This is a genomic window from Erwinia sp. (assembly GCF_049696395.1).
Lineage (GTDB): Bacteria > Pseudomonadota > Gammaproteobacteria > Enterobacterales > Enterobacteriaceae > Erwinia.
In genome coordinates, this window is the sequence record NZ_JBAVTT010000151.1 from 1 (window position 1) to 40,982 (window position 40,982).

The following is a 40,982-nucleotide window of genomic DNA, read 5'->3' on the forward strand; positions in this document are numbered from 1 at the left end:
TCATTAAACCAGTGGCCAACGGCTTCATGTCCCATCGACATGCGCACTTTCACCCCGCCGGTGAGGTCACGTAAAAATTCGTATTCCATGCTGCTGTCCTCTTACTGCCTGTTATGCACTGATAACGTGCATTTTCCGCGCATTGTGCGCTTTTAATGGGGGATAGCCCGCATTATCGCAGTCTGGCCGCAAAACAGCGATTTCAAAACGGCGTTTGGCGATAAAAAAAGGGAAGCCAGATGGCCTCCCTTTTTATTCATGGCGGAACAGTTGTTACACGGCTGTCTGGAAAATCACGCCGTCAGCTTTGTCCGTATACTGGGACAGCTTGTCGAAGTTCAGATAACGGTAGGTATCTACCGCCGTCTTATCGACCTGCAACATGAACTGCTGATATTCGTCTGGCGTAGGCAGTTTGCCTAACAGTGACGCTATCGCAGCCAGTTCGGCTGAAGCCAGGTAAACGTTGGCACCCGTACCAAGACGGTTCGGGAAGTTACGGGTTGAGGTGGAAACCACCGTCGCGCCGTCTGCCACACGCGCCTGGTTACCCATGCACAGTGAACAGCCCGGGATTTCGATACGCGCACCGCTCTTACCGAAGACGCTGTAATAGCCCTCTTCAGTCAGCTGTGCGGCATCCATCTTGGTTGGCGGAGCCACCCACAAACGGGTCGGCAGCTGGCCTTTATGGCTGTCCAGCAGCTTACCAGCAGCACGGAAGTGACCGATGTTCGTCATGCAAGAACCGATGAACACTTCATCAATTTTCTCACCCTGAACATCAGACAGCAGGCGGGCATCGTCCGGATCGTTTGGTGCACACAGGATGGGCTCCTTAATGTCCGCCAGATCGATCTCGATCACTGCCGCGTATTCTGCATCCGCATCGCCTTCCAGCAGATTCGGTTCAGCCAGCCATTTTTCCATGCCCTGAATACGGCGCTCGAGGGTACGACGATCGCCGTAACCTTCAGAGATCATCCACTTCAGCAGCACGATGTTGGAGTTCAGGTACTCGATGATCGGGGCCTGGCCCAGCTTGATGGTACAACCGGCAGCAGAGCGCTCGGCTGAGGCATCAGAGAGCTCAAACGCCTGCTCCACTTTCAGCTCAGGCAGACCTTCGATTTCCAGGATGCGACCAGAGAAGATGTTTTTCTTGCCCTTCTTCTCAACGGTCAGCAAGCCCTGCTTGATAGCGTACAGCGGGATGGCGTGAACCAGGTCGCGCAGGGTGATCCCCGGCTCCATTTTCCCTTTGAAACGCACCAGCACCGACTCTGGCATATCCAGCGGCATCACGCCGGTCGCAGCAGCAAACGCCACCAGACCAGATCCTGCCGGGAAGGAGATCCCGATTGGGAAACGCGTATGCGAGTCACCGCCTGTCCCTACGGTATCCGGCAGCAGCATGCGGTTCAGCCAGCTGTGGATAATACCGTCACCAGGACGCAGTGAGACGCCACCACGGTTCATGATGAAGTCTGGCAGCGTGTGGTGGGTAGAGACGTCAACCGGCTTAGGATAGGCTGCGGTGTGGCAGAAGGACTGCATCACCAAATCCGCAGAGAAGCCCAGGCAGGCCAGGTCTTTCAGTTCATCACGGGTCATTGGACCGGTGGTGTCCTGAGAACCCACAGAAGTCATTTTTGGTTCGCAGTAAGCGCCGGGACGAACGCCTTCGGTGCCACAAGCACGGCCAACCATTTTCTGCGCCAGCGAGTAGCCACGGGTGCTTTCTGCAACGTCTTTAGCCAGACGGAACACATCGCTTAGCGGCAGGCCCAGAGATTCACGGGCTTTAGTCGTCAGGCCACGACCGATGATCAGAGGAATACGGCCACCGGCACGAACTTCATCCAACAGCACTTCGGTCTTCAGCGAGAAGGTCGCCAGCACTTCACCGGTTTCGTGGTTCTTCACTTCGCCTTTGTACGGGTAGATGTCGATAACATCGCCCATGTTCAGGTTAGCCACATCCACTTCGATCGGCAGTGCGCCAGCATCTTCCATGGTGTTGAAGAAGATCGGGGCAATGTTGCTGCCCAGCACCACGCCGCCGCCTTTCTTGTTCGGCACAAACGGCAGGTCATCACCCATGAACCACAGCACCGAGTTGGTGGCGGATTTACGGGAAGAACCGGTTCCTACAACGTCGCCCACGTAGGCAAGAGGGAAACCTTTTGCCTGCAGCGCTTCAATCTGCTTGATTGGGCCAACATTGCCTGCGTCGTCTGGCTCAATGCCTTCACGGGCATTTTTGAGCATCGCCAGCGCGTGCAGAGGGATATCAGGGCGTGACCAGGCATCCGGCGCCGGAGACAGGTCATCGGTATTGGTTTCGCCAGTGACTTTGAAGACGGTAACGGTGAGTTTTTCTGCCAGCTCGGGACGTGACAGATACCACTCAGCATCAGCCCAGGACTTCAGGATCTTCTGCGCGTGTGGGTTACCCGCTTTTGCTTTCTCTTCCACATCGTAGAAGCTGTCAAACATCAGCAAAGTATGGGAAAGGGCTTTCGCTGCGATCGGGGCCAGCTTCTCGTTGTCGAGCGCATCGATCAGCGGATGAATGTTGTAACCGCCCTGCATGGTGCCCAGCAGTTCAACAGCTTTTTCAGGTGTAATCAGAGGAGAGGTCGCTTCGCCTGCGGCGACAGCAGCCAGGAAGCCAGCTTTTACGTAAGCCGCTTCGTCCACGCCTGGTGGAACTCGATTGATTAACAGATCAGACAGGAATTCTTCTTCACCCGCTGGCGGGTTTTTCAGCAGTTCAACCAGCGCGGCCATTTGGGAAGCATCAATTGGTTTTGGAACGATCCCTTCGGCAGCACGCTCGGCAACGTGCTTACGGTATTCTTCTAGCACGACGTTCTCCTCGCTCACATTGTTATGGCATACCGGGCGGTTAACCGCGAAGTGAGGTGCGTATCCTGTAGGGTAAAGCGCCCGGTTACGCGAGGGGCAGCATAGCAGGATTTCGTTAGCATGTTAATCTGTTTACAAAAAAGCAACATAAATCCCGCCTGGCAGCGGATTCCGTAGGCAAGAAAAGCGTATTCATAACCAGACGTTTTCACCTGGCGAAAAAAAACGGCCCCCAGTTGGGAGCCGTTTCTCAAACCGCTAAGCGACTTATTTCTTCTTCGCTTTCGGGTTCGGCAGGTCAGTGATGCTACCTTCAAACATCTCGGCCGCCAGACCTACTGATTCATGCAGCGTCGGGTGAGCATGGATGGTCAGCGCCAGATCTTCCGCATCACAACCCATCTCGATAGCCAGACCGATTTCACCCAGCAGCTCGCCGCCGTTGGTGCCGACAATAGCACCACCGATTACGCGGTGAGTTTCTTTGTCGAAGATCAGTTTGGTCATACCGTCTGCACAATCAGAAGCGATTGCACGACCAGAGGCCGCCCATGGGAAGGTGGCAGTTTCGTAACTGATACCCTTCTCTTTCGCTTCTTTCTCGGTAAGACCTACCCAGGCAACTTCTGGCTCAGTGTACGCAATCGATGGGATCACTTTCGGATCGAAGTAATGCTTCTTACCGGAGATCACTTCTGCGGCCACGTGGCCTTCATGCACGCCTTTGTGCGCCAGCATCGGCTGACCGACGATGTCGCCGATAGCGTAGATGTGTGGCACGTTGGTACGCATCTGCTTGTCGACACGGATAAAGCCACGGTCGTCCACTTCTACGCCAGCCTGACCAGCATCCAGACCTTTACCGTTAGGGACGCGGCCAATCGCTACCAGAACCGCGTCGTAACGCTGAGGTTCTGCTGGCGCTTTTTTGCCTTCCATCGTCACGTAAATACCATCGTCTTTCGCTTCAACAGCGGTGACTTTGGTTTCCAGCATCAGATTGAACTGCTTGCTGATACGCTTGGTGAACACTTTCACCACGTCTTTATCGGCAGCAGGGATCACCTGGTCAAACATCTCTACCACGTCAATCTGTGAACCCAGCGCATGGTAAACGGTCGCCATTTCCAGACCGATGATACCGCCACCCATAACCAGCAGACGCTCAGGAACTTCTTTCAGTTCCAGCGCATCTGTGGAGTCCCAGACACGAGGATCTTCATGCGGGATGAATGGCAGCTGAATCGGACGGGAGCCCGCAGCAATGATTGCGTTGTCGAAAGTGATGGTGGTAGGACCGTTCTCACCTTCCACTACCAGCGTGTTAGCGCCAGTAAATTTACCCAGACCAGTGACCACTTTGACTTTGCGGCCTTTCGCCATACCAGCCAGACCACCGGTCAGCTGATTGATGACTTTTTCTTTCCAGGTACGAATTTTGGTGATGTCGGTTTGTGGCTTACCAAACACGATACCATGCTCTTCCAGCGCTTTAGCTTCTTCAATCACTTTCGCGACGTGCAGCAACGCTTTGGAAGGGATACAACCCACGTTCAGACAAACCCCACCCAGGGTGCTGAAACGCTCAACGATGACGGTCTCCAGACCTAAATCGGCTGCGCGGAAGGCTGCAGAGTAGCCCGCAGGACCTGCCCCAAGTACCACGACCTGAGTTTTAATTTCTGTACTCATCATGACCTCTTAGTTAACCGCTGGGATATTCATTCATCCACCGGTACGTTTACCCCGCAAGAGTTTACAGAATTGTTAACAGACTGCAAACCGCTTGATACGAAACGTTTTCAACTACCTTGTCGACTTAGCACATCGAAAGTCGGCTATGAGAAGGCCGGCAAAAGCCGGCCTTGGAACTTCTTACATCACCAGACGGCGGATATCCGCCATGATGGTAGCGATGTAGGCGGCGAAGCGCGCACCGGCTGCACCGTCGATCACGCGGTGATCGAAGGAGAGCGACAGTGGCAGCATCAGGCGAGGAACGAACTCTTTCCCGTTCCAGACCGGCTCCATCGACGATTTAGACACGCCGAGGATCGCCACTTCCGGCGCATTGACGATAGGGGTGAACGAGGTGCCACCAATGCCGCCAAGGCTGGAAATAGTGAAGCAACCGCCCTGCATATCGCTGGCCGTCAGCTTACCGTCACGCGCTTTCTTCGAAATCACCGACAGTTCGTTAGACAGCTCAACAATGCCTTTCTTGTTGACGTCTTTGAACACGGGAACCACCAGACCGTTTGGCGTATCAACCGCCACACCGATGTTGATGTATTTCTTCAGCGTCAGCTTCTGGCCATCTTCAGACAGGGAGCTGTTGAAACGTGGGAACTCTTCCAGCGCTTTGGCTGCCGCTTTCATGATGAACACCAGTGGGGTGATCTTCAAATCCAGTTTCTTCTTCGCGGCTTCGTCGTTCTGCTGCTTACGGAAGTTTTCCACTTCGGTGATGTCGGCTTTGTCGTGCTGGGTAACGTGAGGGATCACGATCCAGTTACGGCTCAGGTTAGCACCAGAGATTTTCTGGATGCGGCCCAGCTCGACTTCTTCAATCTCACCGAACTTGCTGAAGTCCACTTTCGGCCAAGGCAGCATGCCCGGGATACCGCCACCGGCGGCTGCCGCTGGTGCAGACTCGGCACGTTTAACCGCATCTTTGACGTAAGACTGCACGTCTTCTTTCAAAATGCGGCCTTTACGGCCGGTGCCTTTGACTTTCGACAGGTTCACACCGAACTCACGAGCCAGACGACGGATAACCGGCGTGGCGTGAACGTAAGCGTCGTTCTCTGCGAACTCACCTTTAGCTTCCGCTTTCGCTGGAGCTGGTGCGGCTTTCGCTTCCTGCTTAGCCGGTGCAGCGTCTTCTTTTTTCGCTGCAGGAGCGGCGGCTGGCGCTGCGCCTTCCACTTCGAAGACCATGATCATCGACCCGGTTTTCACTTTATCGCCGGTGTTGATGTTGATCTCTTTCACGGTGCCCGCAAACGGAGCCGGAACTTCCATTGAAGCTTTGTCGCCTTCAACGGTGATCAGCGACTGCTCTGCAGCCACTTTATCGCCCACTTTAACCATGATTTCGGTGACTTCTACTTCGTCATCGCCGATATCCGGCACGGCGACTTCTTTCGCGCCGCTGGCCGCTGCTGGTGCTGCTGCCGCTTCTTCTTTCACTTCTGGCTTCGCTTCAGCCGGAGCTGAACCGGAACCGGCCGTTTCAAAGACCATGATCAGGGAACCGGTGCTGATTTTGTCGCCGGTGCTGATTTTGATCTCTTTCACCACACCCGCGAAAGGTGCTGGTACTTCCATTGAGGCTTTGTCGCCTTCAACGGTGATCAGCGACTGCTCGGCTTCTACCGTGTCACCCACTTTGACCATGATTTCGGTCACTTCAACTTCGTCAGAACCGATGTCCGGAACAGCCACTTCTTTGCTTTCTGCCTGAGCAGGAGCAGCAGCGGCAGCCGGTTTCGCTTCTTCTTTTTTCTCTTCGGCTTTGGCCGGTGCCGCAGCACCTTCCGCGTCTTCGAAGATCATGATCAGCTTGCCGGTTTCAATTTTGTCACCGGTAGCCACTTTGATCTCTTTCACAACGCCAGCCTGAGGGGAAGGGACTTCCATAGAGGCTTTATCGCCCTCTACGGTGATCAGCGACTGCTCAACTTCAACCTTGTCGCCCACCTTGACCATAATCTCGGTGACTTCCACTTCGTCTGCACCGATATCCGGTACGGTAATTTCGATAGCCATTAATCTTTACCTCTTATGCCAGACGCGGGTTGACTTTATCGGCATCGATATTGAATTTGATGATCGCTTCCGCCACCACTTTCTTCTCGATTTCGCCGCGTTTAGCCAGTTCACCCAGAGCCGCAACCACTACGTAAGACGCATCCACTTCGAAGTGGTGACGCAGGTTTTCACGGCTGTCAGAACGTCCGAAACCGTCGGTGCCCAGTACGCGGTAATCGCTGGCTGGCATGAAGGTACGGATCTGTTCGGCGAACAGTTTCATGTAGTCGGTTGACGCTACAGCTGGTGCATCGTGCATGATCTGCGCAACGTATGGCACACGCGGTTCTTCTGTTGGGTGCAGCATGTTCCAGCGCTCACAATCCTGACCATCACGGGCCAGTTCGGTGAACGAGGTCACGCTGTAGACATCAGAGCCCACGCCGTAGTCTTTCGCCAGGATCTGAGCCGCTTCACGCACGTGACGCAGGATAGAGCCTGAACCCAGCAGCTGAACTTTACCTTTGTTGCCTTCTACCGTTTCCAGCTTGTAGATACCCTTACGGATACCCTCTTCCGCACCCTGCGGCATCGCAGGCATGTGGTAGTTTTCGTTCAGCGTGGTGATGTAGTAGTAGACGTTCTCTTGCGCTTCGCCGTACATACGCACCAGACCGTCATGCATGATGACTGCCACTTCATAAGCGTAAGAAGGATCGTAAGAGATACAGTTAGGAATAGTCAGAGACTGAATATGGCTGTGGCCATCTTCGTGCTGCAGACCTTCGCCGTTCAGCGTGGTACGGCCGGAGGTGCCGCCAACCAGGAAGCCACGAGCCTGCTGATCGCCTGCTGCCCAGCACAGGTCACCGATACGCTGGAAACCGAACATGGAGTAGTAGATATAGAACGGGATCATTGGCAGGTTGTTGGTGCTGTAAGACGTTGCCGCCGCCAGCCATGAAGCGCCTGCACCCAGTTCGTTAATCCCTTCCTGCAGGATTTGGCCTTTCTCGTCTTCTTTGTAGTAGGCAACCTGCTCGCGGTCCTGCGGGGTGTACTGCTGACCGTTCGGGCTGTAAATACCGATCTGACGGAACAGACCTTCCATACCGAAGGTACGTGCTTCGTCTGCCAGAATTGGAACCAGGCGATCTTTGATCGACTTGTTCTTCAGCATCACGTTCAGGGCACGCACAAAGGCGATGGTGGTCGAAATTTCTTTGTTCTGCTCTTCCAGCAGCGCAGAGAACTCTTCCAGCGCAGGCATTTCCAGCTTCTCGCTGAAGTTTGGCTGGCGGGTTGGCAGGTAGCCACCCAGTTTCTCACGCTGACCGTGCAGGTATTTGTATTCTTCAGACTCTTTGTCGAAGGTCACATACGGCAGTTTTTCGATGTTGCTGTCGTCAACCGGCACGTTGAAACGATCACGGATATAGCGCACGCCATCCATGTTCATTTTCTTCACCTGGTGGGCGATGTTTTTGCCTTCAGCGGATTCACCCATACCATAACCTTTGATGGTATGTGCCAGAATGACCACAGGTTTCCCTTTGGTATCCTGCGCTTTTTTCAGTGCAGCAAAGACTTTCTTCGGATCGTGACCGCCACGGTTCAGTGACCAGATCTCGTCGTCAGACAGGTCTTTAACCAGCGCTGCGGTCTCCGGATAACGACCGAAGAAGTGCTCACGCACGTACGCGCCATCGCGAGATTTGAAGGTCTGGTAATCGCCATCAACGGTCTCGTTCATCAGCTGAACCAGTTTACCGGTGGTGTCTTTACGCAGCAGTTCATCCCAACGTCCGCCCCAGATCACTTTGATCACTTCCCAACCGGCGCCAGCAAAGATGCCGTCCAGTTCGTTGATGATTTTGCCGTTACCGGTGACCGGGCCATCAAGGCGTTGCAGGTTACAGTTGATGATGAAGACCAGGTTGTCCAGCTTCTCACGGGTGGCGATAGTGATCGCGCCCTTGGATTCTGGCTCATCCATTTCGCCGTCGCCCAGGAAGGCATAAACGGTCTGCGCCGAGGTGTCTTTCAGACCACGGTGCTCAAGGTACTTCAGGAATTTCGCCTGGTAGATCGCGCCAATAGGACCTAAGCCCATAGAAACGGTCGGGAACTGCCAGAAATCAGGCATCAGTTTAGGGTGCGGGTAAGAGGACAAGCCTTTCCCGTCAACTTCCTGGCGGAAGTTGTTCATCTGCTCTTCGGTCAGACGGCCTTCAAGGAAGGCACGAGCGTAGACGCCCGGAGAGATGTGGCCCTGGAAGTACACCAGATCGCCGCCGTCTTTTTCACTACGCGCACGGAAGAAGTGGTTAAAGCACACTTCATAAATGGTCGCAGAAGACTGGAAGGAGGACATGTGACCGCCAAGGTCCAGATCTTTCTTCGATGCACGCAGAACGGTCATGATGGCGTTCCAGCGAATTGCGGAACGGATACGACGTTCGAGAGAAGTATTGCCCGGATAGTCCGGCTCGTCTTCAACAGCAATAGAGTTGACGTAGTTGCGGGCATTAACACCTGCCGCGATTTTAACGCCACCTTTACGTGCTTCGCTCATTACCTGGTCGATCAGGAACTGTGCGCGCTCAACACCTTCTTCACGGATGACCGATTCGATCGCCTGTAGCCAGTCGCGAGTTTCGATCGGATCCACGTCATTGTGTAAACGTTCTGACATGGGGGTATTCCTTATCTGTGTCTAATACGTTGAATTGTCTGGAGCCTGTCCCGCTGTGTCCGAAAACCCAGGCACAGGGAGACAGGCTCGTCGTGTATACCTTGCCAGTGGCAGGGCATAGTTCCGCGTTATGTTTACGCGTTAGTCCTTACGTTGCTGTAATCGTCGTAAGGAGCGCTCTCTGCGACTCTGCTCCCGACTTCTGTCCAGCAATATTTCCTCGATAAACGCCAGGTGACGGTGTGAGGCTTCGCGCGCCTGTTCGGGTTCGCGTGCCACAATCGCCTCAAAAATACTGGCGCGGTGACCGCCTACTTTTGCCAGCATTTCCCGGCGCGAGTAGAGCAATTCGAAGTTCTGTCTGACGTTCTGTTCCAGCATCGGCCCCATGCTGCGGAGCAAATGCAGCAGCACCACATTGTGGGCTGCTTCTGTTACAGCGATCTGATACTGCATAACCGCATCCGCTTCTGCGTCCAGATCGCCGCTGTCTTGTGCGGTCTGTATCTGGACATGACAATGACGAATACGTTCAAAATCATCGTCCGTGCCCCTCAGTGCGGCGTAGTAAGCCGCTATTCCTTCAAGGGCATGGCGCGTTTCCAGCAGGTCGAACTGGGATTCGGGGTGGCCGGCCAGCAGTTCAACGAGCGGGTCGCTCAGGCTTTGCCATAAGGTAGTTTGCACGAAGGTGCCACCGCCCTGACGACGCAGCAGTAAACCTTTAGCTTCCAGACGCTGGATAGCTTCACGCAGAGAAGGACGGGAGACATCGAACTGTTTAGCGAGCTCACGTTCCGGGAGCAGCTTTTCACCCGGACGCAGGGTCCCTTCCATAATCAGGGACTCGAGCTGTTGCTCGATAGCATCGGATAGCTTTGGTTGGCGAATTTTGCTGTAGGCCATCATCCCTTCTTCTGCCATTTACCGGAGTAAATTGGTAATACCAATTGCAAAAACGTGACCGTAAACTAACAAAGTATTCACCTGATGTCCATATGGCAACCTGCCGAAATCGGACTCATGTCTCGTTTACCCGTCTGGGATTAGCTCTAGAAAGAGCGACAAAAAAGGGCGGTTTTTAAATGTTAAATTTTTTAACTTTTATGAAACATGGCAAGCGTTTAGTGGGTAAAAATGCGCCGGTCATAAGGCAACGTTATTCGTCTTTCCGCCGCGATTGTGACAGAAACATGAATTGTGATTAAGCGATGATTATTTAGGCATTCTCCCGCACAAAAAGCGAAAGCGAGTGCAATGGCCACCGCTTATCACTATTCTTGTCGCGAAGGTAGCATGAGCCTCTTTTTAGTGTCTCTGGCACTGTAAATTTTTCAATACGTTACCTGTGACAACTGACTAACAAAGACCCGTCTTTTGTTGAAAATAATAACGACATCATGAGGTTTATATGGAACAAACACAGGGCGAAACGCTGAAGCGCGGGTTGAAAAACCGTCATATTCAGCTGATCGCGTTGGGCGGTGCCGTCGGTACTGGCCTGTTTCTCGGCATCGCCGATACCATCCGCATGGCAGGCCCTTCAGTACTGCTGGGCTACGCAATTGGCGGCTTTATTGCCTTCCTGATTATGCGCCAGTTGGGTGAGATGGTGGTGGAAGAGCCGGTTGCCGGTTCCTTCAGCCACTTTGCCTACAAATACTGGGGCAATTTTGCCGGTTTCGCCTCTGGCTGGAACTATTGGATCCTCTATGTACTGGTAGCGATGGCAGAACTGACCGCCGTAGGCAAATACATCCAGTACTGGTATCCGGATATTCCTACCTGGGTTTCCGCCGCCGTGTTCTTCGTGGTGATCAATGCCATCAACCTGACGAATGTAAAAGTTTACGGTGAGATGGAGTTCTGGTTCTCGATCATTAAAGTGGCTGCGGTCGTGGCGATGATCGTGTTCGGTTGCTGGTTACTGTTCGGCGGCCATGCCGGTCCAGATGCCCGCGTCTCAAACCTGTGGGATCGTGGTGGCTTCTTCCCGAACGGCATCTCTGGCCTGGTGATGGCCATGGCGGTGATCATGTTCTCCTTCGGTGGCCTTGAGCTGGTCGGCATCACCGCAGCAGAAGCGGATAACCCGGAGCAAAGCATTCCTAAAGCGACCAACCAGGTGCTTTACCGCATCCTGATCTTCTATATTGGCTCGCTGACCGTGCTGCTGTCGCTGTATCCGTGGACTAAAGTGATTGGCGGTGCCAGCCCGTTCGTGATGATTTTCCACGAACTGGGTGACAGCCTGGTGGCGAATGCCCTGAACGTGGTGATCCTGACGGCGGCGCTGTCTGTGTATAACAGCTGCGTTTACTGCAACAGCCGCATGCTGTTCGGCCTGGCGCAACAGGGCAATGGCCCAAAAGCGCTGCTAAAAGTAGATGCTCGTGGTGTGCCGGTTATTGCTATCGCGGTCTCTGCAGCGGCAACGGCACTTTGCGTATTGATCAACTATCTGATGCCAGGTGAGGCCTTTGGTCTGCTGATGGCGCTGGTCGTTTCGGCGCTGGTGATTAACTGGGCGATGATTAGCCTGGCTCACCTGAAGTTCCGCCGTAAGAAAGATCAGCAGGGCGTACAGACCCGCTTTAAAGCGCTGCTTTACCCGGTTGGCAACTACATCTGCCTGCTGTTCCTGGCCGGTATTCTGGTGATCATGGCGATGACGCCGGGTATGGCCATCTCCGTCTGGTTAATCCCGGTATGGATTGCCATTCTGGGCGTGGGATACATGGTGAAGTCTCGTACTCAGAAAGCCTGACGTTAAGAGGGCACGCCAGTGCCCTCTTCTCCTTACCCCACGATCCCTACAGTTCTGATTAACGTTCACCCCCGGTCATTGCTGCGCCATCCATAAATGTTATCCATCTCACATTTTCTCGCCAACAGGGATTTTGTCCATCTCTGCGACGCATTCCACCAGCGCAAATCAAGCCTAAGCCATTAATACTGCACTTCATGATTCCAGTGAGGGAAAAATCCATGAAGGGCACAGCACTTACAATTAAAGAGAAGATTGGTTACGGCATGGGCGATGCGGGCTGCAATATGATCGGTGGCGCCATCATGCTGTTCCTTAATTATTTCTACACAGATGTGTTTGGCCTGGCGCCAGCGTTGGTAGGGGTACTGCTGCTGTCGGTCCGCGTTATTGATGCGGTAACTGACCCTATTATGGGTGCGATTGCCGACAGAACGCAGAGCAAATATGGCCGATTTCGTCCATGGCTACTGTGGATTTCCCTGCCTTATGTGCTGTTCAGCGTGTTGATGTTTACCACGCCAGAATGGACTTATAACAGCAAGGTTATCTATGCCTTTGTGACCTACTTCCTGATGTCATTGACCTATACGGCGATCAATATTCCTTACTGCTCGCTGGGCGGTGTCATCACCAATGACCCAGGCGAGCGCGTCTCCTGTCAGTCTTACCGCTTTGTGATGGTCGGGATTGCGACCTTGATCCTCTCCCTTACCCTGCTGCCGATGGCGGAGTGGTTTGGCGGTGAGGACAAAGCCCGGGGTTATCAGATGGCGATGAGCGTGCTGGCGCTGATTGGCCTGTGCATGTTCCTGTTCTGCTTCGCGACTGTGCGCGAGCGCATCCGCCCTGCGGTGCCTACTAATGACGATCTTAAGTCTGACCTGAAGGACGTGTGGAAAAACGATCAGTGGGTACGCATCCTGCTGCTGACCTTCTGCAACGTCTGCCCCGGCTTTATCCGCATGGCAGCAACCATGTACTACGTGACCTGGGTTATGGGCCAGTCAACGCACTTCGCCACGCTGTTTATCAGCCTGGGAGTGATCGGTATGATGATTGGCAGCACATTGGCGAAAGTCATGACTGACCGCTGGTGCAAACTGAAGGTATTTTTCTGGACCAATATCGTGCTGGCTATTTTCTCCACCGGCTTCTACTTCCTCGATCCTCATGCCACGGTACTGGTGGTGGTGATGTACTTTGTGTTGAATATCCTGCACCAGATCCCTTCACCTCTGCACTGGTCGCTGATGGCCGATGTGGATGACTACGGCGAATGGAAAACCGGTAAGCGTATCACCGGCATCAGCTTCTCCGGCAACTTGTTCTTCCTTAAAGTGGGTCTGGCTGTAGCTGGTGCAATGGTGGGCTTCCTGCTCTCTTATTATGGCTACGACGCTGGCGCAAAAGTACAGGCACCAGACGCCGTCAACGGCATTGTCCTGCTGTTTACCGTGATCCCTGGCGTAGGCTACCTGATTACCGCTGGTGTAGTCCGGTTGCTGAAAGTGGATCGCCCGATGATGGTGAAAATCCAGCATGACCTGGAGAAGCGTCGGCAGAATTTCCAGGAACTGAACGACTATCACGACAGTAAATCCCCTATCAAACCGGTGAATACATGATGACTTCCTCACTCTGGCAAAATCCGTTAATCGAACAGCGAGCCGATCCGTTCATCCTTTTAGATCGCGGTAGCTACTACTTTATTGCCTCAGTCCCGCAGTATGACCGCCTGGAAATTCGCCAGGCAAAAACCCTGGCCGGGCTGGCTGAAGCTACGCCTGTCGTGGTGTGGGAGAAACCCAACAGCGGAGAGATGAGCGAGCTGATCTGGGCACCAGAACTGCACAAAATCGACGGAATTTGGGTGATCTACTTCGCGGCAGCCCCTACGCAGGAGATCAAAGACGGCCTGTTCCAGCACCGGATGTTTGCTCTGGCCTGTACTGACGACAACCCGCTGACCGGCAAGTGGCGTGAATGCGGGCAGATTGTGACGCCAATCGACAGTTTTGCGCTGGATGCTACCCACTTCGTTCATCAGGGTAAGAACTGGTATTTGTGGGCGCAGAAAGACCCGGCCATCGCCGGAAATTCCAACCTCTATCTGGCGGAGCTTGCCACCCCCTGGGCGATCAAAGGCGAACCGGTGATGATCAGCAGGCCGGAATTCGACTGGGAGTGCAGAGGATTTAGCGTCAATGAAGGACCAGCCGTTATCCGGCATGGCAACCGGCTATTTGTCAGCTATTCCGCCAGCGCAACGGATGAAAATTACTGCATGGGCTTATTGTGGATTGAGCTGGATGCCGACCCTACTCTGGCAGCCAACTGGCATAAAGCGCCTGAACCGGTTTTCACTACCAGCTATGAACACCGTCAGTTTGGCCCCGGCCATAACAGCTTTACGGTCTCAGAAAAGGGCGAGGATGTGCTGGTTTATCACGCGAGGAATTACACGGAGATTGAGGGCGATCCGCTGTATGACCCGAACCGTCATACCCGAATCAAAACCTTTGGCTGGAATGCGGAAGGAATGCCAGAGTTTGGCACGCCTCCCGCCGATACCTTGTCAGACCAGCGTGCCGTAAATAGTTAACAGCGCGACCACTACTACCATCACCAGCGAGACCTTTTTCGCCAGCGCTACGGCTACGCGAGGGGTTTCGACTTTATCGGTGTGCGGATCACGCGCCAGAGAAAACTGGGCCAGGCGAGTCAGCACCTGATACTGCGAGGTGTGGCGGTCGCCAAGCGAAGCAAACCAGGCGGGCAGCGCTCGCTCGCCATGGCCCAGCAGCGCATAGGCCACACCAACCAACCTGACAGGCAACCAGTCAACAATATGCAGGATCGCATCCACGCCGGATTGAGAACGTTCGAGCGGCGAATGATGTCGGGCCAGCCAGGACTGCCATGCACGCAGGAAAGCATATCCCACCAGCAGCACCGGCCCCCAGGGACCGCCAACAACAAACCAGAACAGCGGAGCCAGATAGTAGCGGAAGTTAATCCACATCAGGGCGTTTTGCAGCTCGCACAGGTATTCACGTTCGTCGCAATCTACCGGAATACCGTGGATTAACGTCAGCTCTTCGGCCATCGCATTATGGGCATCCGTGTCGTTGTGGCTGGCGGCTTTCAGATAAGCATGATAATGCAGGCGCACAGACCCGGCACCGATACACAGCAACCCAACGGCAATCCAGAACAGCAGCTGCAGCACGCCAAAAAACAGCCCTTTCAACGCGACTAAACAGGCGGCCATGATCGCCATCGTCACCAGCATCATAAACAGCGTGCGCACCAGCGAAAATTTATGCGTCTTGCTAAACAGCGGCGCCAGATGATGATCCAGCTGCCAGTGCTCACCCATTTTGAACAGGCGTTCCCAGCCAAGAACCAATAACAAACTAAAAAGCGTCATGCCTGTTACTCCTGTACTGGGACGTCCGGGCCTTTGCCCAGCGCGTCCCGATATCTTGTCCAGTCAAAAGCCGGACCCGGATCGGTCTTTCTTACCGGGGCAATATCGCTGTGCCCGGTGATGTGCCCGGCTAGTCCGGGATAGGTAGCGATAAGCAGCGCCGTAACGTCTTCCAGCGCCTGATACTGCGCATCGGTGTAGGGCAGAGTATCCGTGCCTTCAAGCTCAATCCCAATAGAAAAATCGTTGCAGGCTTCGCGGCCCTGATAAGTCGACACGCCAGCGTGCCATGCGCGAAGATGGAAGGGAACGTATTGCACAATTTCACCGTCACGGCGGATCAGACAATGTGCAGAAACTCGCAGCTGGGCGATGTCCGCAAAATAGGGGTGGGCTTGTGGATCTAAATTACCGGTGAACAATGCATCAATCCACGGACCACCAAACTCGCCAGGCGGCAGGCTGATATTGTGGATCACCAGCAGCGACGGCGTTTCATTGTCCGGACGCTCATTGAAATGCGGCGAGTGAACCCGCTTCACTCCGTGGATCCAGCCCTCGTGCAACTGCATGCCCTGCTCTCCTTTTATAACGATTTCATCAGAGTAGCATGAATCATTTTGGGAAAACTAAACTTCTGATGACCGCCATTTAGGGCATCAGAAAATTATTTTCTTTTTTCTGCATCCAGTTCGCTTCCCCAGCCGTAGATAGCTTTGTAAGGCAAATGTGCCTTCTCTGACCCTCAAGGAACACATCATGAAAACTTTCGTTCGCACGGCTCTTTGCGCCTCATTACTTTTCAGCGGTGTAGCCATGGCAGACTCGATGAGCAACAACGTAATGGTCGGCGGCTCTGCGATGTTCCCGTCAAAAAATATCGTTGAAAATGCGGTGAATTCCAAAGATCACACCACGCTGGTGGCGGCAGTAAAAGCGGCTGGTCTGGTCGACACCCTGCAGAGCAAAGGCCCGTTCACTGTTTTCGCGCCGACTAACGCCGCATTTGCCAAACTGCCTGCCGGGACCGTAGACAATCTGCTGAAGCCTGAAAATAAAGCCATGCTCACCAGCGTGCTGACTTATCACGTGGTTGCCGGCAACTATGACATGAAAATGTTAGAGAAGAAGATTAAACAAGGAAAAGGCCATGCCGAGCTGAAGACCGTTAACGGTCAGCCGCTGTGGATTATGAGTAACGGCCCGCACAACATCCAGTTGAAGGATGGCCAGGGAAATGTCGCTAATATCAGCACTTACGATGTTCATCAAAGTAACGGCGTGATCGATGTTATTGATACCGTCCTGATGCCTAAATAAGAAAATAGCGCTATACCAGGTGCAGCAGGTTTCATCAGATCCTCTGCACCTTTTTTCACAGGAAGCTTCATGACAGACGATGTTATCGACAGTCACGTTCTTTTACTGCAAGCGGTCGGCCGGGGTGACAGGCGGGCGTTCGAACACCTTTACTGTCAACTCTCCCCTTACCTCTTTGCCATTGCTTTGCGCATGCTTCGGCGGCGTGGCTGGGCGGAAGAAGTTCTTCACGATACGATGCTGGCTATCTGGCAACGAGCGGGCAGTTACGACCCGCAGCTGAGTGCGCCAAAGACCTGGATGACGACACTCATTCGTCATCGGGCTATCGACTACCTTCGGTTGAAGGGGAATCAGACCTCTCCTCTGGAGACGCTGGATATTGAAACGCTGAATGATCATGAAGCTGAGGGGCTTTCCTGCTCCTTTGCAGAGGGGTTACCTTCCACCTCTGAAGCCCGAAGATTGGCTGATTGCCTGGACCATCTTCCGGGTGAACAACGACAAAGTGTGATGCTAGCCTACTACCAGGGACTCTCACACAGTGAAATTGCAGAACATTTGCAGCAACCGGCAGGCACCGTCAAAAGCTGGATCCGTCGCGCATTGGCCCATTTGAAAGAGTGTGTGGGAATATGAAAACAAGAAGCCAATACGATTCAGCCCTTGCCGCAGAATATGCCCTTGGCACATTACGCGGCCCGGCACGCCAGCAGTTTGAACGCCGTTTGCAGCAGGAATCTGCATTACAGGAAGAGGTCAGCCGCTGGCAAACAATGCTCGGCCATATGGATCACTCTGTGCAGCCGGTTGCCCCTTCCGCTGAAGTCTGGCAAAAGATCCTGCGCAATCTGCCAGCAGAAAAACGCGCCCGGATGCCGTTCCGTTGGCACTATCTCGGCTGGGCACTGGCCGCTTCTTTTGCCGGAGTGTTACTCTTAAAAATCAATCAACAACCTGATTCTCTTCAGGCCGTGGCGGTGCTGAACAGCAGCGGCAGCCAACAAGGCTCCTGGGTAGTGGCCCTTAATCAGGCGAAGGGTGAATTGACCCTTCAGGCAGTGAATGCCAGCGCGCTGCCAGCGAATCAAAGCTTTGAGCTGTGGATCATCCCGCCGGGCCAAAAACCGCAATCATTGGGACTGGTTACGCCAGGCAGCATTACCCGTATCGCCCTGAACACCAGCCGTTTGAGTGATTTACCGCTGCTGGCTATCAGCCTTGAACCTCAGGGTGGTTCGCCAACCGGGCAACCGACGGGTCCGGTAGTTTTCAGTGGTAAGGTGTCGCCAATCTGACGGCAGACGTTACGGCTTAGCGCTAGCTGGCAAGCCGTCGATAAACAGGCTAGCATGGTCGAACTCTCTATCCGACCTTTCGGAGTTCGATCATGACTACCCGCCGCTACGATCCGGACAATCGCCGCACGGCGTTGCTGGAGCGTATTGAGGATGATATTCCCCCAAGCGTTGCTCAGGCCCTGCGTGAAGATCTGGGGGGTGAAGTTGATCCCTGCAAAGATATTACTGCCAGCCTGCTTCCAGCCGAAGCGACCTCTCATGCCGTGGTTATTACTCGTGAACCGGGTATTTTCTGCGGTAAGCGCTGGGTGGAAGAAGTGTTTATACAGCTGGGCAATAAAACCCAGATCGCCTGGCATGTTGCTGACGGCGACGCGATCCAGGCCGATCAGCCTTTGTTCGACATCACCGGTCCTTCGGCCCTGATCCTTACCGCAGAACGTACCGCGCTGAATTTTGTGCAGACGCTTTCCGGCGTGGCAACCGAAGTCAGCCGCTATGTGGCGATCCTTGAAGGGACGCGAACCCAGCTGCTTGATACCCGGAAAACCCTGCCTGGTCTGAGAACCGCGCTGAAATATGCGGTTCTCTGTGGCGGCGGCGCTAATCACCGTCTGGGTCTTTCTGATGCCTTCCTGATCAAAGAGAATCATATTATTGCCACCGGTTCGATTCGTGATGCCGTGGAAAAAGCCTTCTGGTTACATCCGGATGTGCCGGTTGAAGTCGAAGTTGAGTCCTTAGACGAGCTGACTCAGGCGCTGGATGCCGGTGCGGATATCGTGATGCTGGATAACTTCACAGTGGAACAGATGCGTGAAGCCGTTAAGCAAACCGAGGGCCGCGCGCTGCTTGAGGTCTCCGGCAACGTGACCGATGAGACGCTGCGCGTCTTCGCTGAAACAGGCGTTGACTATATCTCCGTAGGGGCATTGACCAAGCATGTCCGTGCTTTAGACCTTTCAATGCGCTTCAAATAAGCCTCTGCATTGTGCCTTTACGCCATCGTATTGACGATGGCGTTTCTCGTTTTCATCCCCCTTCTGCGATCCCTCTTCCAGCAAATCTACTTAACGCTGCAACAGATAAAAACTCTTTACGACCCACCTCGGCGCTGCCTGGTTTGACGATGGCAGCCTGATGGTTGCGGCGTTATCTTGCCAACCTCTAAGCCACAAGGAGGTTCAGCATGAAACAGCAGCAAGGATTTACCCTGATCGAACTGATGATCGTGATCGCAATCATCGCTATTTTGAGTGCCATCGGCTTGCCTGCTTACCAGGGATATCTGCAAAAAGCGGCACTGACCGATATGCTCCAAACCGCACTCCCCTATAAAACAGCCGTCGATCTTTGCGCTATTGAGCGCGGAGGTTTTGGTCATTGCAGCGAGGGAAGCAACGGTATTCCTGCGGGAAAAGGATCTCGTTATGTTGTTGCTATCAGCATCAATGCAGGGGTCATTTCACTTACCGGGAAGGAAAGCCTCAGCGATCTTCGGGTAGTAATGAGGCCGAACTGGGATGAGGCAGAAGGACTGATTAGTTGGCAACGCAGTTGCACCAGCGCTCAGCTCAGTCTGAAAGAAGCCTGCGAGAATGTCTTCCGCTTCGAAGATGGCGCCAGCGAGGTGGCAGAATGATCCTTCAGTCCACCCGGCGGGCCGTAGAGGCACTTTGTCTGCGCCATCATGCGGTGATCGTCACTTTTACCGCCGAGCGCTTGCAGGTGGCTATGGCAAGTAAACCGGATGAAGAGCTGCTTGAAGCCCTGCGCTTTGCCACACACAGCGTGCTGGACATTGAGTACTGGCCGCAGGCACGCCTGGAGCAGTTTCGCCAGCAACAGAAAACGTTACCTTCTCAGAATCTCAACGCAGAAACCGATCAGGGCGGCTCGGCTCCAGATAAGATTCAACAGCTTTTGCAGCTTGCGGTTCAGCGTCGCGCTTCGGATATTCATATCGAGCCACAAACGGATTCGTTAAGGATTCGCTTGCGTGTTGATGGCGTGCTGCAATCTGTCGCAGGACATGAACAGGATAACGGGTCGGCCCTGCTGGCGCGGCTTAAAATATTGGCCAGCCTGGATATTACTGAACGCCGGACGCCTCAGGACGGGCAGTTTAACGTTGAGCTTAACGGTAACCAGGCTTCGTTCCGGCTCTCTACATTGCCCACACTTTTTGGCGAAAAGGCCGTGATCCGGCTGCTGCAAAGTGAGCCACAGGCCGTGGTACTGGAGAAGCTGGGAATGCCACCAGCAGTGCTCAAGATTTATCGCCAGGCGCTGGCCCGCCCACAGGGGTTGATTCTGGTTACCGGCCCAACTGGCAGCGGAAAGACATTCACTCTGTATAGCGGTTTGAATTCGCTGAACACGCCACAGCGTAATTTATGTAGCGTGGAAGATCCGGTCGAGATCCCGCTGGCAGGAATTAACCAAACCCAAATCCACCCTAAAGCTGGTCTGGACTTTAACCTGGTGCTGCGCGCCCTGCTGCGCCAGGATCCGGACGTGATTATGCTGGGAGAAATCCGCGACAGGGAAACAGCAGAAACGGCAGTCAAGGCAGCGCAAACGGGGCATCTTGTCCTCTCGACGCTGCATACCAACTCCACTCTGGAAACATTAACCCGTCTGGGGCAGATAGGCATCCCTGGTTACCTGCTCGCCTCAGCCTTAAAACTCATTGTTGCCCAGCGCCTGGTCCGCCGTCTTTGCCCCCATTGTCGGCAGAAAACGGCTGCCGTAGCTCACTTCCCTCCGACCCTCTGGCCAGGAACCGTGCAGAACTGGCAGGCTCCAGGCTGTGAGCGTTGTTACTCGGGTTTTTATGGCCGGCTGGCATTGTTCGAAATGCTACCCATTACGGCTCCGTTGCAAAACGCGATCGCCGCTGACAGCTCTGCAGAACAACTTGAGGCGATTGCCCGTCAATACGGACGGAATACGCTGTTTATGGAGGGGCTGCACTGCGTGAATCGGGGTGATACCACCCTGGAGGAACTCAACAGGATCGTCGGGAACAGTGATGGCTAAGCCTTATCTCTTTCGCTGGCAGGCGATGGATCACAGCGGCAAGCTGGTTCAGGGCGCACTGTTTTGCCATAGCCAGCAGCAGGTGATGGATCGCCTGCTGGCGGAAGAGCTTATGCCCCTTTCGCTCTCTTCCGGCAAACGCTACGGAGCAAGGGAGTGGCAATGGACGCAGAAAATCGCCTTCTTTCGCCAGCTGGCAACCTTGCTGAAAGCCGGGCTGACCTTGTCAGCCAGTCTGCATCTGCTGGGGGAAGAGCATCATCATCCCGGCTGGCAGGCCTTGTTAACGCAGCTGGAGCACAACGTCGCGGAAGGGTTGCCCTTTTCAGAAGCGCTGGCACTCTGGCCTGAGGTTTTTCCGCCGCTCTTTCCTGCGTTGATGCATGTAGGAGAGTTAACCGGCAGGATTGATCGGTGCTGCCTGCAACTTGCCTGCCAGCAGGAACGCCAGCAACAGCTGCAAAAGAAGGTGACGAAAGCGCTGCGTTACCCTCTTTTCATCCTGCTGTTGGCTCTGGTTGTCAGCATCGGCATGCTGGTGTTTGTGCTGCCAGAATTTATTTCTGTCTATCAGGCTTTTGAGGCTCCGCTGCCTGCGTTCACAGCTGCTGTGGTTGCCCTTTCCGGCATACTGCAGCGGCACGGATTGCTGGTGCTGGCAGGACTTACGGCGCTGGGATGCTGTTGGCGCTGGCAAACAAAACGCTCGCCGGAGTGGCAAAAGAGAGAGCAGCGCTGGCTGTTAGCTTTGCCGTTAACAGGCAAGCTGTATCAGGGCGGGGTATTAAGCCGGATATTTATGACGCTGGCGCTGACGCAGCAGGCCGGGCTGACGTTGCTACAAAGCCTGCAGGCAGTGGAGAAAACGCTAACGTCACTGCTGTGGCGTGAAGCTATCCAGCAGCTTCAGCAGCATATTGCCTCTGGCTATCCCCTGCATCAGGCGCTGAGGCAACACCGGCTCTTCAGTCCGGTTTGTTATCAACTGATCAAAGTTGGTGAAGAGTCTGGTTCACTGGACAGTATGCTGGAGCGACTGGGGGAGATGCACGAAGAGATGACGCATGAGCAGGCAGACAATCTGGCCGCAGCGCTTGAACCCATAATGATGGTGATTACCGGGGGATTGGTTGGCGCGCTGGTGATTGCGATGTATCTGCCCATTTTCAATCTTGGGGAGGCGCTGGGATAAAGGCTGATGATCGTTGATGTCACCTTATGCGGACAACGTCTGGCTGACTGCGGCCAGTTGCCCGCCAAGGTGACCGTCACCGGCTAGCGGTTAAACACGCGGTTTTCCTGCTCGTTAACCCGAATAAACGTAGTGCGTTTGGTCAACTCTTTCAGGTGCTCGGCACCGACATAAGTACAGGCTGAACGCAGGCCGCCAAGGATATCGCGCACCGTGTGTTCTACCGGACCACGGAAAGGAATTTTAACAGTTTTTCCTTCAGCAGCGCGATACCCTGCCACGCCGCCAACATGCCGTTTCATCGCTGATTCAGAACTCATGCCGTAGAACAGCATAAAGGCTTCGCCATCTTCTTCCACCAGCGTGCCTTCGCACTCTTCATGCGCTGCCAACATTCCGCCGAGCATCACAAAATCAGCCCCTCCGCCGAAGGCCTTCGCCACGTCGCCAGGCATAGAACAACCGCCGTCGCTGACGATTTGACCGCCCAGACCATGAGCCGCATCGGCACATTCAATTACAGCGGAAAGTTGCGGATAACCAACCCCCGTTTTAACCCGGGTGGTGCAGACAGACCCCGGGCCGATGCCTACTTTGACAATATCTGCGCCAGACAGGATCAGCTCTTCAACCATTTCCCCGGTCACGACATTACCCGCACAGATGGTTTTGCCCGGGCAGGCTTCACGGGCACGCTGCAGGAACTCAACGAAATGTTCGGAGTAGCCGTTAGCGACATCAATGCAGATGAAATTCAGCAAGGGAGAAAGTGCCAGAATCTGCTTCATCTTGATGAAGTCAGCCTCTGAAGTGCCGGTAGAGACCATCACATGTTTCAGCACGTTTTCAGGCACACGGGAAACAAACTGCTGCCATTGCTCAACGCAGTAATGTTTATGAACAGCGGTAAGAACATCAAAGGACGCCAGAGCTTCGGCCATGGTAAACGTCCCCACGGTGTCCATATTGGCAGCAATGATCGGCACGCCTGACCAGGCAACACCGGAATGTTTGAAGGTAAATTGACGGGTAAGTTCTACCTGAGAGCGGCTTTTCAGCGTGGAACGCTTTGGCCGGATAAGGACATCTTTAAAGCCTAATTTAATATCTTCTTCAATACGCATGACAGGTTTCCTGGTTGATGGCGCGAAAGTCAGCAAATGCCAGCTCCAGTGACGCTATCATACGCGCTAAAATCGTGCGGACAAGACTGCGAAAGCAGGTTTATTTACGCTACAATCTCATAAATTTATCTGCTATCCGCTCGTGTGATCCGTGCCTCATTTTTAAGCCAGTAGCCGCCCTGTTAATCCTCCGCGATACCGACTGCACACACTCAGAGCCAGGAGAGAAGAGGCTTATGCGCTATACTGTTGCGCTGACCGGTGGCATCGGCAGCGGAAAAACCACTATTGCCAACGCCTTTGCCGAGCTGGGCGTGGGTATCGTCGATGCTGATGTGATTGCCCGTCAGGTCGTCGAACCCGGCCAGCCTGCCCTTAGCGCTATTCGTCAACGATTTGGCGCAGAAGTGATACAGAGTGATGGCAGCCTCGATCGTAAAGCGCTGCGTCAGCGCATTTTCACCTCGGGGGAGGATAAAACCTGGCTCAATGCCCTGCTCCATCCCCTGATTCAGGCAGAAACACGCCGCCAGTTAGCGCTAACCCACTCCGTCTGGTGTTTGTGGGTCGTGCCGCTGCTGGTTGAAAATAATCTTCAGCATCTGGCGAACCGGGTGCTGGTCGTCGACGTGGATCGAGAGACCCAGTTAAGACGGACCATAGCCAGGGATGGTATCAGCCGCGAACAGGCGGAACATATTCTAGCTGCCCAGGTAACGCGCGAACAGCGCCTTGCGGTAGCAGACGACATTATAGATAACGGCGGGTCACCAGAGTCAGTGACCGCGCGCGTTGCCCTGCTTGACCAGCACTATCGCCGACTGGCCAGGGCCATTGACCAGGATTAACAGCATGAGCACAACGATTCTATTTGAGTACCCACTGAACGAGAAGATGCGTACCTGGCTGAGAATTGAGTTTTTGACCAACCAGTTAGAAAGCAGCAGCACCATCACTGACCCATTGGGCGCACTGACTTTCTTCCGGAATGCGGCAGAGTTGCTTGATGTGTTCGAGCGAGGTGAATTGCGCACCGACATTGTGAAAGAGCTGGAAAAGCAGCAGCAAAAATTACGCGCCTGGGCCGATGTGCCCGGCGTTGATATGGAACTCATTGATACGCTGCGCGACAAACTGAAAGCCAGCTCCGGTACGCTGATGGCGGCCCCAAGAATGGGCCAACTGATGCGGGAAGATCGCCTGATCGGCCTGGTGCGTCAACGTCTCAGTATCCCCGGCGGCTGTTGCAGCTTCGATCTGCCGACTCTGCATATCTGGCTACATGTAGAGCAGGAACAGCGTGATGCCCAGGTTGCCGTCTGGATGCAGTCGTTGATGCCTATTCGTGAAGCACTCACCCAGATTCTGGATTTGATCCGCCAGTCTGGAGAGTTCCGTAATCAAACCAGTGTGAACGGCTTTTTCCAGGACAATGGCGAAGGTGCCGAATTGCTCCGGTTGCAGCTTTCGCTGGAAGATTCCCTTTACCCGCAGGTTTCCGGTCACAAAAGCCGCTATGCAATTCGTTTTCTGCCGTTAGACAGTGAACACGGTGAAGTGCCCGCACGCCTGGATTTTGAACTTGCCTGTTGTTAAGGTTTTGCCTGATGAATAAAGATGATGTGATGGTAGTCAACTGCCCTACCTGTGCGAAAGAAGTGATTTGGGATGAACTCAGCCAGTGGCGGCCATTTTGCTGCAAACGCTGTCAGTTAATCGATCTTGGGGAATGGGCTGCGGAAGAGAAACGCATCGCCAGCAATGACCAGCATTCGGAAAGCGAAGGCTGGAGCGAACAGGATCCACACCACGATTAATGTGCTCCCGCCATCGCTGGCGGGAAGCCACTTACAGAATTTCAGCCAGCAGTTGCTCAACGATCTTCGCGTTGGCGGGAGGAAACTCTGCCGCCACTAATTCTCGCTGTGCTACCCAGCGCTGAGGTTGCCCTTCGCGGCCATAGGGTTCACCCTGCCAGCGATCGACAATAAAGAAGTGCAGCGTTACGTGGAAGTTACTGTCGCCATGCTCACCCGAGCCGTAGGCCACGGCATTTTCAACTTCTATGCCGGTCTCTTCATGCAGCTCACGCTTTAGCGCCTCTTCCGGCGTTTCACCCGCCTCGATTTTGCCCCCCGGGAACTCCCACATGTTCGCCATATGCGAGCTGGCTGAACGCCGTGCGAGGAAAATATTCTGGTTTTGATCGCGGATAATACCTACCGCAACTTGCAGCTGCTTCATTCACTTTCACTCTGAGAAACTTTACACCCCGCCACTATTCCAGCGTTACCCTGGAATGGCAAGCCAGAATCTGGCTCTTTCGGCGTGGCTCTGAAATCTGCTCTGCAAGGCTATGTAATCTCCAGCCAGCCCTTCAGAGCCCGCAGCACCAGCGTATAGTGCCGGGAGAGACAATAAAGGGATTGGGTAGCTGTCAGGAAACAAGGAGGAAGGCATGAACCGGATATTCGATGTATTTATGCTCACTGGCACCCTCTGGTGCTGGCTAAGCATAGGGCTGACAGGCTGCTGTATAGGCCGTTTAGTTTGGTTTCTAAGCGAATGGCTGCCCGCAAAAATAGAAAGCAGGCCGTTCAGAATTAGCCGTGCTGAGACTGTAGGCTACTGGCTCCTGCCCATCCTCTGTTGCTTTGTGTCGCTGCTGGTTGCCGCCACACTCCCTGCCAGGCTTCTGCCCGCATCGCTGCTGTTCAGCTGGGTGCTGCTGGCGCTAATAGTTATCGACCTGCGCTATCTGCTGCTTCCCGATATACTCACGCTTTGTTTGTTGTGGTTTGGGCTGCTGGGGAACGTTGCAGGACTGCTCCCTGCTCTTCCGTTACAAGAGGCGGTGTTAGGGGCGGTTGCCGGATATGGGGTATTGGCGCTGCTTTCTCATGGCTACAGGATAGTTTGCCACAGAGAAGGCCTGGGGTTGGGGGATGCTAAACTGTTTGCTGCGCTGGGAGCCTGGCTGGGGATGTTCTGGCTGCCGTGGCTGCTGCTGATTGCCTCTCTCACCTCCCTTATCAGCCTCGGTATGCTGCAACTGACATCAGGCCGTCCGCTGCGCGATCCCTTTCCTTTTGGTGCTGCGCTAGCCTTTACAGGCTGGATACTGTTTATCTGCAGCAATCACATAACATAAAAAAAGGGCCGGAGAATCTCTCCAGCCCTCTTACTGTCACCGTCTGCGGTTAAGCAAGACGACCGTGACACTGCTTGAATTTCTTGCCTGAACCACAAGGGCAAAGATCGTTACGACCGACTTTACGCTCGCCGCTTTGTTCTGCCATCTCGATAGCGGCTTCGGTTTCCACATCAACGTGGCTCAGCTGCTGCTGTCGGGCCAGACGTTCGGCTTCTTCACGGCGCTGCTCTTCCATCGCTTCCACTTCTTCAGGCATACGCACCTGAACTTTGCACAGCGTGCTGATCACTTCGTATTTCAGTGATTCAAGCATCGCAGCAAACATGGCGAAGGATTCACGTTTGTATTCCTGCTTCGGATCTTTCTGCGCATAACCACGCAGGTGAATACCCTGACGCAGGTAGTCCATTGCGGCCAGATGCTCTTTCCACAGTGAATCCAGCGTTTGCAGCATCACGCCCTTCTCGAAGTTACGCATCATTTCAATGCCAACCACTTCTTCTTTGCGCTGATACTGCTCTTTGGCGTGTTGCATGATTCGTTCGCGCAGCGTCTCTTCATGCAGCTCTGGCTCTTTGTCCAGCCACTCTGCTATCGGCATATCCAGATCGAAGTCGTTCTTCAGGCGCTCTTGCAAACCTTCTACATCCCACATCTCTTCCAGAGACTGTGGTGGAATAAAGGTATCAAGAGTCGTTTTGAACACGTCTTCACGGATGCTGTTGATGGTTTCGGAAACGTCGGACACGTCCAGCAATTCGTTACGCTGGGAGTAAATCGCGCGGCGCTGATCGTTAGCCACATCATCATATTCCAGCAACTGCTTACGAATATCGAAGTTACGGCTTTCTACTTTGCGCTGGGCGTTAGCAATCGCTTTAGTTACCCATGGGTGCTCAATCGCTTCGCCGGGCTTCATACCCAGTTTACGCATCATATTAGAAACACGATCAGAGGCGAAAATACGCATCAGCGCATCTTCCATCGACAGGTAGAAACGGGATGAACCGTTATCACCCTGACGACCAGAACGGCCACGCAGCTGGTTATCGATACGGCGTGATTCATGACGCTCGGTACCAATAATGTGCAGACCGCCCGAAGCCAGTACCGCATCATGACGAATTTTCCACGCGCTTTTGATCGCGTCGATCTGGTCTGCGGTTGGATTTTCCAGTTCGGCAATCTCTGCCTGCCAGCTACCACCCAACACGATATCCGTACCACGGCCGGCCATGTTGGTAGCGATGGTTACCGCACCAGGCTGACCTGCCTGCGCGACGATATCTGCTTCGCGGGCGTGGAATTTGGCGTTCAGTACAGCGTGTTCGATCTTCGCCAGGGAAAGCTGCTCAGAAACCACTTCTGATTTCTCGATGGAGATCGTCCCCACCAGCACCGGCTGACCATTGGCGGTACGTTCACGAATGTCTTCGATGATCGCGTCAATCTTCTCTTTCTCGGTCATGTAGACCAGATCGGCCAGATCTTTACGCACCATTGGGCGGTTGGTTGGCACAACGATAGTTTCCAGCTTATAGATTGAGCTGAATTCGAAAGCTTCGGTATCTGCTGTACCGGTCATCCCGGCCAGCTTGTTGTAAAGACGGAAGTAGTTCTGGAAGGTGATGGAAGCCAGCGTCTGGTTCTCATTCTGGATTTCCACGCCTTCTTTCGCTTCAATAGCCTGATGCAGACCGTCAGACCAGCGACGACCCTGCATGGTACGACCGGTGTGCTCATCAACGATGATCACTTCGCCGTCTTTCACAATGTAGTCAACATCGCGGGTGAACAGCACATGAGAACGCAGGGCTGCGGTCACATGGTGCATCATCATGATGTTGCTCGGAGAGTACAGAGACTCGCCTTCTTCCATGATGCCTTCGCTAACCATCAGCTCTTCAATTGCCACCAAACCACGTTCGGTCAGGTGCACCTGGCGGGCTTTCTCATCTACTGAGAAGTGGCCTTCGCCCTGGAAACTGTCGGAATCTTCTTTTTCCTGACGGATCAGGCTTGGGATGATTTTGTTTACCTTGATATACAGCTCTGAGCTGTCTTCAGCCGGGCCAGAGATGATCAGCGGGGTACGGGCTTCATCGATCAGGATGGAGTCAACCTCATCCACCAGCGCGTAGTTCAGCTTACGCTGTACACGGTCTTCAGGGCTGAAGGCCATGTTGTCACGCAGGTAGTCAAAGCCGTATTCGTTGTTAGTACCGTAGGTGATATCGGCTGCATAAGCTTCACGCTTAGCGGGCGCCGGCATACCTGGCAGGTTGATACCGATGCTCAGACCAAGGAACTCGAACAGCCCACGGTTGTTTTCCGCATCACGGGAGGCCAGGTAGTCATTGACTGTAACTACGTGGACACCTTCGCCACTCAGCGCGTTCAGGTAAGCGGGCAGCGTTGCGGTAAGGGTTTTACCTTCACCTGTACGCATTTCGGCGATGCAACGGTCATTCAGTACCATGCCGCCCAGCAACTGTACGTCAAAGTGACGCATACCGAACACACGCTTACTGGCTTCACGCACCGTAGCAAAAGCTTCCGGGATCAGATTTTCCAGCACTTCACCTTTGGCCAGACGGGCACGGAACTCAACGGTTTTGGCTTTCAGTTCATCATCTGAAAGCTTCTCAAAATCCGGTTCCATCTTGGTGATTTGATCAACAACTTTGCGCATACGGCGCAGGGTGCGGTCATTGCTACTGCCAAAAACTTTGGTTAATAATTTGATTAACATAGTAAATACTTTCTCTCAGCCACCACATCATGTGGTGAAGCACTTAAGGATAAGTTGGGTGTAATGAACGTCGACGTTACGCGAGAGAGGCAGGCCCGGCACGAATGCCCTGAACCTGAGCAAGCCACAGGCCGGTCTGATAACGGGGTTTTGATGCGCTCTGACGCTCGGCCGTCTGGCGAATTATCGTCGGCGGTCTCGCTTCATGCGTCAGTAAGGCGTTCAGCGTATCCAGCAGCGCCAATTTCTGTACTTCGAGCGGCATAACCTGCTCGGCAGTCGGCTGGTTGGCTGGCGTTAGCGTGAAGGAGAGATGGCGGATAACGGTGCGAATGGCATGCTGATGCCAGTAATCCACGTTAAAATTAGGACGTCGGACGCTTTCCTGTAGCAGTGCCAGGCTGTCGAAGTGCACCGCACTGCTGATATTCAGGCTTCGTGAGGCGGTTTCTGGTAAAGTTGTCCGGTCGCTGTCAGCGTGAGGCAGGCCAAGACCCGCCGCGACCATCCCCAACAGGAGATGCGGCCAGAAATAACGTCTGCCAAATTGTCGCCAACGATTTAAAATCCCGATCACTGTTTCCGCCGGAGCTTGCTATGCGTGATAGTCGCCCGCAATCAATTGAAAATTTATTCGAAGTCACCGATGCCAAGGGAATGCTGCAATCCATTCAGCAGCGCGCCATTGCGCTAAACAAACTGAACCGGGCCGTGCAGGGTATTCTTCCTGCGCAGATGCATCCCTGGTGCCGCGTGGCCAATTTCCGCCAGGGCATTCTGGTGCTCGAAACCGCTAATGCCAGTTGGATGATGCGCTTACGCTATGAACAATCCAGCTTGCTGTCAGCTTTACGAGCGCAAATATTACCATCATTGACGGCAATCGACATCACGATAAATCCTTCACTGGCTGCAAAAGGGCTGGAAAGCGTGCAAAAAAGCGGCAGTCGACCTGAAGCAGAAGAGAATTCGCCGGGACGTCAGCTTAGTGAACAGAGTGCGGAGATACTGCGGAGTGTGGCGAGCCGAAGCCCTGAAAAACTGAGGAAGACAATAGAACGACTGGCCTCACTGGCCGGAGAGAGTACCAGCTCAACCAGTCGTAATAAGTAATGCTGACTTTATGCCCACACCAGGTTTGGTGCCCTGAAGGTCACTGGCAACTCGGCTTCGTCTTCGAACGTTGCCCATTCCCAGGCTTCCTGCTTAGCCAGAACCGCCTGAAGCAGCTTGTTGTTTAACGCATGACCAGATTTGTAGGCAGTGAATGCCCCAATAATGTTATGGCCACACATAAACAGATCACCAATTGCATCCAGCATTTTGTGACGGACGAATTCGTCTTCAAAGCGTAAACCGTCTTCGTTCAATACGCGGTAATCATCCACCACGATTGCACAGTCAAAGCTGCCGCCGAGGCACAGGCCACGGGACTGCAATGCTTCGATATCACGCATGAAGCCGAACGTACGGGCACGACTGATCTGACGCGCGAAGGCTTCAGCAGAGAAATCCATGCTGTAGCGCTGTGAGCCGGAATCGATCGCCGGGTGGTTGAAGTCGATAGTGAAATCCAACTTAAAACCATTGTGTGGCGTAAATTCGGCCCATTTGTCGCCATCTTCAACCCGGACTGGCTGTTTGATGCGGACAAATTTCTTCGCTGAGTTCAGTTCTTCAATGCCAGCGTCCATCAGCAGATAAACAAAGGGGGCGGCGCTGCCATCCATAATAGGAATTTCAGGCGCGTTCACTTCCACCACGATGTTATCGATGCCCAGACCAGCAAGCGCTGCGTTCAGGTGTTCGACTGTCGAAATACGCACGTCATGCTCATTAACCAGGCAAGTACAGAGCATGGTATCACGCACGGATTTGGCATCGGCCGGGAAATCTACCGGTGGATTCAAGTCAGTGCGACGATAGATGACCCCGGTATTAGCCGACGCGGGGCGCAACGTCAGCGTGACTTTTTTGCCGGTATGTAAACCGACTCCAGTCGTCTGAACGATACGTTTTAATGTCCGTTGTTTGATCATCGTATTATCTCGCAAAATTACTCATCCGACCGCCAGTATAACTTACTGACGGACGAACATTTTAGCACAAAGAGCGGAGAATCCCAATTCTCAGGAAAATCCTAATCTGCCTGCTTACGCAGGAAGGCAGGAATATCAAGATAATCAGGCTCTTTGTTAGTTTGCGTGCTCGGATCGTTAACCACTTTAGCGGCTGGTTTCTGCTCCTGAGGAAGCGGTGCCATACCGTGCTGCTGGTAACGGTGGTCCATGACAGGCTGAGTCTGCTGCTGCTTGTTGGTGACCAAAGTAATCTCTGGACGCTTGTCCATGCCAATACCGGTAGCCACTACAGTGACGCGCAGTTCGTCGTTCATTTCTGGGTCAAGTGAGGTACCGATAACCACGGTCGCATTGTCAGAAGCAAACGCACGGATGGTGTTACCCACCGTTTCAAACTCGTCCAGACGCAGGTCGAAGCCAGCCGTGATGTTAACCAACACACCACGAGCGCCAGACAGGTCGATATCTTCCAGCAGTGGGCTGGAGATCGCCATTTCGGCCGCTTCTTCTGCACGGTCTTCACCGCACGCCACGCCAGAACCCATCATCGCGTAGCCCATTTCGGACATCACGGTGCGCACGTCAGCAAAGTCGACGTTCATCAGGCCTGGACGGGTAATCAGTTCGGCAATACCCTGTACCGCGCCTTTCAGCACGTCGTTGGCTGCGCCAAACGCGTCCAGCAGTGAGATACCACGGCCGAGCACTTTCAGCAGCTTGTCGTTTGGAATAGTAATCAGTGAATCGACATGCTTGGAGAGCTCAGCAATACCCTGCTCGGCGAACGCCATGCGCTTCTTGCCTTCAAAATTGAAAGGCTTGGTCACCACAGCAACCGTCAGGATACCTAATTCTTTTGCTACTTCAGCCACCACTGGCGCTGCACCGGTACCGGTACCGCCACCCATGCCTGCAGCAATGAACACCATGTCCGCACCGTCAAGTGCCTGACGCAGTGCTTCACGGTCTTCTTCCGCAGAGTTACGACCCACTTCTGGGTTAGCGCCAGCACCCAGACCTTTGGTAATACCATTACCAATCTGGATAGTCTGGCCAACGGCAGTTTTACGTAACGCCTGCGCGTCGGTGTTTACTGCGAAGAACTCAACGCCTTCGATGCGCTCACGCACCATATGCTCTACGGCGTTACCGCCGCCGCCGCCGACGCCGATGACTTTAATCACCGCGTCATTGGTTAATTCCATTGGTTCAAACATAATTTCTCTCCGTTATGTGCCTGTCGCCTGGAGATCATAAAAAGTCTAGCATGATCCCCTTTTCTCTAAATTAAAACTCTTTTCTCAGCCAGCTGTTGATTCGTTTAAACCAGTTGCCCACTGAGGCTCTTTTTTCTACATCCGCCTCACCATTAAGGTGAGACTCTTTTCCGTAGTGCAGTAAGCCAACCGCTGTTGAGTAGTAAGGCTCCTGCGCGTAATCCGTTAATCCTGTGATGTTCAACGGCTGTCCGATACGCACCTGCGTGTGGAATACACGCTGGGCGCAAGCCGCTAATCCTTCAATTTGTGCCGCGCCACCGGTCAAGACAATGCCTGCTGCCAGATGGTGCTTAACGCCCTGTTGGCGAAGCTGTTCCTGCAACTGCAGGATCTCGTCATTGACCAGATTCAGCAGTTCGGTATAGCGAGGTTCAATCACCTCAGCCAGCGTCTGACGTTGCAGACTTCTCGGTGGACGCCCACCTACGCTGGGTACTTCGACGTTTTCATCTTTGCCCACGATGGAACCCAGCGCGCAACCATGGCGAACTTTAATCGCTTCCGCATCGGTCGGCGGTGTACCAAACGCATAAGCGATGTCGCTGGTCACAACGTTCCCTGCATACGGGATCACTTTGGTGTGGCGTAGCGCGCCGCCGGTGTAAACCGCGATATCCATGGTGCCGCCGCCAACGTCCACTACGCAGACGCCCAGCTCACGTTCATCTTCCGTCAGCACAGCAAAGCTTGATGCCAGACCGGCGAAAATCAGTTGGTCAACTTTCAGGCCACATCGTTCAACGGCTTTCACAATGTTTTTCGCCATATCGTTGTGACAGGTGATCAAATGCACTTTTGCCTGCATTCTCACGCCGGACAAACCGACCGGGTTTTTGATCCCTTCCTGATAGTCGATCGCATATTCTTGCGGAATAACATGGAGGATGCGGTGTTCGTCGCGAACACGGACGGATTTGGCGGTGTGTACCACGTTCTCCACATCTTCCTGTGTCACTTCCTCTTCGGAAATAGGAACCATCCCTATTTCGTTCTGGCAACTGATGTGTTTGCCCGATAATGCAAGGTAAACCGACGAAATCTGGCAGTCAGCCATCAGTTCAGCCTGGTCAATCGCCCGCTGCACACATTTGACAACGGATTCGAGGTCGTTCACCCCGCCTTTATCCATTCCACGGGAAGGGCAGCTGCCCACGCCAATGATATTGACCATGCCATCGGGCAGAATTTCCCCTACCAAAGCGGCAACCTTCGCGGTGCCAATCTCGAGTCCAACTACCAGTTTTCTGTCCGTCGACTTGATCATTGTTGTTTAACCTGTGCCTGATTCTGTTGCTGATTATTGTCGGGGGTCTTCATTTCTGCCGGTGCCCATCCTACTGCCGCGCCAGAGTCATACCGCAGATCCACGTAAGTGATACGTTTGTTTTCTGCCTGTCCCTGCTGCTGCAGCGTGGGGTAGAGCTGAATGAAACGTTTCAAACGCTTCATATCTTCGTTGCGTCCCAGTTCCAGACGGACATCATCGCTCAACACCAGTTGCCAGGACCGCCTTGCGGTCATTGACGCCACCTTCAATTTAAATTTGCTTGCCGCCAGCAGATCGCTCATCTGGTGATAGCCGGTCAACACTTCTGTTTCGCTCCCTTCCGGGCCATACAGCATTGGCATCTCTTCCTTACCAATGTGATTAGCCGGTACGGAGAAGGATTTTCCATCTGCATCAACCATATGCAGGTCGTTCCAGCGTGCTACGGGCACATACTCCACCAGATGGATCTTCAGCTCGTCTGGCCATTGCTTGCGCACGCTGACCTGCTGGATCCACGGCAGGCGTTCTATCTGCTGCTGGATGACGTCAACATCCTGCGACATAAACGTCCCCGGTGCCCCCAGCGACAAAATGGCCTGGCGAATATCATCGTTAGTGGTGTAATGGGTCTTCCCGGTCACAACCAGCTTTGACAGCGGCTGCCTCGAGGCATCATCCATCCACTTCACCACTACAAACCCGGCTGCAAGCACTACGCCAAGCACAATCGACAAAAAGATAATGCCTGCCAGTCGTGAGCCATTACTGCGCCCGGATCGCGCTTTTTCCTGCGCTTCGCGGTTTCGAACATTCAGAGCTGCCTGGGACATATCAGTCCGCCAACTCCAGAATGCGCGCAACCAGCTGGGAGAAACTCATACCAGCCTGCTTGCCCGCCATTGGCACCAGACTGTGCCCGGTCATCCCTGGAGAAGTGTTCACTTCCAGCAGGTAGAACTGACCGTCGCCGCCCATCATCACGTCAACCCGTCCCCAGCCGCTGCACCCTAATGCGCGCCAGGCTTTCATCACGATATCGCTCAGTTCAGCTTCTTGTTCTGCGGACAATCCGCTTGGGCAGAAGTATTCAGTATCGTCAGAAAAGTATTTTGCTTCATAGTCATAGAACTCAGAAACCACCTGAATGCGGATTGAGGGCAATATTTCTTCGCCAATCACCGCAACGGTGTATTCCGGGCCACTTAAAAAAGCTTCAACCAGCACGTCATCGTCATGGCGGAAAGCCTCTTCCAGCGCAGCCTGAAGCGTGTCAGCCGTATTCACACGACTGATCCCGACGCTGGACCCTTCGCAACTCGGTTTAACAAAAACCGGTAATCCCAGCTCGGCGATTTTCGCTTTTATATCTGGTGTCAGCCCGGCGTCCATTTCCTTACGGGTCAAAGCCACATAAGGGGAAACCGGGAGACCGCAACCCTGCCAGAGGAATTTGGTGCGCAATTTGTCCATGGTAATGGCCGAAGCCATCACACCGCTGCCGGTATAAGGGATGGACAGAAATTCCAGCACGCCCTGCAGCGTGCCATCTTCGCCACCACGACCGTGCAGTGCGATAAAGGCTTTATCAAAGCCTTCTTCTTTCAGGCGCATCACCGGGAAATCACGTATATCAACAGCATGTGCATCAATACCGGCTTCGATCAGCCCGGCCAACACTGCATTACCTGACATCAGCGAGACTTCTCGCTCCGCAGAGGTGCCACCCAGCAATACCGCTACTTTCTCAGCCATGATGTTCCCCTTCATTATTCTGCAGTTGTAACTTTTGCTCTGACAGCGTGCGGGCAATACGGCCTACGTTGCCTGCACCCTGGATCAGGATTAAATCGTTGCCGGACAGTTTCGGTGCCAGCATATCCAGCACCGCATCGTGGTCAGACACCAGAATTGGATCCACTTTGCCGCGGCCACGGATAGTGCGGCAGAGTGACCGGCTGTCTGCGCCAGGAATCGGCGCTTCACCGGCTGCGTAGACATCCAGCATCAGCAACACATCTACCTGAGACAGCACGTTAGCGAAATCGTCATACAAATCTCGGGTGCGAGAGTAACGGTGCGGCTGGAAAACCATCACCAGCTGCTTATCTGGCCAGCCAGCACGGGCGGCTTTGATCGTCACGTCGACTTCGGTTGGATGGTGACCATAGTCATCAACCAGCATCGCCGTGCCGGCAGTGCCGTTCGCAGCTATAACCGGGTATTCGCCAAGGAAGTCAAAGCGGCGTCCTGTTCCCTGGAAGCTCTCCAGCGCACTCAGGATCTCGCTATCCTCAATGCCTTCTTCAGTCGCTACGGCAACCGCCGCAGCCGCATTCAGCGCGTTATGACGGCCAGGTGCGTTCAACGTCACATGCATCAACGGCTTATCCTGACGAACCAGGGTGAAATGGCCCTGAGCGCCATTCTGCTGGTAATTCTCAACCCGCACGTCAGCATCTTCGCTGAAGCCATAAGTGGTGATATGACGGCTGATGCGTGGGATCAGATCGCGGATAACCACATCATCGATGCACAGCACCGCACGGCCATAAAACGGCAAATTGTGCAGGAAGTTCACAAACGTTTGCTTCAGGTTCTCAAAGTCGCCCTGGTAAGTATCCATATGGTCGGCTTCGATATTCGTCACAATCGCTACCATCGGCTGCAAATGCAGGAAGGAGGCGTCGCTCTCGTCGGCTTCAGCAATCAGGTAACGGCTGGTTCCCAGTCGGGCGTGTGTACCAGCGGCTTTAACCAGGCCACCGTTGACGAAAGTCGGATCCAGGCCGCCTTCCGCATAAATGCTGGAGACCATCGCCGTAGTGGTTGTTTTACCGTGCGTCCCGGCAACGGCGATCCCGTGGCGGTAACGCATCAACTCAGCCAGCATTTCTGCCCGGCGGATCACTGGGATACGCGCTTCACGCGCGGCAACAACCTCAGGGTTATCCTGGGAAACAGCGGTCGAAACGACCACCACGCTGGCGTCACTGACGTTCTCAGGGCGATGGTTAAAATAAATGGTCGCACCTAACTTGCTCAGATGCTGAGTCACCGCATTCGGCGCCAGGTCCGATCCGCTGATTTCATACCCTTCATTGGCCAACACTTCGGCAATACCGCCCATGCCAGCACCACCGATGCCGACAAAGTGAATGTGCCGGACGCGACGCATCTCGGGCACTATGGAACGCAGTTTTGCCAGTTGTTGTGTATTCATCTCTTCTGCCTGTTGCGGACCGGACTACTCCGGGCCGGAAATTCTGTTACAGCGCAGCTTTGCTGACTTCCGCTGCAACCCTTTCGGTTGCATCCGGGATCGCTACGGCACGAGCTTTTTCTGCCATTTGCAGTAAAGTCGGTCGATCCCAACGGGCCAGCGTGTCTGCCACTACCTCCGCAGTAAACTGCGGCTGTTCATAAATTTTGGCTGCGCCCGCCTGCTCAAGCGGTAACGCATTCCAGTACTGCTGGCGGTCTTTATGCTGAAACGGCACAAAAATCGCCGGTAAGCCTGCCGCCGCCACTTCACTCACTGTAAGCGCACCTGAACGGCAAACGACAACGTCTGCCCAGGCATAGGCTGCGGCCATATCATCGATAAATTCGGTGACTTTATGCTGCGTCTGATTAACCTGTTCATAGGCCTGGTTTACGGCGTCCAGAGCGCCCTTCCCTACCTGATGCCACAACGTGACTGACTCACCTAAAAGAGCAGCAACCTGAGGCAGGGTCTGATTCAGAACACGAGCGCCCTGACTGCCGCCGATGATCAGCACCCGAATCGGGCCGCTGCGATGGCTCAAACGCTCAGCCGGTAAAGGCAGCGCCAGCACATCGGTACGAACGGGGTTGCCAACAACTTCGGCATCCGGGAATGCGCCAGGGAACGCCTGCATCACCTTTTTGGCAATCTTCGCCAGCCATTTGTTGGTCAGGCCAGCAATGCCATTCTGCTCGTGCAGCACAACCGGGATTCCGCAGCTCCAGGCCGCTAATCCACCGGGGCCGGAAACGTAGCCGCCCATGCCCAGTACCACATCCGGCTTATAAGCCTTCATGATGGCTCTGGCCTGACGCACCGCGTTGAAAATACGCAACGGCGCGGTGAGCTGTGCCTTCAGGCCTTTTCCGCGCAGGCCTGAGATACGGATAAAGTCGATGTCGATGCCGTGCTTAGGAACCAGGTCGGCTTCCATCCGATCGGCCGTGCCTAACCAGCGAACCTGCCAGCCCTGATCCATCAGATGATGTGCAACCGCCAGCCCGGGAAAAACGTGCCCACCGGTTCCGCCAGCCATGACCATCAGTCGCTTCCCTTTCATCGACCACCCCGTGTAAACGCCTGGGCTTTTGCCAGACGCGTTTCATAATCAATACGTAACAAAAACACGATGGCGGTCGACATGATGATCAGACTCGAGCCACCGTAACTGATCAGCGGCAACGTCAGACCTTTGGTCGGTAACATGCCCGCTGCAGCGCCAACATTCACCAGCGCCTGGAAGCTGAACCACACGCCAATCGAGCACCCAAGGAAGCCGGAAAAACGCTGGTCGAGCTCAAGCGCACGACGACCAATGGACATCGCGCGAAAAGCGACGAAGAATACCATTAACAGGGCTAAAACCACACCGATATAACCCAGTTCCTCACCGATAATAGAGAAGATAAAGTCGGTATGTGCCTCCGGCAGATATTCCAGTTTTTGCACTGAATTTCCGAGCCCCTGCCCCCAAAATTCCCCGCGACCAAAGGCCATCAGAGACTGAGTTAACTGATAACCGCTGCCGAACGGATCTTCCCATGGATTCCAGAAAGAGGTAACACGACGCATGCGGTATGGTTCAGCCACAATCAGCAAGCATACGGCGAAAATACCGGAGCCGATGATCGCCAGGAACTGCCAGAGCTTTGCGCCCGCCAGGAACAGCATCGCCAGCGTGGTGACGAACAGCACAACTACCGTACCAAGGTCAGGCTGAGCCAGCAGCAGTACCGCCAACACCACCATCACGCCCATAGGCTTACAGAAGCCCCAGAAGTTGTTACGCACCTCTTCCACCTTGCGCACCAGATAGCTCGCCAGGTAACAGAACAACGACAGCTTAGAGAGCTCAGCAGGCTGAATACGCAGCGGCCCCAGTGCAATCCAGCGTGAGGCCCCGTTTACCGAGCTTCCTACCACCAGCACCACTAACAGCATGACTACCGTCACCAGCAGCATGATGTTGCTGTAGCGCTGCCAGAAATCCATCGGCACACGCAAAGTCACCATCGCCATCCCTACCGCCAGCGCAATATAGAACGCATCACGTTTAGCAAAGTAGAACGGATCGTCAGATAAACGCTGACCGACCGGCATCGACGCGGAGGTCACCATCACAAATCCAATGATCGCCAGACCGATGGTCAGCCAAAGCAGCGTGCGATCATAAAGAACCATTGAGCTGGCGTCGCTCTCTCTTGGGCCCATAACCCAGTCTTTCAGACGATTCGTGACGCCGCCGGCAAGGCTTAAACCAGGTAAACGCATCAGCCAAGCTCCTTTGCCAGTTGAGTAAACGCGTCGCCGCGCTGCTCAAAGTTTTTAAATTGGTCCAGGCTGGCACAGGCTGGAGAAAGCAGAACCATATCGCCCGGCTTCACCTGACTGGCGATTTGCTGCATGGCTTCTGCCAGTGTCTCAGTCCGCACCGCGATGTCAGGACGCAGTTCAGCCAGTGCCTCACCATCACGACCGAAGCAGTAAGTCCGGACGTTGTCGCCCTGCAGATAGCGGGTCAGCGGGCTGAAATCAGCTGACTTGCCATCACCGCCCAGCAGCAGCCACAAGGTGCCCTGTACCTGCAAGCCGTTCAACGCGGCTTCCGTACTGCCAACGTTGGTGGCTTTAGAATCGTTAATCCAACGGACGCCATTGCGATCCAGAGCAATCTGGAAGCGATGCGCCAGCCCGCTGAAGGTGGTTAATGCTTTCAGGCTTGATGCCAGCGGCAGGCCCACGGCTTCAGCCAGAGCCAGAGCGGCCAGCGCATTGGTCTGATTGTGTTGTCCAACCAGCGTCATCTCACTGGTTTTCAGTAGGTTGTCACCTTTCACCGTCAGCCAGCCTTCGCCTGATTCCGTGCTGAGATGATAATCGCCGGTCGCGATACCAAAGCTGACACAACGCGCATCCACTCCACGCACCGGGAAAGTCATCGCATCATCGGCATTCACTACGCAAACAGTAGCCTGCTCATAAATCCGCAGTTTTGCCGCGCGGTATTGCTGCATGCCTAATGGATAGCGATCCATATGATCTTCAGTCACATTGAGGATCGTGGCCGCTGCGGCCTTCAGGCTACTGGTGGTTTCCAGCTGGAAGCTGGAGAGCTCAAGCACATACAGCTGCGCCGGGTTATCCAACAGCATCAGCGCAGGCAGGCCAATATTGCCGCCAACGCCGACTTGCCAACCGGCAGCCTTCGCCATATCGCCCACTAAAGTGGTCACAGTGCTTTTGCCATTGGAGCCGGTAATCGCCACGATCGGCGCCTGTGCTTCACGGCAGAACAGCTCGATATCACCGACAATTTCTACGCCTGCTTCGGCCGCTTCCATCAGCGATGGATGCGCCAGCGCCATACCGGGGCTGGCAACGATCAAATCCGCTGTCTGCAACCAGGTGTCATTCAGCGAGCCTACCCAACGCTCTACGCTGGCGGGCAGCTTTTCCAGGCCCGGCGGGGCGACACGGGTATCCATCACGCGTGGTGTAACGCCGCGCGCTAAAAAGAAATCAACACAGGAGAGCCCGGTCAGGCCCAACCCGATGATGACCACTTTTTTACCCTGATAGTCAGCCATTGTTAACGCACCTTCAGTGTTGCCAGGCCAATCAGCACCAGCATCAGAGAAATAATCCAGAAGCGCACAATCACGCGCGGCTCCGGCCAGCCTTT

The 40,982-nt window shown here is 54.1% G+C and carries 37 protein-coding genes; 15 read left to right on the top strand and 22 right to left on the bottom strand.

The window, feature by feature from the left end; all coding sequences use genetic code 11:
* The 6 genes from WCC56_RS18360 to pdhR all read right to left on the bottom strand — a co-directional run.
* On the bottom strand, positions 1 to 89 hold an 89-nt coding region (locus WCC56_RS18360; RefSeq protein WP_424693793.1), incomplete at its 3' end, for a YacL family protein.
* A 184-nt stretch (positions 90 to 273) separates the two neighbouring features.
* Positions 274 to 2,871, bottom strand: a complete 2,598-nt coding sequence (gene acnB, locus WCC56_RS18365) for a bifunctional aconitate hydratase 2/2-methylisocitrate dehydratase (RefSeq protein WP_424693763.1) — start codon at positions 2,869 to 2,871, stop codon at positions 274 to 276.
* A gap of 267 nt (positions 2,872 to 3,138) precedes the next feature.
* A complete protein-coding gene (lpdA, locus tag WCC56_RS18370) occupies positions 3,139 to 4,563 on the bottom strand; it encodes a dihydrolipoyl dehydrogenase (protein ID WP_424693764.1) in 1,425 nt (474 codons plus the stop codon).
* 183 nt (positions 4,564 to 4,746) lie between these two features.
* A complete protein-coding gene (aceF, locus tag WCC56_RS18375; RefSeq protein WP_424693765.1) occupies positions 4,747 to 6,642 on the bottom strand; it encodes a pyruvate dehydrogenase complex dihydrolipoyllysine-residue acetyltransferase in 1,896 nt (631 codons plus the stop codon).
* Positions 6,643 to 6,655: 13 nt separating this feature from the next.
* Positions 6,656 to 9,319 carry a pyruvate dehydrogenase (acetyl-transferring), homodimeric type gene (gene aceE, locus WCC56_RS18380; RefSeq protein ID WP_424693766.1) on the bottom strand — a complete coding sequence of 888 codons (2,664 nt, stop codon included), beginning with the start codon at positions 9,317 to 9,319 and terminating at the stop codon, positions 6,656 to 6,658.
* 141 nt (positions 9,320 to 9,460) lie between these two features.
* Complete coding sequence (gene pdhR / locus WCC56_RS18385) at positions 9,461 to 10,225, bottom strand: pyruvate dehydrogenase complex transcriptional repressor PdhR (protein WP_424693794.1); 765 nt, start codon at positions 10,223 to 10,225, stop codon at positions 9,461 to 9,463.
* 505 nt (positions 10,226 to 10,730) lie between these two features.
* Here pdhR and aroP point away from each other — a divergent pair.
* The 3 genes from aroP (at position 10,731) to WCC56_RS18400 (ending at position 14,691) form a co-directional block, all read left to right on the top strand.
* Complete coding sequence (aroP, locus tag WCC56_RS18390; protein ID WP_424693767.1) at positions 10,731 to 12,086, top strand: aromatic amino acid transporter AroP; 1,356 nt, start codon at positions 10,731 to 10,733, stop codon at positions 12,084 to 12,086.
* A gap of 221 nt (positions 12,087 to 12,307) precedes the next feature.
* Positions 12,308 to 13,714: a glycoside-pentoside-hexuronide (GPH):cation symporter gene (locus WCC56_RS18395; RefSeq protein WP_424693768.1), complete on the top strand. Its 1,407-nt coding sequence runs from the start codon at positions 12,308 to 12,310 to the stop codon at positions 13,712 to 13,714.
* The gene (locus WCC56_RS18400; RefSeq protein WP_424693795.1) at positions 13,714 to 14,691 is read left to right on the top strand and encodes a family 43 glycosylhydrolase; all 978 of its coding nucleotides are present in this window, start codon (positions 13,714 to 13,716) and stop codon (positions 14,689 to 14,691) included. The genes WCC56_RS18395 and WCC56_RS18400 overlap by 1 nt, the downstream gene beginning before the upstream one ends.
* Here WCC56_RS18400 and ampE read toward each other — a convergent pair.
* A complete protein-coding gene (gene ampE / locus WCC56_RS18405; RefSeq protein ID WP_424693769.1) occupies positions 14,665 to 15,519 on the bottom strand; it encodes a beta-lactamase regulator AmpE in 855 nt (284 codons plus the stop codon). The two genes, WCC56_RS18400 and ampE, sit on opposite strands and share 27 nt — an antisense overlap.
* 5 nt (positions 15,520 to 15,524) lie before the next feature.
* The gene (gene ampD, locus WCC56_RS18410) at positions 15,525 to 16,091 is read right to left on the bottom strand and encodes a 1,6-anhydro-N-acetylmuramyl-L-alanine amidase AmpD (RefSeq protein WP_424693770.1); all 567 of its coding nucleotides are present in this window, start codon (positions 16,089 to 16,091) and stop codon (positions 15,525 to 15,527) included.
* A gap of 187 nt (positions 16,092 to 16,278) precedes the next feature.
* On the opposite strand from ampD, the gene WCC56_RS18415 reads away from it, so the two are divergent.
* From WCC56_RS18415 to hofC, 7 genes are all read left to right on the top strand, one after another.
* The gene (locus tag WCC56_RS18415) at positions 16,279 to 16,839 is read left to right on the top strand and encodes a fasciclin domain-containing protein (RefSeq protein ID WP_424693771.1); all 561 of its coding nucleotides are present in this window, start codon (positions 16,279 to 16,281) and stop codon (positions 16,837 to 16,839) included.
* Between the two features lie 69 nt (positions 16,840 to 16,908).
* Positions 16,909 to 17,478, top strand: coding sequence for an RNA polymerase sigma factor (locus tag WCC56_RS18420; RefSeq protein WP_424693772.1), 570 nt, complete (start codon positions 16,909 to 16,911; stop codon positions 17,476 to 17,478).
* Positions 17,475 to 18,137, top strand: coding sequence for an anti-sigma factor (locus tag WCC56_RS18425; RefSeq protein WP_424693773.1), 663 nt, complete (start codon positions 17,475 to 17,477; stop codon positions 18,135 to 18,137). Before WCC56_RS18420 ends, WCC56_RS18425 begins: the two co-directional genes overlap by 4 nt.
* 92 nt (positions 18,138 to 18,229) lie before the next feature.
* The gene (gene nadC / locus WCC56_RS18430) at positions 18,230 to 19,120 is read left to right on the top strand and encodes a carboxylating nicotinate-nucleotide diphosphorylase (protein ID WP_424693774.1); all 891 of its coding nucleotides are present in this window, start codon (positions 18,230 to 18,232) and stop codon (positions 19,118 to 19,120) included.
* A 209-nt stretch (positions 19,121 to 19,329) separates the two neighbouring features.
* Complete coding sequence (gene ppdD / locus WCC56_RS18435; protein WP_424693775.1) at positions 19,330 to 19,782, top strand: prepilin peptidase-dependent pilin; 453 nt, start codon at positions 19,330 to 19,332, stop codon at positions 19,780 to 19,782.
* Positions 19,779 to 21,182, top strand: coding sequence for a type II secretion system protein GspE (gene gspE, locus WCC56_RS18440; protein ID WP_424693776.1), 1,404 nt, complete (start codon positions 19,779 to 19,781; stop codon positions 21,180 to 21,182). The genes ppdD and gspE overlap by 4 nt, the downstream gene beginning before the upstream one ends.
* Positions 21,175 to 22,374 (top strand): protein transport protein HofC, encoded by a 1,200-nt coding sequence (gene hofC, locus WCC56_RS18445; protein WP_424693777.1) that lies wholly within the window; start codon positions 21,175 to 21,177, stop codon positions 22,372 to 22,374. Before gspE ends, hofC begins: the two co-directional genes overlap by 8 nt.
* A gap of 83 nt (positions 22,375 to 22,457) precedes the next feature.
* Here the strand turns inward: hofC and WCC56_RS18450 are convergent, their stop codons facing one another.
* Positions 22,458 to 23,498 carry a GMP reductase gene (locus WCC56_RS18450; RefSeq protein ID WP_424693778.1) on the bottom strand — a complete coding sequence of 347 codons (1,041 nt, stop codon included), beginning with the start codon at positions 23,496 to 23,498 and terminating at the stop codon, positions 22,458 to 22,460.
* 236 nt (positions 23,499 to 23,734) lie between these two features.
* On the opposite strand from WCC56_RS18450, the gene coaE reads away from it, so the two are divergent.
* From coaE to yacG, 3 genes are read left to right on the top strand one after another with little or no spacing between them, the layout of a single operon-like run.
* Positions 23,735 to 24,346 carry a dephospho-CoA kinase gene (gene coaE, locus WCC56_RS18455; protein WP_424693779.1) on the top strand — a complete coding sequence of 204 codons (612 nt, stop codon included), beginning with the start codon at positions 23,735 to 23,737 and terminating at the stop codon, positions 24,344 to 24,346.
* Between the two features lie 4 nt (positions 24,347 to 24,350).
* Positions 24,351 to 25,094 carry a cell division protein ZapD gene (zapD, locus tag WCC56_RS18460; RefSeq protein ID WP_424693780.1) on the top strand — a complete coding sequence of 248 codons (744 nt, stop codon included), beginning with the start codon at positions 24,351 to 24,353 and terminating at the stop codon, positions 25,092 to 25,094.
* An 11-nt stretch (positions 25,095 to 25,105) separates the two neighbouring features.
* A complete protein-coding gene (gene yacG, locus WCC56_RS18465; protein ID WP_424693781.1) occupies positions 25,106 to 25,315 on the top strand; it encodes a DNA gyrase inhibitor YacG in 210 nt (69 codons plus the stop codon).
* Positions 25,316 to 25,346: 31 nt separating this feature from the next.
* Here the strand turns inward: yacG and mutT are convergent, their stop codons facing one another.
* A complete protein-coding gene (mutT, locus tag WCC56_RS18470; RefSeq protein ID WP_424693782.1) occupies positions 25,347 to 25,742 on the bottom strand; it encodes an 8-oxo-dGTP diphosphatase MutT in 396 nt (131 codons plus the stop codon).
* Positions 25,743 to 25,956: 214 nt separating this feature from the next.
* Here mutT and WCC56_RS18475 point away from each other — a divergent pair, with 214 nt between their 5' ends.
* Positions 25,957 to 26,649 (top strand): prepilin peptidase, encoded by a 693-nt coding sequence (locus WCC56_RS18475; protein WP_424693783.1) that lies wholly within the window; start codon positions 25,957 to 25,959, stop codon positions 26,647 to 26,649.
* A gap of 49 nt (positions 26,650 to 26,698) precedes the next feature.
* On the opposite strand, the gene secA is transcribed toward WCC56_RS18475, so the two are convergent.
* Both secA and secM read right to left on the bottom strand, forming a co-directional pair.
* Positions 26,699 to 29,404, bottom strand: a complete 2,706-nt coding sequence (secA, locus tag WCC56_RS18480) for a preprotein translocase subunit SecA (RefSeq protein ID WP_424693784.1) — start codon at positions 29,402 to 29,404, stop codon at positions 26,699 to 26,701.
* A 76-nt stretch (positions 29,405 to 29,480) separates the two neighbouring features.
* Complete coding sequence (gene secM, locus WCC56_RS18485) at positions 29,481 to 29,981, bottom strand: secA translation cis-regulator SecM (RefSeq protein WP_424693785.1); 501 nt, start codon at positions 29,979 to 29,981, stop codon at positions 29,481 to 29,483.
* A gap of 20 nt (positions 29,982 to 30,001) precedes the next feature.
* Here secM and WCC56_RS18490 point away from each other — a divergent pair, with 20 nt between their 5' ends.
* Entirely contained in the window at positions 30,002 to 30,517 is a 516-nt protein-coding gene (locus tag WCC56_RS18490) for a DUF721 domain-containing protein (RefSeq protein ID WP_424693786.1), read from the top strand.
* An 8-nt stretch (positions 30,518 to 30,525) separates the two neighbouring features.
* Here WCC56_RS18490 and lpxC read toward each other — a convergent pair whose 3' ends face one another.
* The 10 genes from lpxC to WCC56_RS18540 all read right to left on the bottom strand — a co-directional run.
* Entirely contained in the window at positions 30,526 to 31,443 is a 918-nt protein-coding gene (gene lpxC / locus WCC56_RS18495) for a UDP-3-O-acyl-N-acetylglucosamine deacetylase (protein WP_053145520.1), read from the bottom strand.
* 101 nt (positions 31,444 to 31,544) lie between these two features.
* Positions 31,545 to 32,702, bottom strand: a complete 1,158-nt coding sequence (gene ftsZ, locus WCC56_RS18500; RefSeq protein ID WP_013200761.1) for a cell division protein FtsZ — start codon at positions 32,700 to 32,702, stop codon at positions 31,545 to 31,547.
* A gap of 70 nt (positions 32,703 to 32,772) precedes the next feature.
* On the bottom strand, positions 32,773 to 34,029 hold the full coding sequence (gene ftsA / locus WCC56_RS18505; RefSeq protein WP_013200760.1) for a cell division protein FtsA: 1,257 nt from the start codon (positions 34,027 to 34,029) through the stop codon (positions 32,773 to 32,775).
* The gene (gene ftsQ, locus WCC56_RS18510; protein ID WP_424693787.1) at positions 34,026 to 34,865 is read right to left on the bottom strand and encodes a cell division protein FtsQ; all 840 of its coding nucleotides are present in this window, start codon (positions 34,863 to 34,865) and stop codon (positions 34,026 to 34,028) included. The genes ftsA and ftsQ overlap by 4 nt, the downstream gene beginning before the upstream one ends.
* Position 34,866: 1 nt before the next feature.
* Positions 34,867 to 35,787 carry a D-alanine--D-alanine ligase gene (locus WCC56_RS18515; protein WP_424693788.1) on the bottom strand — a complete coding sequence of 307 codons (921 nt, stop codon included), beginning with the start codon at positions 35,785 to 35,787 and terminating at the stop codon, positions 34,867 to 34,869.
* On the bottom strand, positions 35,780 to 37,255 hold the full coding sequence (gene murC, locus WCC56_RS18520) for a UDP-N-acetylmuramate--L-alanine ligase (protein ID WP_424693789.1): 1,476 nt from the start codon (positions 37,253 to 37,255) through the stop codon (positions 35,780 to 35,782). Before murC ends, WCC56_RS18515 begins: the two co-directional genes overlap by 8 nt.
* A gap of 46 nt (positions 37,256 to 37,301) precedes the next feature.
* Positions 37,302 to 38,360 (bottom strand): undecaprenyldiphospho-muramoylpentapeptide beta-N-acetylglucosaminyltransferase, encoded by a 1,059-nt coding sequence (gene murG / locus WCC56_RS18525; RefSeq protein ID WP_424693790.1) that lies wholly within the window; start codon positions 38,358 to 38,360, stop codon positions 37,302 to 37,304.
* On the bottom strand, positions 38,357 to 39,571 hold the full coding sequence (gene ftsW / locus WCC56_RS18530) for a cell division protein FtsW (protein WP_424693791.1): 1,215 nt from the start codon (positions 39,569 to 39,571) through the stop codon (positions 38,357 to 38,359). Before ftsW ends, murG begins: the two co-directional genes overlap by 4 nt.
* Positions 39,571 to 40,887, bottom strand: a complete 1,317-nt coding sequence (gene murD, locus WCC56_RS18535) for a UDP-N-acetylmuramoyl-L-alanine--D-glutamate ligase (protein WP_424693792.1) — start codon at positions 40,885 to 40,887, stop codon at positions 39,571 to 39,573. The genes ftsW and murD overlap by 1 nt, the downstream gene beginning before the upstream one ends.
* A 2-nt stretch (positions 40,888 to 40,889) precedes the next feature.
* The coding region (locus WCC56_RS18540) for a hypothetical protein (RefSeq protein WP_424693796.1) at positions 40,890 to 40,982 on the bottom strand (93 nt) is incomplete at its 5' end.

Bases quoted from the DNA above. Each gene is read 5' to 3' on its own strand.
- aroP (WP_424693767.1), top strand. From the start codon at position 10,731: ATGGAACAAACACAGGGCGAAACGCTGAAGCGCGGGTTGAAAAACCGT.
- WCC56_RS18490 (WP_424693786.1), top strand. From the start codon at position 30,002: ATGCGTGATAGTCGCCCGCAATCAATTGAAAATTTATTCGAAGTCACC.
- murG (WP_424693790.1), bottom strand. From the start codon at position 38,360: ATGAAAGGGAAGCGACTGATGGTCATGGCTGGCGGAACCGGTGGGCAC.
- murD (WP_424693792.1), bottom strand. From the start codon at position 40,887: ATGGCTGACTATCAGGGTAAAAAAGTGGTCATCATCGGGTTGGGCCTG.
- WCC56_RS18395 (WP_424693768.1), top strand. From the start codon at position 12,308: ATGAAGGGCACAGCACTTACAATTAAAGAGAAGATTGGTTACGGCATG.
- secA (WP_424693784.1), bottom strand. From the start codon at position 29,404: ATGTTAATCAAATTATTAACCAAAGTTTTTGGCAGTAGCAATGACCGC.
- nadC (WP_424693774.1), top strand. From the start codon at position 18,230: ATGACTACCCGCCGCTACGATCCGGACAATCGCCGCACGGCGTTGCTG.
- coaE (WP_424693779.1), top strand. From the start codon at position 23,735: ATGCGCTATACTGTTGCGCTGACCGGTGGCATCGGCAGCGGAAAAACC.
- hofC (WP_424693777.1), top strand. From the start codon at position 21,175: ATGGCTAAGCCTTATCTCTTTCGCTGGCAGGCGATGGATCACAGCGGC.
- lpdA (WP_424693764.1), bottom strand. From the start codon at position 4,563: ATGAGTACAGAAATTAAAACTCAGGTCGTGGTACTTGGGGCAGGTCCT.
- lpxC (WP_053145520.1), bottom strand. From the start codon at position 31,443: ATGATCAAACAACGGACATTAAAACGTATCGTTCAGACGACTGGAGTC.
- WCC56_RS18425 (WP_424693773.1), top strand. From the start codon at position 17,475: ATGAAAACAAGAAGCCAATACGATTCAGCCCTTGCCGCAGAATATGCC.
- murC (WP_424693789.1), bottom strand. From the start codon at position 37,255: ATGAATACACAACAACTGGCAAAACTGCGTTCCATAGTGCCCGAGATG.
- WCC56_RS18515 (WP_424693788.1), bottom strand. From the start codon at position 35,787: ATGGCTGAGAAAGTAGCGGTATTGCTGGGTGGCACCTCTGCGGAGCGA.
- ampD (WP_424693770.1), bottom strand. From the start codon at position 16,091: ATGCAGTTGCACGAGGGCTGGATCCACGGAGTGAAGCGGGTTCACTCG.
- ftsZ (WP_013200761.1), bottom strand. From the start codon at position 32,702: ATGTTTGAACCAATGGAATTAACCAATGACGCGGTGATTAAAGTCATC.
- ftsQ (WP_424693787.1), bottom strand. From the start codon at position 34,865: ATGTCCCAGGCAGCTCTGAATGTTCGAAACCGCGAAGCGCAGGAAAAA.
- WCC56_RS18450 (WP_424693778.1), bottom strand. From the start codon at position 23,498: ATGCGTATTGAAGAAGATATTAAATTAGGCTTTAAAGATGTCCTTATC.
- ppdD (WP_424693775.1), top strand. From the start codon at position 19,330: ATGAAACAGCAGCAAGGATTTACCCTGATCGAACTGATGATCGTGATC.
- WCC56_RS18475 (WP_424693783.1), top strand. From the start codon at position 25,957: ATGAACCGGATATTCGATGTATTTATGCTCACTGGCACCCTCTGGTGC.
- aceF (WP_424693765.1), bottom strand. From the start codon at position 6,642: ATGGCTATCGAAATTACCGTACCGGATATCGGTGCAGACGAAGTGGAA.
- yacG (WP_424693781.1), top strand. From the start codon at position 25,106: ATGAATAAAGATGATGTGATGGTAGTCAACTGCCCTACCTGTGCGAAA.
- ampE (WP_424693769.1), bottom strand. From the start codon at position 15,519: ATGACGCTTTTTAGTTTGTTATTGGTTCTTGGCTGGGAACGCCTGTTC.
- ftsW (WP_424693791.1), bottom strand. From the start codon at position 39,571: ATGCGTTTACCTGGTTTAAGCCTTGCCGGCGGCGTCACGAATCGTCTG.
- aceE (WP_424693766.1), bottom strand. From the start codon at position 9,319: ATGTCAGAACGTTTACACAATGACGTGGATCCGATCGAAACTCGCGAC.
- WCC56_RS18415 (WP_424693771.1), top strand. From the start codon at position 16,279: ATGAAAACTTTCGTTCGCACGGCTCTTTGCGCCTCATTACTTTTCAGC.
- WCC56_RS18420 (WP_424693772.1), top strand. From the start codon at position 16,909: ATGACAGACGATGTTATCGACAGTCACGTTCTTTTACTGCAAGCGGTC.
- ftsA (WP_013200760.1), bottom strand. From the start codon at position 34,029: ATGATCAAGTCGACGGACAGAAAACTGGTAGTTGGACTCGAGATTGGC.
- pdhR (WP_424693794.1), bottom strand. From the start codon at position 10,225: ATGGCCTACAGCAAAATTCGCCAACCAAAGCTATCCGATGCTATCGAG.
- WCC56_RS18400 (WP_424693795.1), top strand. From the start codon at position 13,714: ATGACTTCCTCACTCTGGCAAAATCCGTTAATCGAACAGCGAGCCGAT.
- mutT (WP_424693782.1), bottom strand. From the start codon at position 25,742: ATGAAGCAGCTGCAAGTTGCGGTAGGTATTATCCGCGATCAAAACCAG.
- gspE (WP_424693776.1), top strand. From the start codon at position 19,779: ATGATCCTTCAGTCCACCCGGCGGGCCGTAGAGGCACTTTGTCTGCGC.
- zapD (WP_424693780.1), top strand. From the start codon at position 24,351: ATGAGCACAACGATTCTATTTGAGTACCCACTGAACGAGAAGATGCGT.